Here is a 57,671-nt window from a genome sequence, read left to right as displayed (position 1 = left end):
TCAGACTAACACTACATTTTGTTCTTTGTGTAGATTTAATGTAAATAAAATTACTTCAATGCACTACTTGAAAGTCCTAAATAATATACAAACCGCTCGCGTAATTGTTCTACAGTCAAATTTTGAGTCCAGTACTCTAGTAAGGCGTGACCAAATGCCCTAGCATTTTGATCAGGCGAACCAGAGTTTTCTAATAGTAACGGCCAAAGAGCCAATAAATCAAACTTCAGTGTTTTATCAGTACTCAATAGTAAAAATAAATCATAAGCCATCTGGAGTTTGCCAATCACAATTGGTAACTGTTCTGCTGGGATTTTCTCGGCGAGTAGATTTGCTAAAGTGGGGGATCCAGTTGAAAGGGTAGAAATAAATTTGAGAATTGGACTTTTGAGTAATGCAGTCAGCCCTTGAGTTGTTGCCATCTGGAAGGTGTAGTGGTCGATGATTTTAGCAGCAGCAACAGTCCGGGCTTCTAGGTTACGCAAAAAACGAGCTAGACGCAATTGCTTAGCAGGTGCGATCGCATCAATTAATACTAAAGATAAGGCATCTATTCCCCAAGCGCTGCGACCTGTCTTGGTGTCTCCTGTGACAACAGGTAAAACTCGGTTACAAAAATCACCCAACTGTTGAGCGCGGTACTGTGTTGCTTCCCGAATCGCCACTTCTTTCGGCCGTTCTCCCCATTGCCAATCATAGGGAGGCTGCCATTCACGAATCGGACGCAGGCGATCAACTTGGGTGACAATGGCAATAGCAGGCAAGTCTGCTACTTCCTCTTTCATGTCTCGCAGAAAGTCCACATCCATTTGCAGAGCCGGATCAAGGGCTGGGGTGACGAGTAGCAGCAAGTCTGCATTACTAGCATAATCTAGCACAAGTGTCCGTAAATCGTTACGGTTAACTTGTTCGTAACCGGGTGTATCCCAAAGGTTTAAGGTTGCGCCTTCTGGTGCTTGCCAGTGATAATTCTGAATTTTATCAGTGCTAGGTAATACATCAACCTCAGCTAAATCTGCCTGAAATAGGGTATTAATCAAGCTACTTTTCCCGGCTCCAGTTCGTCCTACTAATAAAATATTTACGGGTTTTTGCTCGACGACTTCGACGGGTTCGGCTTGCGCGAGGATTTCTCGTAGGGTTTGGGTTTTGGTTGGAGCGGCAGGCGGGGGAATAACAGCAGATTCGACAACAGGTAATTTACCACTATAGAGAGCGATCGCCTGCTGACACAAATTCCTCAGTGCTGCTTCCCTCAGTAGCTGGCTTAAATTTACCAGTAGTTGCTGATTTGCTTGGTTACTGTAACTTTGACTAGCTCGGTTTGCTATTGCTGCAACTGGATTCAATAGCCACTGCGCCAAGTTCCAAGCGCGTAATAGTTTCCTTGCAGAAGGTTCCAACTTCTGGTACATTTCATAAGCCTGGAATGCTTGCCCAACAGTAACTTGATTCAGAGCCGGAGATAACTTTTGCATCCACTGATCCATCTCATCTACCGTACCTCGGATCAAAGCATAAGCTTGGGGAACGTAGATATTTAGCAGAGGATACTTAACTTCCGGGTGGTAAATATTGGCAATGGCAACAACAACAGCTTGACAACGCTGCCAAAAATTTTGCCAGTCTTCCCAAATCGGGGGATCACTTTGTGATGCTAGCAGAATTTCTTGGAGTGCTGCTTCAGCTCGATTAGTGGCATCAGTTTTTTCTAAAGGGATTGTATCACCCGTGGCAGACTCTAGTTCTTTTGTCACCTCTGCCATCACAGATTCTACTTGGGCGATCGCAGGGCGAGTCCATTGTACTAGCAGCCAACGCCAGCCCACAAACACCAGGATAAACACACCCCAAATCCAATTCAGCCCCCACTCGTGAATTTGCAACCCCGCCGATACCAGTAAGAAAGTGATGATGGTTGCGATGGGAGTTGCCAAAACAAGCCATTGCCAAAGTTTTAGTCGCACCATTGCCCTATCTATACCTGTCCAAATTGGAGCTTTTGTATTACTATTTATGGTATCTAATTGCAATCGCGCTTCCAGAACCTTCAGTTGCAGATGGGCTGTAAAAGTGTAGTAATTTAAAAAATCATCATAACTCTGCGTTGAAATACTCCGATTAGTGAAAACAGACAGTATATTTTATCGCCTATTTCAAGAATTACCTGAGATCTTCTTTGAACTAATTGGCAATTCTCCCGAAACTGCCACAGGGTATGAATTCTCATCAGTTGAAATCAAACAAACCGCTTTCCGAATCGATGGTGTATTTCTTCCGGAAACAGAAGAAAGCCCAATTTATTTCGCAGAAGTCCAGTTTCAACCAGACTTAGGAATTTACTCGCGGCTGTTTACAGAAGTTCATTTATACCTACGCCAAAACCAACCTGAAAATGATTGGTTTGCTGTAGTGATTTATCCATCTCGCAGCATCGACACAGCAAAAACCATACATTACCGCGAGTCTTTTGCTTCCGGGAGAGTTACACGCATTTATTTGGACGAGTTAGGGGAAACTACATCCCTACCCATTGGCATTGCTACGATTAAATTAGTGATCGAAAATGAAGATAAAGCAATCGAGTCAGCCAAAGAGTTAATTATTAGAACCAGCCAGGAAGTTGATTCAGCACAACAGCAAAAATTATTGCAAATAATAGAGACGATATTGGTTTATAAATTTCCCAGTATGGAGATTGAGGAGATACAACAAATGTTTGGATTAAGCGAATTGAAGCAAACACGAGTATATCAGCAAGCTTTTGCAGAAGGAAAACAGGAAGGAATAGAAGAAGGAGAACGTAGAGGAAAATTGATTGCTGTAACACCAATGTTAGCTGCTGGGCTGACTGTGGAACAGGTAGCACAGGCTTTAGGTTTAAGTGTGGATGATGTCAGAAAAGCTGCACAACAACCTCTTCAGTAAGCAAGAGAATATGAGCGATCATATCTCCAAAATAACTACAATTACTCATCTCAAGGTAATAGTGATCGCACTTTCAAACAAACCTAATAAATTCGTTCTTCGTTCATCTACGCAATCACACTTTCAAACCAACCCAAACCAAACGCGATCGCCTCTTCCAACTGAGTTAAAGTTACTCCTGTCTTCTGTCCAACCCGAATCGTATTATTTTGCTTAAATTTAACCGCAGGTAGCCGTTTAACTAACATTAAAATCGCCATATTCTGACAAAAGTTTTGATATTGCTTCCACATCCTGTACGGTGCTGTTAAATTATTAAGACGCTCGTAACTATAGGTATGAATGCCAACAACCAAAGCGTCTCGACTCATACCAGCAAACCTTACTTAGTTTTCGAGAGTAATTATTTGACTTATACAGCTAACTGATAACTGATAACTGAATAAAAAGCTTAATCAATCACACTATCCATCGGCAAATAATCTTTCAACCCTTCCGCCTCACTAGCTTTCACCACAGGAACAGATAACGATTGGGAATCTGCTGGTGCAAATAATTGTTCTATTTGATTCAGACTTGTCAAACTACCGCACAATAATAATTGATCTTGGGCTTGTAATTCCATTTTGCCATTGGGAAAGCGAATAAATTTGCCATCGCGACGCATTGATTGTACTTGCACCCCATATTTTTCGCGGATATGCAAATCTGCCAAAGTTTTACCAAGCACTGGACAATCAGCATTGACTATTACCCACTGACAAGCACTATTGTCTCCAGGAACAGCCGCCCTACCAACAGCAAATTCCTCTAAAGCAGCGAATTCCTCATCTGAACCCACTACCAATAAGCGATCGCCTTTTTCCAACTTAGTACTAGCATCGGGATAATCTATTTCTTCCCCATTGGCGCGGCGAATAGCCATCAAACTCACCCCAGTTAAGTAGCGCATATCGGCTTCCTCTAAAGTCATACCGATCAGGGGTGAAGTTTCTGGTAAAGCATACCAACGGTTATTTAAGTCTTGAGTAGCCTGGCGTAAATGACGAGAAACTTGGGATGCTGATTGTTCTGGACGCAAGTCTAAATAATGACGGTTGCGGATTTCTTGCATTTCCCGTTGTACTACAACACTGGAGAATCCTACTACATTTAATATGTAGGTTGCCATTTCTAGACTTGCTTCAAATTCTGGTTGCACAACTTCCCTAGCACCCAGTTGGTAAAGGACTTCAATATTTTTATCGCTGGTAGCACGGACGACTACATCTAAATCTGGAGATAATTCTAAAGCCCGTTTCAGGCAAAGCCGAATACTCATTGGATCAGGAAGTGCGATCGCCATTCCTTTAGCTTGGCTAACCATCGCAGTTTCTAAAACGTAAAAACTCACACAATTTCCATACACATAAGGTACTCCCGCCTCACGTAACTCTTGAATTCTACGTTCGGATTGGTCAATTACCACTACAGGTAAATCGTGTTGCTGTAACAATTTCACCAAATTTTTGCCGACTCGCCCATAACCACAAACCACGATATGGTCTTTAATTGGTAATTCCTCAGCGACTTCTAACGGCTTACCCTCGCCACTCAAATAGGGCTTTAGCCAAGGCATTGATTCCAACCAATCAAAGATCATCGGTACTAACCGCAACACAAAGGGAGTCAGTACCAATGTTACCGCCGTTGTTCCCAAAATCAGTAAATATATCTGCCGAGAAACCAGTCCTAGCGCCTGTCCTTCACTAGCCAAAACAAAGGAAAATTCCCCAATCTGCGCCAGTCCGAAACCTGCAATTAACGCCGTTTTCAGAGGGTAGCGGAACAGTTTGACTAGTGGTGTGATAATCAAAAATTTACCAATAAATGCGAGCGCCACTAGCCCCAAAATCAATTCCAGGTTCTTCCATAAAAACACTGGATCGATTAACATCCCAATCGAGGCAAAGAATAAACTCGCAAAAATATCTCGGAGTGGTTCCACATAAGTCAGGGTTTGATCAGCATACTCTACTTCCGAGATCATCAAACCCGCGACAAATGCTCCCATTTCAATCGACAGCCCTAAATATTCTGTCAACAGGGCAATACCCAAACACAACGCCACTACTCCTAATAAAAATAACTCTCGGCTTTCTGTGCGGGCTAACATCCGCAACAAAGGCGGGATAATCCACTTTCCAGCGATCACAGCACCCCCTGCAAACAAGCCAATCCGCACCAGGGCTGTCAACACCGCCATCACAATCGATTCCCCTGGTTGATGCAAAGCTGGCAAAACTGCCAACATCAGTCCCAACGCCAAATCCTGCACCACCAGAATTCCCAGCATTACCTGTCCGTGGGGCGTTTCCGTTTCGTTGCGTTCCATCAAGCATTTGAGGACAACTGCTGTGGAAGACAAAGATAGAATTGCTCCCAAAAACACGCCCTTAGCTGGTAAAGTTCCCCAAAACCCTGTCAAACCACACACTATAACGGTGACTGCGATTGTCAGGGTGATTTGTAATCCACCGCCACCGAGGGCGATCGCTTTGACTTTTTTGAGTTCCGCAAAGGAAAACTCAACCCCCAAGGCAAATAATAGAAAGGCAACGCCAAACTGTGCCAGAGTCTCTACTTGAATTAATTCTTTTATTAGTCCCAGTCCCGTTGGACCGATAACAATCCCCCCAATCAGATACCCCAGTAGAACAGGTTGTCTTAAAAGCGCCGCCAAAAGTCCACCGCAGGCGGCGACAGCGAGAACTGACACTAAATCAACAATTAATCTGAAATCTTCTTGCACAAGTTTTTCAAAGAACTATTAAGACCTATTTACAATCAGCATACAAAAGTTTGATATGGGTGTGGGGAATTCGCAGTAAATGAAATAACAGCTTGGAAATGGGTTTTATGCAGTTCCCTACGAGCAATTTATGTATATCTTCTGGCTCTACATCAGGCACTTTTTTTTCATGCTATCTAAGGCGGATACCGTTAACCAGTTTTGCTGATGTAGCCTCTGCCAAGCTTTGCGAATATGCTCTTGCTTGAAGATTTTACATTTGCGACGTTCCAAGAATGCACGAAAGCAATTTTCGTATTTTTGACTAATCTGTATTTTCTTAAAAAGAATTAATAAAAATTTACGTAGAGTTTGTCAAACCGATTCCCCATATACAAAGCAGTTTTGGCTTAATTTCAAACCACCCAGCAAAATTCATGTTAGTGCAGGGCTAGCACTTGACAAGTCACAAATATTACACTAAAAAGTGTTGTCTCATAAAATTCCCTTGGACAGGTAGAAACACTACAGCCTGTAAGATAGTCTGTTGTTCATCAGCAGATAGGATTTTTTGTATCTCTATGATTACCGTAGATCGCGCTCAAAAGTTAGTTTCAGCAGCTGTGTCTAATTTACAAGTTGACCGTCTGACCACCAGAATGGTAGCCGGAATCTTAGCCGCTTTACCTGTCGCCTTAGCAATACCCGCAGAAGCTCTACAGGTAAGGATGACTCCAGCTAATCCGAAACTGGGGGATACATTATCGGTTTTCATTAGTGTAGATAATCCGGTCGCTGGTGCGAGTCCAACAGTCACTGCTTCTGATCAAACTTACCCAGCGTTTGAAGTTGCTCCTAATCAGTATCGGGCTTTTATTCCCACCACACCGTTGCAAAAGGCTGGAAAAAGAATAATTCGAGTCACCGGAAATGGTCAGTTACGGAACTTGTTGGTGCAGGTGAACTCACGGAAGTTCCCTGTACAGCGAATTAATTTACCCCCAGGTAAAGCAGGAGTAAAAGCTACAGAATACGAACTCAAGCGTGTATCAGAATTGAAAGCTCTACAAACACCCCAAAAATACTGGAGTGGCATTTTTATCAAACCAAATGGGGGGCCAATCTCTACTATCTATGGTGTACGTCGTTACTATAATGGTAAATTTGCTAAGGATTACTACCATCGCGGTGTTGACTACGCTGGCCCTACGGGTTCACCTGTAGTAGCTCCGGCGGCAGGAAAAGTTGCTTTAGTAGGAAGGGTATCCGAAGGTTTTCGGGTTCATGGTAACGTTGTTGGCATTGACCACGGTCAAGGAGTAACAAGTATTTTTATGCATCTGAGTCGCATTAATGTCAAAGAAGGCGATATGGTTAAACCCGGTCAACTTATTGGCGCAGTCGGTTCTACAGGTGCTTCTACTGGGCCTCACTTGCACTGGGGATTATATGTCAACGGTCAATCTGTTGATCCAACACCTTGGCGATATCAAGAATTTAAATAGTAAATTATTGTGTATTCTTTGCCCAATCTGGGCAAAATAAACTGGATTGGTACCGTTCCTCCTTGCTTGTGGGTGGCTTATAGAATATGAGCATTATGAGTATAGAAAAAATTGTGCAACAGTCTCTCCAGGATGGTTATTTGACACCAGCAATGGAAGCAGAAGTCGGGCGAATCTGTGACAATGCCAACGAACTCTCGATCGAAGAGTACATGGCACTCGATCGACTGATGGGGGCGCTGTTGACTGGTGAGGTGATAGCGGTACCACGCAAACAGTTTATTAATGTTATGGAAGAGTTGGTACTGACAGAAGCGATCGCCCGCGTAGCAGAAATCGAAGCTACTAGCGAAACTTCCTTGGATGTTGGAGATATTGCTGCTTACGCCCTCAATCGACTACCCCCTCTATACGCAACTACCGAAGAAGGTGCTAGCTATCAGCGCCAACACGCCAAGACGGAACTACAAGAATTAATTGCCCAACAAGTCAGTGAAGCGATCAGCCGTTACCTGGATAGGCCGAATTTCTTTCCAGAACGGCAAGTATTGGGTAAAAACACTGGTAATGAAGTTCTGCGCCAAGTCAGTACTTTACTGCAAGCCTACGCACCCAATTTTGAGCAGAAGTCACAATCTTAAAATAGTTGCTGCTTAATAGTTCGTGGTTGCTTGGAAAAACCAACAACCAACAACCAAAAAACAACAACCAACACATAACTATTGACGAACTTCCACTTTTGTGCCGACGCGTACCTGTTGGTACAACATACGCACATCGGGAGTACGCATACGTAAGCAACCGTGGGAAACAGCACTACCGACTAAGCTGTCATCTGGTGTACCGTGAAAGCCAATTTTATTGTGGCCATCTGACCAAAAACCTATCCATCTATCTCCCAGAGGGCTATCTACACCTGCTGGAAATACCTTGCCTGTAATCGGGTGACGCCAAACAGGGTTGCGCCGCATGTTGTGAATTTCAAAAGTACCTGTGGGTGTTTCCCAGCCTTTTTTACCTATGCCAGTAGGATAACTGGCGATGACTTGATCTTGACGATAAACATAAACGCGGCGATCGCTTAAATCAACTATTACATGTGTCTGATTGGCAGATGCCAAAACAGTAGAAGGTTTTTGTGGCGTCGAAACCTTAGCCAACAGGGACTGAATCGGGCGAGAGACATTAGCTTTGTGTGTTTCACTGAGGATGGAACTTTTTGGCTTTGTAGCTGTATCTGCTGCTGTTGCTACATAAACTCCACTAGCGTCTTGATTTGTGGGAGGTTCCATCAAATCAGAAACATGCCAATGGACAGCGAGAGATAAGAAGCCTGTGCCAAAACAAAGTAACATCGCCATACGCGTTACAGATTCATTTCTTACCGTCGCCATCGTTTATTTTCTCCAAAATTCCCCGTTGACTGAGCCATCAGATCACAAGTTTTCTTACTTACTTTAGCTTTAATAGAAGCGATTGTGCTGGGTATTTACAGGAGGACTTACATAACAAGAGTGCAACGTTCGTGGGAGGGTGTAATGGTGTAGGGGTGTAGGGGTATAGGGATATAAAGGTTATTGACACCTTGCTTGAACTCCTTGCCCATACCATTGATTTTTGGTTTTCATGCGTAAGTCCTAATGTATTTGCAGTTAGTTAATTACTGAAAAACTTTTCAGATTCTCTTGTAAATCAATTACCAAAAATTTACAAACATTTAGCAGTTCCATTATGAATTTGTTCATACTCATGGGCAAACTAGGGCTATACAGATATTGCCATTGCGTAATTTTGCAAAAAATCCGGGTGAGAATTCTAGAGATACTCCCTGGAACCAAATAGGCACAGCAGGCAATCATTTTAATTAAGTGGTGTTCATAGTGTGGTTGGGAGTAAAGATTATGTTAGAAAAACTATTGTTAGCAATAACGATTACGTTTTCCCTCAATTTATTTCTGCAAGTTCATCTACCAGAAGAATCTAACAGTGGTGCTAATTTGCGGCAGTTAAAAGAATCAGCACCTGTTATTTTGGTGAGGTTGCCACAAAAGTAACAGGTAATGGGTAATGGGTAATGGGTATGAATTAAGTTAACAGTTAACTGTTATCAGTTTAATTTGATAACTGAATTAGTTGTCTCCCTTGTCCTCCTTTTCCCCGATACCTGATTTCGTCTATCATAAAAAATTTTTTTTGGCAATAGTAGGTATTCAGTGATGATTGCTGTCACAAAGATACGTAGCGTCACTGTGTCTGACAAAGATGTATCTGCAAAGGTATCCTGTGTTCCAGTCATAAATCCGTCACTCATACTAGGAACTTCCAGCAGATCAGTAGGTCTAATAGATAGGGATGATTTACAGCCAGTACGATCTATGAGCGAATCGATTACTGTATCCTGGTCAACTGTTGATGCGAGACTCCCGGAAGCATCAGTGCAAGTTGACAAACTTTCTAACCACGATTTAATTTTACGCTGTCAGACTGGACTGCGCCCAGATCGTGCTGCATTTGCAGAACTGCTGCGTCGTTATCAATCCCAAGTCGATAGGGTATTGTATCATTTGGCCCCTGATTGGTCTGACAGAGCGGATCTCGCTCAAGAGGTTTGGATTCGGGTCTATCGCAATATTCACCGATTGCAAGAACCATCTAAATTTCGGGGTTGGTTAAGCCGCATTGCTACTAACTTGTTCTACGACGAGTTACGCAAACGCAAGCGAGTTGTCAGTCCTGTCTCGCTGGATGCTCCCCGTTCGGTGGACGACGGCGAAATGGATTGGGAAATCGCAGGAGATACTCCTGGACCTGAGGAAGAACTCACAACTAGGGAGTTTTATGAGCAATTGCGAGATGCGATCGCGGATCTGCCTGAGGTGTTCCGCACGACGATAGTTCTGAGGGAAATTGAGGGTATGGCATACGAAGAAATTGCCGAAATTACAGGAGTTTCCTTAGGAACAGTCAAATCGAGAATAGCCAGGGCTAGAGCCAGGTTGCAATCGCAGTTACAGCCTTATCTTGGTTCCTAGTTTAAAGTTCTACCTTTAGATTAATGGCAGATTTTTATATTTCATTAAGTTTTATTAAGATTTATGGAAACTGCTTCTGCCATCAAGAAAAACAGGAGAAATAATGATCAGCTGGGGCCAAGTTCGCTATGTTTACCCGTGCATGAATTGGTAATAATGTTAAGATGACTACTGATTCTCATTTAAATGACCATTCCCACTTGCAATTAAATATCGATTTGCCAAATGGGGAGGCAGAGCATACCAATGAATCAACGGGTGCTATAGATATGGTGAAGCGCGATCGCTTCGAGCTATTGAGTGCTTATCTTGATGGAGAAGTGACAGCTGCCGAACGTAGGCAAGTAGAAGAACTGCTGGCAAACGATCAGGCAGTGAAGTGTTTATATGCGCGACTTTTGAAGTTGCGCCAGGGCTTACGAACTATGCCCGTACCACAGTCACAGCCAGTAGAAGAAACTGTTGAACGAGTCATATCTCGTTTACATCGTCGCCGTGCGCGTTTAGCCTTGATCTGCGGAGGTACAGCGATCGCTGCGACTCTAATTGGTGCAGTATCTGGGTTATTACCAGGTGGTAAGTTAACCCCCCAACTGGCAAAAAGACCTGCAACAGAACAGGCGCAGCTAGCAAAGCCAGAAAATATTGCTGCTGCACCATTAATTGTTTCTATTAACAGTCCTATCCTGCCAATTCCGAAAGCAGCAGAAACTACTCCACAAGAGCCAGTTAACCTGGATAAGCAGTTACAACCCTTAAGTATAGAGAACGAATATCATTAAGAATTATGAATTATAAATGATGAATTATAAAAAAAAATTATAATTTACGCCTAATGTGAATTACAACTATGGCAACAATTATGTTTTTGTAATCGTAGACGTCTTTGGGGCGTCTACGTCAATCAAAATCAAACTTTGGACAATTGCCAAAAAACCTTGTACTGCTTCTTCAATTCACATTAAACGTAATTTATTAACTAGTCCACCAGCCATCAGCTTGGTAAACACCTCCCAATTTTTCAACCATTTCTGGTGTCATCAAATAAACCCAAACCCGACCAAGGGAAAATCCTTGTAAATTGTATATTTCTATTTGTTGGCGATTATATAAATTTTCCGAAGCAGGTCTAGTGGGGTGGTAATCTTCCAGTTCATCTAGTTCAACTAGAACATCTGGACAATTAAATTCGAGTAAATACCCGTAGACATAATTATCCCCCGATGTCATGGCTGGGTAGCCTTGGGGTAGAGCAAACAGTTTGCCTAGTGCATAAGCTTTAGTCGCATTTACCACTTTGCGATCGCAGTAAATACTATAATTAGCTTCTCCTGGTTTGAGGGTGCCATAAACAAATACCCGTAGCAAATCAGAAGATTTTTCCTTTAATTCAATCATTGCTTATTTCAACCAACCTGTTCGTCTGCTTACCATCATCTAAAATATGGAGGCAGACTATGGTTAAAGTCCAGTAGGAGAGTTTTTGTGGATTCCCGATATAACCCAACCAGCATTGAGGAAAAATGGCAAAAGACATGGAATGAACTTGGCTTAGATAAAATTTCCCCAGACACCAATAAGCCAAAATACTACGCTCTGTCCATGTTCCCCTATCCATCGGGCAGCCTGCACATGGGTCACGTCCGTAATTATACGATTACTGATGTGATTGCCCGCCTCAAGCGAATGCAAGGGTATCGGGTATTACATCCGATGGGTTGGGATGCCTTTGGTTTGCCCGCAGAAAACGCCGCAATTGATCGGGGTGTTCCCCCTTCAAAGTGGACTTATCAAAATATTGACCAGATGCGGCAACAATTGCAACGTCTGGGTTTATCAATTGATTGGGATTGTGAAATTGCCACCTGTTCACCAGACTATTACAAATGGACACAGTGGATTTTCTTGCAGTTTTACCAAGCAGGGTTAGCTTACCAAAAAGAAGCTGCCGTAAATTGGGATCCCATCGATCAAACAGTATTGGCAAACGAACAAGTTGACAGCGAAGGACGTTCCTGGCGTAGTGGGGCGAAAGTTGAACGCAAATTATTGCGACAGTGGTTTTTCAAAATTACTGACTATGCCGAAGAATTGTTAAACGACTTGGAAAAATTACCAGGTTGGCCGGAACGTGTCAAATTAATGCAAGCTAACTGGATCGGCAAATCTACAGGCGCATATTTGGAATTTCCTATTGTGGGTAGTTCCGAAAAAATTGGTGTGTATACTACCCGTCCAGATACAGTTTACGGTGTTAGTTACGTAGTCTTAGCACCAGAACACCCATTGACAAAATTGGTGACAACAGCTGAACAGCAATCAGCAGTAGCAGCGTTTGTCAAGGAAGTCAGTAACCAAAGCGAGTTGGAACGCACTGCTGAAGATAAGCCCAAGCGGGGTATTCCTACAGGTGGTAAAGCAATTAACCCGTTTACAGGGGAAGAAATTCCCATTTGGATTGCTGATTATGTCTTGTACGAGTACGGTACAGGTGCAGTAATGGGTGTACCAGCGCATGATGCACGAGATTTTAAGTTTGCCAAGGAACAGAATTTACCGATCAAAGTGGTAATTATGCCCGAAGGAGGCGATGCATCAGCCCCATTAGAAGCAGCTTACACCGAACCGGGAGTTTTGGTGAATTCTAGTCAATTTGATGGCATGAATTCCACCGATGGCAAAAAAGCAATTGTCGAGTATGCCGAAAAACAAGGCTTTGGCAAAGAACGGGTACAGTATCGCTTGCGGGATTGGTTGATTTCCCGACAACGTTACTGGGGTGCGCCAATCCCCATCATCCACTGTCCCGATTGTGGCGCAGTGCCTGTTCCCGTTCAAGACTTGCCCGTGAAATTACCAGAAGATGTAGAATTTACCGGGCGTGGTGGTTCGCCTTTGGCAAAATTGTCAAGCTGGGTGAATGTACCTTGTCCAAACTGCGGTACACCAGCCAAGCGGGAAACCGACACGATGGATACGTTTATTGATTCATCATGGTATTTCTTGCGGTTTACTGATGCTAAAAACGAACACCAGGTTTTCGATTCTGCTAAAGTTAATGACTTAATGCCTGTGGATCAATATGTAGGTGGGATTGAACACGCGATTTTGCATTTATTGTATTCGCGGTTCTTTACCAAAGTATTACGGGATAGAGGCTTGTTGAACTTTGACGAACCTTTCCAACGCTTGTTAACTCAAGGTATGGTACAGGGTTTGACTTATTTTAATCCCAACAAAGGTGGTAAGGACAAATGGGTTCCCTCCCATCTTGTTGATCCTAACGATCCCCGCGATCCCCAAACAGGCGAACCACTGCAACGCATCTACGCCACTATGTCCAAATCAAAAGGCAATGGTGTAGCGCCGGAAGATGTGATTAATAAATACGGTGTTGATACCGCCCGGATGTTCATTTTGTTCAAAGCACCGCCAGAAAAAGACTTGGAGTGGGATGAAGCAGATGTAGAAGGGCAATTCCGTTTCTTAAATCGAGTTTGGCGCTTGGTAACAGAGTTTGCTGAGAATCAGTCATCACCAAAAATAGATCAATCCAAAATCCAAAATCCAAAATCCAAAATCGAAAAAGACTTGCGACGGGCAATTCACACCGCAATCAAAGAAGTCAGTGAAGACGTAGAGGACGAGTATCAATTCAACACCGCTATTTCAGAATTGATGAAGCTGAGTAATGCTCTCACTGATGCTAATTGTAAAGACTCACCAGTATACGCAGAAGGTATTGAGACTTTAGTTGTCCTGCTGGCACCTTTTGCACCCCACATCGCCGATGAGTTATGGCATTTATTGGGTAACACCAACTCAGTTCATACCCAAACCTGGCCTCAGTATGATTCCGCAGCATTGGTTGCCGATGAAATTAACTTAGTGATTCAGATTATGGGTAAAACTCGCGGTGCGATTCCAGTTCCTGCACAAGCAGACAAAGCAGAGTTGGAAAAGTATGCGCTGGAATCGGAAGTTGGTAAGCGCTACCTCGAAGGCAAAGAAATTAAAAAGGTGATTGTAGTACCTGGTAAGTTAATTAATTTTGTTCTTAGTTGATAGTTGGTGGTTGTTTGGAAAAATCGATATAGGGCTTTCTCGTATTGGTGAAGTACAGCTTAATCGGTGTGTATCTGTGTACCCTGCGGGAAGCCGCTTGCGCGTCTACATCTGTGTTCGTTTTTGATCTTGTATTGCATCCAATCCAAAACTGCTATACCTAACAACCAACAACCAACAACCAACAATTTATGATACGTAAAAGCGCTTGAGTAACTTTGCGAACTCAAGCGCCTTTTATATTATTTTTATACCAAATCACTTGTTTGATGCAACATTTGATATTCGCAATAACCTTGAATTTAGGGGGTATTACGAAAATAACTTGTGGCAAACGTATGGTGAAGTGGTATCACTCCTTGCACAAAATTAAGAATATCTTTTCTGGTATAAAACGCGGTCTTGGGTAAGTGACAGTTTATAAACTGACACTAGTATAACTAAGCAGCAAATGATTGCAAATTAAGCCAAATGTATGGCATTACCCCGCTTGACCCGTAGCACAATATGGTATAAGAACATGCTCGTAACCATATTCAATTGTTACAAAAAGTGTGAGCTTTCGTGAGTAAGATCCAAGACCGATATGAAAATTTTTGTACCAGGACGCCTGTGTATATTTGGTGAACATAGTGATTGGGCGGGAGGATACCGACATCTCAATCCTAAACTAGAAATAGGCTACACATTGTTGGTAGGTACGAATCAGGGGCTGTATGCACAAGTGAAACCCCATCCCAATCAATTAGTTCTTAATACCTCCCTTGGTGATGGAACTCGTAAATCCCTAACTCTACCGATGGAAGCACAGGCTTTGCTAGTAGAGGCTAGAAAGGGTAGATTTTTTAGTTATGCTGCTGGTGTTGCTTATCAATTTTTAGTAGGGGCGCATAACTATGTTGGGGGAATAGAAATTCACAATTACTTGACTGATTTACCGATTCAAAAAGGGCTGTCATCAAGTGCAGCTATTTGTGTGTTAGTGGCGAGGGCTTTTAATCTGGTATATGACTTAAAGATGTCCATCCAAGAAGAGATGGAGTTTGCCTATCTCGGAGAGATTACTACACCTTCTCGTTGCGGGCGGATGGATCAAGCTTGTGCTTACGGTAATCGTCTCATTGCTATGATCTTTGATGGTACACATACAGACATCATCGAACTTAGTGTTCCCAAGGATTTGTTTTTTGTCGTAGTGGATCTTGGTGCTAGCAAAAATACTCAAGTAATTCTTAGCAAACTTAATCAGTGTTATCCTTTCGCCACGAATACAGTGCAAGCGAATGTACAAAAATATCTGGGTTCTATCAGCTATCAAATTACTCAAGCCGCCATTGACGCCTTACAAACAGGTGATGCAGAACAAATTGGTACTTTGATGAGAGACATGCACAGATAGAATTTGACAAGCATTTGATCCCGGCTTGTCCTGAGGAGTTAACAGCCCCTATCTTACATCAATTACTGAATTATACACCGATTCAACCTTATATTTTGGGTGGAAAAGGTGTTGGTTCCCAAGGTGATGGCACAGCACAATTTATTGTGCAAGGCAAAGAAAATCAACAAAAAGTAATCGAAATCATTGAAAGAGATTTCCCACAGATGCAATGTTTAAAACTAACTATTTATGCCGAAAAATCAAATTAAAAAAGCCCTAATACCTGCTGCTGGGTTTGGTACTCGCTTATTCCCTGCTACCAAAGTTGTGAAAAAAGAACTTTTCCCAATTATTGATCAAGATGGCAGGGTCAAACCTGTAATTCAGTTAATAGTTGAAGAAGCAATTAGTGCTGGCATCGAAGAAATTGGTATTATTGTCCAACCGGAAGATAAAAGAATTTTTATCGATTTATTTAAATACCCACCCAAAGCTGAACTTTTTGAAAAGCTATCACCAGAAAACCAAAAACATAGTAAACACATTGTAGATTTAGGTGACAAAATCAAATTTCTGTCACAAAAAGAACAAGCAGGCTATGGACACGCTGTATATTGTGCTAAAGAATGGGTAGATAATCAACCATTTTTACTGATGTTAGGCGACCATATTTATGCATCTGATATCAAAAAATCTTGTGCGCGGCAAGTATTAGAGGTTTATGCACAGCAAAATAAAAGTGTTGTTGGTTTAACAAAAATACCAGCAGAAATTATTCATAAAGCTGGTTGTGTCACAGGAGTTTGGCAAAAACATAATTCTATTCTTTCGTTGACACAAGTCTACGAAAAGCCAACTGTTGAATATGCACGTCAGCATTTGCGTGTTGAAGGAATAGCAGAAAATGAATTTTTATCTATTTTTGGCTTGTATGCACTGACGCCAATGATTTTTGATTTTCTCGAAGAGAATATTAATAATAACTTTCGAGAACGTGGCGAATTTCAATTAACAACCTGTCTAGAAAATGTACGTCAAGCAGAGGGAATGGTGGGGTATATGGTGCAGGGAAAAAGTTTTGATATTGGAATGCCTGATGCTTATTTACAAACGCTAATTGATTTTAGAAATAGGTAATAATACAAGTGGTAATCAACAATGGCAATGAAGTTAGAAAAAGTTGTTCCCTTCGGGCGATCGCTTGATGAATACGTGCAAATGTTCCATCTGACTAAATCAGATTTGCGCAAGCGAATTTTGGGGGTTGGCGATGGCCCGGCTAGCTTCAATGCAGAAGCTACAAAAATTGGTGTACAAGTCACTTCGATTGATCCAATATATCAATTTAGTGGTGATGAAATCCTGAAAAGATTTAATGAAATTGTTGATAATATCATTGACCAAGTGAAAGCAAGTCCTGATGACTGGACTTGGTCTTATCACACATCACCTGAAAATTTAAGATGGAATCGAGTCCAAACAATCAATAAGTTTATCAGTGATTATGAGCAGGGAAAACAGGAAAAAAGATATCAAATAGGTGAACTACCAAAACTGAATTTTCAAGATAAAGAATATGATCTAGCTTTATGTTCACATTTTCTCTTTTTGTATTCAGATCACCATGATTACCAATTCCACTTTGATGGCATTAAGGAGATGCTGAGAGTGAGTCAAGAAGTACGGATTTTTCCTCTGCTGACTCTGATGTTGCAACGTTCGCCCTATCTCGATCGCATCACCCAAGAGTTACAAGAACTAGGATATACAGTTGCAATTGTCAAAGTAAAATACGAACTACAAAAAGGTGGCAATGAAATGTTATGGATTCGGTAAATACAAAAGATCGGCAAAAAGATTGAATGCGATCGCACAGTCCCAACAGTGTTTATTGGCTGACTATTTACCCCTCCACAATTTTCCCGACTTTGGCAATAAGTCGCCAAAAACCGCAGCTATTGTGCCTGATGCGGTTTATGAATGTATTATTTGCGGATAAAGCGCTTAATATCGATCAACTATTAATTCACAACGTTACAAATACCGTTTATACGCTGCTTTAATAAAGATTTTAAAGCTGCTTCTTGAGACTTCAACTTCACAATTGTTGGTTGTTCTTCCACAAACACAAGTCTCTTCTTGGCTAGCTCAACTTGCACTGTTTGCAAATCTGCCAAAATATCATGCACACCAGATATCTTACCACCAGCAGCAGCATCCTGCGCTTCCACCTCACCGCGATTGAATTTGCGGCATAATTTTGCCTGTAATTTTAACTGTTGAATGTTTGCTTTGGAGTCACTTTCCTGCTTAGCAATAGCAAAACCAGCTGCATAACTAGCTATTCCTACAGAAACTACAACTACTGCTGATCCTACCAACCGACGCAGCCTGAGAACCGATCCGGAATTTTGAATACTTCTCTGTTCAGAATCGCCCTTAGTTTCCATAAATTTGACTAACTCACATAGCTCAATTTTGGAGACAGAATATTTCCAAAATAAGTTCCAATTAACTCAAAGCTGCTTCTAATACTTGTATTGTCCCACTATTGGCATCTATTTTCGCTACCCACAGGCAAGATAAATTTTTGCTCACTACCCCTTGACTCTCCAGTAAGGTGGAGATTTCACAATGAGATTAGTTGATTAGATAGAGTGCATCAGATGAAACTTCACCTCAAAGTTCCTAACATGGCTTGTTCTGCCTGTGTCGAAAGCATTACAAAAGCGGTGAAAACTGTTGATCCAGCTGCTATTGTTCAGGCTGATACCAAAACTAAGCTTGTCCAGATCGAAACTCAAGCAGCAGAAGTTGCCATCACAGAAGCAATTACAGCCGCAGGTTATACCGTTACTGGTGACTAAATTCTTTAAAAAGCAGTTCAGTAAATTGTTAGGAGGTGTTGAATGGAAAACACGAATCTGAAACTGCGTGGTATGAGTTGTGCCTCTTGCGCTAAAACAATTGAAGATACGATTCGCTCCGTTGATGGTGTGAATCAGTGTAGCGTTAACTTTGGGGCAGAGCAAGCCACTGTTACCTACGACAAGAGAAAAACTAACCCAAAAGCAATTTGCGATGCGGTAGATGCGGTGGGATACTCTGCGATGCCCATGCAAGACGAAGACTTGTTTACCACAGATGATATAGAACAGCAGACATGCCAAGCGGAAAATCGATCATTAGTCAGAAAAGTTTGGGTTGGCGGTATGATCAGCGCCATTCTAGTCATTGGTTCGCTACCGATGATGACGGGGTTGTCCATTCCCTTGATTCCCATGTGGTTGCACAATCCTTGGTTACAGCTTGTGCTGGCGACTCCAGTTTTGTTTTGGTGTGGTGCATCTTTCTTTATCAATGCTTGGAAAGCCCTGAAACGTCACGTGGCAACAATGGATACCTTGGTGGCGATTGGTATAAGTGCTGCTTATCTTTATTCCCTCTTCCCCACCTTTTTGCCTGGGTTCTTTACTAACCAGGGATTACCAGCTGATGTGTACTACGAAGCGGCTGTAGTCATCATTACTCTGATTTTGCTGGGACGACTGCTGGAAAATCGTGCCAAAGGACAAACTTCTGAAGCAATTCGTAAGCTTGTAGGCTTGCAAGCAAAGACTGCTCGTGTGATCCGTGATGGCACAGAAGTTGACATTCCGATTGCCCAAGTGATTGAAGGTGATGTGATTCTGGTGCGTCCGGGTGAAAAGATACCAGTGGATGGCGAGATTATCGATGGTTTCTCAACTATTGATGAGGCAATGGTCACGGGTGAAAGTGTACCTGTGAAGAAACACCCAGGTGATGAAGTGATTGGAGCCACGATCAACAAAACTGGTAGCTTCAAATTCCGAGCCACACGAGTGGGTAAAGATACATTTTTGGCGCAGATTGTCAAGCTAGTGCAGCAAGCGCAAGGGTCGAAAGCACCGATTCAAAAGCTAGCCGACCAAGTTACTGGATGGTTTGTACCTGCCGTAATTGCCATTGCGATCGCCACTTTCATTATCTGGTACAACATCATGGGCAATGTGACGATGGCACTAATTACGACTGTCGGAGTCCTAATCATTGCATGTCCCTGTGCCTTAGGGCTAGCAACCCCAACTTCCATTATGGTCGGTACAGGTAAGGGTGCAGAAAATGGCATCCTGATCAAAGGGGCAGAAAGTCTGGAACTCGCCCACAAGCTCAAGACTGTTGTTCTCGATAAAACAGGTACAATTACGCAAGGTAAGCCGACTGTCACCGATTTTGTAACCGTCAACGGTACAGCCAATAACAATGAGTTAAATCTTCTGCGCCTTGCAGCATCTGTCGAACGCAATTCCGAACATCCTTTGGCTGAAGCTGTTGTCAATTATGCTCAATCTCAAGGTGTAGAGTTGACAGATGCACAGGAGTTTGAAGCGATCGCTGGTAGTGGTGTGCAAGGGTACGTGTCAAATCAATGGGTACAAATTGGCACTCAGCGTTGGATGAATGAGCTAGGCATTGAGACAAATGCATTGCAGGAACATTGGGATCGCTTGGAGTATCTCGGTAAGACAGTGATCTGGATTGCTGTAAATAACAAAATCCAAGGGATAATGGGTATTGCTGATGCAGTGAAACCATCTTCTGTAAACGCAATTCGGGCATTGCAAAAAATGGGATTGGAAGTAGTGATGTTGACCGGAGACAATCGCCGCACTGCCGAAGTCATTGCCCGAGAAGTGGGCATCAAGCGAGTCTTGGCGGAAGTTCGCCCGGATCAAAAAGCGGAGACTGTCGAGCAAATTCAGTCGGAAGGCAAAATAGTGGCAATGGTCGGAGATGGCATTAATGATGCCCCGGCGCTAGCTCAAGCCGATGTCGGAATAGCAATTGGCACAGGTACAGATGTAGCGATCGCAGCTAGTGATATCACCCTGATCTCTGGAGATTTACAAGGTATTGTCACTACCATTCAACTTTCTCGTGCCACGATTTGCAATATTCGTCAGAATCTCTTTTTTGCTTTTATTTATAACGTCGCTGGTATTCCAATTGCAGCAGGAATTCTTTTCCCCTTCTTCGGTTGGTTGCTTAGCCCAATTATTGCAGGTGCAGCAATGGCGTTTAGTTCCGTATCAGTAGTCACGAATGCACTGCGTTTGCGTAATTTCCGAGCAAAAACAATTAGTTGATAAGTCATAAGGCGTTACTGAATCTGGTCATGAATTATGTTTGTATACATTTTTGTAGAGACGTAGCATTGNTACGTCTCTACATATCCGTGAATTGTAAATTCATATCTTGATTCAGCAATGCCAGTCATAAGGAGTAGTAACGATGCTTAAGAAAGTAATATTTTTTGCAACCCTGACAGGATTTGGATTTCTACTTGCAGCTATTTCCGGCGCGTTAGCGTAGTTTGCGATTGACCAACGGAGATGTTTAAATAATGAACAAAATAGCAATTATTGGCAGTGTTGCAAGTTTGGGATTGGTGTTTGGAGTTACTTCTAACAAAACAGTTGCACAAATGTCCCACGAACAGATGCAACCATCTCAAACGAAACAAACCAGTCAGTTCCGTCGTATTGAACAACCCTTATGGGCAAAAGCAGCTGTTACAGTTGGCGGATTAGGATTGATCGGACTGGAGTTATGGTGGTTTCTGCTGAGTAAGCCAAAATCGCAAAAAGCACGATCAAAGCAGGGTGTTCAGTAGGTAACAATTACCATTGATGGTGGGTATAATACAAGTAGGAGTTAATTATGTTAGCCCAAGAAACACTGAAGCAAATCGGTTTAGTTGCTAAAGAAAGTGGCATTCCGATCAAAACAATTCGTTACTACGAAGAACTGGGGTTGCTCAAGGCTTCGGATCGGACTGAAGGTGGATTTCGGTTATTTAATTCAAATGTTTTTGCCCGCCTCAGCTTTATTAAGCGCGCTCAGAGCCTTGGATTGAGCTTGTTAGAGATTAAAGAGTTGCTGGATGTGCATGACCAAGGGGACTTGCCCTGCGACCACATTAAAGCAAAACTGAATGATAAAATTGCTGCGATCGCATACCAAATCGAACAGCTACAAGTGTTGAAGTTGGAGTTAGAAGGGCTGCTTTCAGGCTGGGAATCGGTTTCTGAAATACCTGAAAATACCATCTGTCCGATTATCGATCCGACTTAGAAAATCAATTTTGTGCAGTGCATGACGGTAAAGCACTAGATCAAGATAAACAACCTGAGTTAACACAACAACGCCTCAGAATTTGGGTTGCTCTGTTGACACAGGAATTTGCACGTTCTGGAGGTAAGTTTCATGAAGCTCTTGATGAGTGCGATCGCTGCTACCACAAGGCAATAGAGAAATAATTATTGTGTAGGTACTTAAGAATCAGCGATCCAAAGGTCTGCTTCGCCTGTTAAATATCTTTTGCTTCAATGATACCGACAGTCCTAATTAATCTTACGGTATCGGTCGCTTGTAAAGGTCGTGGCTTGAGTACGGAATTTGAATCTAGTTTAGATTGGGTAGTAAAAGGTTGTATTTGAGCGAATAATGCAGATATTTCTGTGGTTTTTTAACATTTTTGACGCTTGATGCTCTTTGAAAATTTATGGTATCATTTATGACTTGTATCCAATGCTAGGAAAAACATGAAGGTAAAAAGTAAAAGTAAAAAAACTTGCCGTTACTTTTACCTTTTACCTTTTACTTTTGGCTATAGTAATTTGATTTGATTAACGAATTTACGCGTGGCGACGGGCAATAGGCACTCTTGCAATAGGAAAGAAGACTCTTCGAGGTGTACCTAGCTTGCTTGAGAGTCCTCTGTAATTATTCAGAAATCAAGACATTCTTCTTTGTATCTTCAATTAGTAATACTTGATTTCAGATCACACTTATGCATTATTACGTTCACCCGTTTCAACTTGAACTCCATAAATTGGAAAATATGATTGTGCATGTTCAACATGTCAATAACCGGGAAGTAAAGAAAATTGCTGACTCTGGATTATTCACTTCCCAGGCCATTGGTGAAGAAGGAGGTGATACAGTCACCACCCAAGCTATTGGCGAGGAAGGAGGTGATACAGTCACCACCAAAGCTGTTGGTGAAGAAGGAGGTGATACAGTCACCACCAAAGCTATTGGCGAGGAAGGAGGTGATACAGTCACCACCCAAGCTATTGGCGAGGAAGGAGGTGATACAGTCACCACCCAAGCTATTGGGGAAGAAGGGGGTTTCTAGAACAGAGTACATGATTTAGTGAGCGTTTTACGCTCACTACGAACTAAAACTATTTAATACGACCACTATGAATATTTTAATTTTGGGTAATTCTTCAGATGCTCATGCTGTGCATATGAAGAATGTTTTGACACAGGCAGGAGTAACTGTAGATTATTTAGATACTCGGATGTTTCCCAGTCAACTAAAAATATCTTGGGAACCAAATTCTGTTTTCAGTTCTCTCAAGTTATCTCCAGAACATCAATTAGATTTTCAAGATATTCACAGTGTTTATTGGCGTAGCTTGGGTAGCGTTGGTATTCCTTCTCTAGAAGATTCCCATCAACAGAACATCGCCTTCAATGATTCTATGAGTGTGCTGCGAACATTATTCAAAGCATGTCCAGCGCGTTGGGTGAACTCTTGGGAAGCGTATCAATTTCATAAGGAAAAACCCCTACAACTCCGCCAAGTTCATCTTTTAGGTGTCAAAATTCCCCAAACCCTGATTACCAATGATCCACAAGAAGTAATCAGGTTTGCTAAATCTTACAAAAAAGCCATTTTCAAGCCTGTATACGGTGGCGCTCATACTCAAACTTTAGCTGAATCTCTGTTAGAACCGAAGCGACTAAATTTAGCTTTGAGTGTTGCTCCTGTTACCTTACAAGAGTATATCCCTGGAACTAACGTTCGCAGTTATGTAATTGGTGATTCTGTTTATGCAGCGGAGATTCGCAGTCATGATTTAGACTTTCGCACAGATATAGAAGCGGAATTAATTCCGGTGGAATTGCCAAAACAAATTCAACAGCAGTGTAAAGACATTGCCAAAGCATTATATCTAGAATGGACAGCGATCGATTGGCGGCAAAATCCTGCGGGTGAGTATGTTTTTTTAGAAGCCAATCCTAGTCCGATGTTTCTCCATTTTGAAAGACAGACAGGTTTTCCAATTACTGAGAAGTTAGTAGAGTTGTTAATGGTGAGATCGTAGTCAATGACTTTGATGTGATCGCCCGGCTTCTACAATAATACGAACTGTGGCATGTATGTACCTATTCACCTACGCCGTGGAGCAGTTCATGTAACTTGACAAAGCCAAGATCCGCTTTCAATACGCTCGGCGATCGGGTGTTTTGTTGTTGCTTCAGGCTTAGTATCAAGATGCCATCCTTGCCAAATTTGAGCAGCGAGTTCGGAAAATTCAGCCCGCACTTGAAACCAAGTAGGATTATCTTCTCTACTCCATAGACTACATAGCAAATCTAAAACTTTCTCGGAGGTGTTGTTACTCATCGGATTCAGTTTGTTTTTGTTTGATTCAGTTAAGTAGTGATCTTCTGACTTGAAGACCCTGCTAAGTCCCTCCTTAGTGCTGAAGTTACCAAGCTTCTTTGAGCATCTCGAAATATTGAAGAGTGCATCACAAATCCGACGATTCAAGCCCAAATATACAGCTCCCTTAAGTGCCTCTAAAAAATACTCTAAAGCTTTGGTAGCGTCATCTTGAATAAAGAGCAAATATTCTCCATCAAGCAAATAAATTTCTGAAAGGACAGCTTGGCAAAAATTTTGACTATGACCAGCTGTTAAATCAGTTTTAGCAAGTTTATCAGCCAACTTGGATGCCTGTCTTGGCAAATTCCCATCTCCAAGTCTGACCCAGGCTCGTCCTGTAAAAGCTAGCCATCGAGACGCTCGCTGAGCTAAACCAATACGTAATGCGTAGTGGGCTGCTCGGAGAAAATATTCTGCGGCTTTAGTGAGTGTACTTTTGTCATCACTAAGGTAAAACTCTATCCGCGCCACATTGCCATAAATTTCAGACAAGGCTAAATAAACATCCCAACCGGGATCTTCGTAGCAAGATCCTGGTTTAATTGCACCTCTAATTTTACTGTCCCATGCTTCCAATCCCAGCCACTTGCTCCTTTTGCTCTGGGAAAATAAATCTAGATCATGCCCACAGGAAAGCTTATACAAGTAGACTTCTGACTGAATTAGAGCGAGTATGGGAACAAGCTCTTGTTTTACTTTCTGATCTTCCTCAAGGACTTGGTTAATTTCTTCAATGATCAGTTGTGCGTTACTAATGTTACCTTGAAAATTTGACAGTCTTAGCTCTAAGCGTCTTGCGAGAAAATAGCAGCGATAGAAGTTGAGTCGATACGAAAAATAAATATTCTCCTTGGGAATTTTCTTCAATTCATCCCTGGCTGTATCAGCAATTTTCTTAATTTCAGCAGGCTGACACTCCTGATCAAGAAACTGAAATTTTTGAAAAGCTCTCCTTGCTCTAGTTAATCGTTTCCTCAACTCAGAGAGAGCTTTGCATGCTGAACCGTAGATTTCTATATCAAGTTTCCCACTTGTGTTCTGATCTACCAACCATTGCTTGGCAGCGTAAATAATCGCTTGCAGCATAGTGATAATTGAGTCTCGATCTACCCAAATTCCCTGATACTGTTGCTTATTTCCGAGAATTACCGTTGTTTCAACTAGGGAATCAATTGTGCTGTCTAGGGTTTTTGTTGATGTGCTGACGTTAGCTATATCCTCTGTCAAACCCATGTGTAGGCTACAAGCACCAATAGCATTCTCTACGATTGTGTTGCCAGAAGTATACATCCATTCAATTGGCTCTGAGGATTTACCATCATGACTAAAACTACAAGTCACTATCGCCATAATCACTGGAGTAAGCGAATCAAGGGATTTTGCCTGTAGTTGCATTGTTGAGCATAAACCTGGAGTATTCAGATCACACTCTGCCTGATGACCTATCTGTACGAATCGATGGTATAAATCGCTATATTCCTCTTCTGCATTGATATATCGAGATAAAGTTTGGAATTCTAGCTTTTGAACTCTAATCCGCAGGTTAGCCACATCTTTAGGCATTTGCTCCTTGATGATAATACTCAAAAAAAGCGCGATCGCCTCTTGTCGGGTAAACTTTGTCTTTCCTCCGGCTTTGAGTTTTTTCCAGGTTCGCTGTAGCTTGTCAATTACTTCCAGCCTCAGTTTTAAGCCCAAAGTTGGGTAAGATGTGCGTAACTCCTCAATCAAATGCCCTAGAGAATCATCATTTCCATACTCAGAATACTCAACAGAAGACTTTTTACTTGCAATGGCTATTTTATTAGTTGCGATCGCCAAGAACTCTTGAGTTGTGGATAGTAAATCTTCAAAATCCAAAAACTCGAGCAATGCAACTACTTGAGCAACTTGAAAAAACCTTTCTGAAGTCACGCGAATAATTTTGGTTTTTTCTGGTAAAAAGCCGGCTGACTCCAGTAACTCGTCCACTCCAATATCTTTCAATAACCTTCGTAGTTCCTTGGAATTTGGTTCGACTTGTTCTGTTATTTTTTCAACCTCTGTTTTTGATTTCCTCTTAGATGCCTTACCATTTTGCAGACTTTCGCATAGTCTGATCAAACCTTCACGGTCAACCGGCAACCGTTGCTTCTTGTCCTTATTCAAAAAATTAATCACAACTGGTCGGCTAACACCCATTCCCTCTGAGAGTTCCACCTGCGTTGCTCCCAATTTATTTTGGAAGAAGTGGAGCATCTCCCTTAGTGCTTCTTGATCTCCAATACTTTCTTTACTCATATTCTTGAACTCTATAAATTCGTTTATTTGTAAACTATATTTACATTAAAATATCTAAATCTAGATTTTTTGTATTCAAATATACTTATTTTTGCAATAATATTATTTTTAAATTGACAAGTATATAATTTTTACATTTTTAGGTGAAAACAGGAGATTTTGTAATTTATGATACAAAATATTTGTTGATTATAAATTTATTATTTACTTGTATACAAGCTTAACAGTAATTTTAAAGATTATGCTTCCCACAGCAGTAGAGGAAATCCTCTATTACTGCAAACAAAGGATAGCTAGATTTCAGAAATTTAAGGATACTGGACTTATAGAAATCCGATGTTGCCCACATAGAGGTCAGTACAAAGTCGAGTGCCGCTGCGGAGAGTTGGAATATTTCCCAATTACGCCAGAAGACTTGGCTGTTTGGAATCCACCTCCGCTACCCAAACAATGGGAAAAGCTGGAAACCTTGGAACATGTTTTGGTCACACTCAATAGCGCACTATTTGAGACTTTTTGTCAATGGCAAGGCTATGCGACTATTATAATTTTCTATCGCGCATATGACGATCGATACGGATTCCAGTTTATACCATCAGTGATTTACGGAATTAAGCCTTGTTAACTAGAGGTGATGACATCAAGCTCCACCTTATGAATTTTTGGACTGAATCTTGCTTGGTGTAAGAGTGGTTCCGAATAATCCAAATAAATTGTTGCTGACAGCTCATCGCTGAGAATAACCACGACAATAGCAGTATAAGAAAAACGGTTGTGACTTACCCTACAGAACTCGAAATCAAGATGTATGAAATCTATGATGCAAGCTACCAAGTTTTCCTGGAAAACTGGGAGGTAAATCGTCAGGTAGCCCTCGATTTCATGCAACAATACCTAAAACCGCAGCCCCCACAAGTAGCAGTGTTAAGTGTAGGGGCTGGACCCGGTGATTTTGATGTACAAGTAATACGTACTCTCAAGCAGCAATTAGCAAAAGAATTAACGCTTCGTTACGTGGCTGTTGAGCCAAATCATCTACACCGACAGCGCTATGAGCAAAAAATCAATGTGCCAGAATTTGCTGATGTTGACTTGAAGCTTTACTCGGAAAAAATCGACCAGTTTCAGACAGATGAACAGTTCGATATCATTCATTATACCCATTCTATGTATCACATGCCTGGTCAAGAGAAATGGCTTGTGCAACAGGCAATCGAGATGCTTAAAAACAATGGCTTTTTGATCATCACTCTTGATACTATCGACGCGGTGATATTTGACACCATCTTCAAGTATGCTGCTCTCACAGGACAAGGCTTTACAGAAATGCTACAAATGCAAGAAATGCAGGCGATAGTTGAAGGGCTTGGGTTATCGTATACATTAGAAAGCTATCCAGAATATATCGATGTTAAACTTTGTTTTGAAGAAAATTCCCCGGCAGGAAAATTACTGATGGATTTCTTCTGTCAAGCTGACTCAGGTCAACTTTCACCTGAACAACGCCAAGAAATTTTACAGATATTAGCATCCAAAGTGATTGAACAGGACGGACGTAAACTAGTACCTGTGCCTGCGGCGACGATGGTTATTCCTAAGCAGGGGTAAAAGTCGCAGTGTGATGTAGAAATTGACAGATAAACTGTTGGTGCGATCGCTTTACAAATGGGCTTTAAAAGTTCTGCAAAAGACAAGTTAACAATCAACCATGCCAGCATACCATTACCCCTGCCGTATCTGGATACTAAAATGTCCATCTTCTACCATTTTGGATTTGGGATTTTAGATCTTGGAGTGTAAAACTTTGATTGTGACATGTAATGTCCACCCTAAATACTTAAAACATCTTCGTAAATATCCGCCATTGTCAAGCTTAAGCCAACAGAATCTAAACTTAATTCATTCTCTTTGCCTAAAATTTCCAGTAACAAATGTCCTTGAGAATCTTTACGATAAACTTCTACTTTTATATCATCTTGGGAAACTAATACATATTCCCGTAAACTTTCTAATTCTTGGTAATTAACAAGTTTTTCTGGCTTGTCCGTGACTTCTGTACTTGGTGATAGCACCTCTATAATTAGGCAAGGATAATTTAAAAAATAGCGGTCTTGATCTTGGGAATCGCAAGAAACAACCACATCAGGATAATAAAATATATTGTTATTTTGGTTTGCTAATTCTATCCTGACTTTCATATCAGCCATAAACACACTACAGGAACCACCTCGCAAATGTGAACGTAGTCTACTGGCAATATTTAGTGTAATTGTATTATGTTCCTTGCTACCGCCAGACATAGCAAAGATTTGACCACCAAGATACTCATGGCGAACCTCACTATATTGTTCTAATTGGAGGTATTCATCAATAGTTAGGTAGGTTAATGGTAAAGACATGGTTTTAGTGAAAAATTTAGAGTCTGGCGGTGCGTTAGGCTGAAAGTCGTAACGCACCCTACTAGCTAACAGGAATTGTAGACTATCTTCCTTGACTTGCTTCTACAGTATCTAAAGCTAGGGCCACTGCACCCCACAATGGTGCATCGTCACCCAACCCTGCTGGGACAACCTCAAAATTAATCTCTGGTAAAGCCGTCTGTTGCGCCACCTGACGAATCACCTGCCAATATCCTTCCCCCGCCTTCGTCACACTCTCACCTAAAACAAACCTCTGCGGATTCATCAAATTTGCCACATTGCCAATACCCACACCCAACGCCGCCACATTAGCATCGTTGTCAACACCAACAGCTACACCATATTCCTCCGCCAACAACTGTCGCAAAGGTATATTTTCCCAACCAGGGACATGATGTGACAACCTGACTGTACCTGTATTGGCATCCACAGGCCCACCAAAACTAACACCTATCGCCGTTGGTTTTTCTCCTTGTAACAGAGAATGAATCAGCGATCGCATAATCTCCAAATCAGTGCTAACATCAGCATTGACTGGTGACAAACGACGCTCGTAACCCAACCACTCTTGAGAACCAGCATGTGCGATCGCTGCTGCTAGCTTAGTGCCACCAAAATCAAGTGCTAAAATTATACTCACGTTTTTTTGTTTGTTGTTTGTTGGTTGTTGATTGTTCCAAACAACAATCAACTATTAACCATTTATATCAAGTACACCATCAATAAATTTTTGTAATCGTTCATAATGTGAGCCTTTCCAATATATTTGAGCGCAGTTCTGACAGCGATGAAATTCATCAGTGTACAACACCACAGTATCTGGTAACTGATCAATAACAGCTTGCTTATCCACAGATTGTAAGACCCCATTGCAACGCAGACATCGTTTAAAAGGCGATGCTAATTCAAACAAATTAAAACGTCGTAATACTTCAACAATTTGTTTTTGTGGGTCAGTATTCCTGACATAATAACCATAAGTAACTGCACCTCGCATCAAAAGACCTTTGTCGCGTGTTAACAGAATGCGGTTTTGAGAGCTAGAGATTGCTGCTAATTCGGGATCATCATAATCATTTTGGTATAACGTATCAAAGCCTAATAGTCGCAAAGATGATGCCAATTTGCCAAGATGAATATCCAACACGAAGCGGATGACATTTAGCGGCTTTGGTCGTACCCGTCTCAAAATAGGAGTTTCTGCTACTGTGGAAACAGGATAGACATTGATCGTGTCTCCATCTTGAACAATGTAAGAAAAATCAACCGATTCTCCGTTCACTTCAATACAATCAACTTCAGGATGGGGAACACCCAAAGCTTCTATCATGTCCTTGATGGATGCTCTTTCTCCAAAAAAATGCTCTATTCTCACCTGCCTTTTGTCAGGTGGCAGAAAATCATTCAATTCTGCGTAAAATTGGAAGGTTGCCCTAGCCATAGCAACAAATCATTTTATTTTTCTATGTACACCATAGTAACTTCTATGGACAAAAACAGGCGATCGCCCTAGAGACTAAATCATCTTATTGCTAGAATATCGCCACTTTCATGGCAATTAACACAATTTATCTGAAATCCTACTAAAAAACAGTTGATTTTTATTTATGTCCATCTGGTTGCTTATGTATTGATAATTTTTATCTTTTAGATTAGGATGTGCAAGCATAAATGATATTAGCCTCTTCTACCCTTAAACCCATGTTAATCTTGATTTAACAAAGCCTTAGCACTATCTAAAACATAGACAAAGCCATATGTATTAAAAAATACTTGCAACCAAGATTAACATAAGTTAAATTTGAGGCAGATGCTTGTTTGTACATATAAATCAAGTTATTAACAGGAGGTGGAGAAGCATCACATATTGATTGAATCAGACTAAAGTGTTGAGTAAAAATACTTTTTGTGGCTGTGTTTTAATCAATAAGTAATTGTTAAGATCTTTAGTAGCCTTAAAATATATGAGTTCAAGTTAAAAACATTAACTTTGGCTCTGTTTTTTGTGCTTTTTATTTTTTGGAATTTTGTTGATAAAAATTTGCAAGATGAAACAATTTCAATATATATTTGAATTAGATATTGGGGAAATTTTCTTAACCAATAACTTCCCAGGTAAATCAGTAATTGTATTTACCAAGCAAGTGAATCAATGTACTCATAATTTTTTGAACATTGATGAGATCAAAGGTACAAACATCAAGAAAAGCTTGATGACAGTACCCATTACATAAAGCCAACAAATATAAATTTGGCTACTTTTATTGCCAAAACAAGTTTAATAAAGTCTGCTTTTCAACACTGAGCAATTTTACAATCTCTGTTTGCAACAAAGGAGGATTTTTTTCAAACAATTTATGAAAAAAATATTTACAGCACAGACCTTAGCGATAATTAATGTTATAAAGTGGCTACCATGATTCTGCTGGAAGATAGCAATTATTCCTGCTTTCTCTTGTTTGCTAATTAGGACATAATTTTTTGGTTAATTAAATTAGCAAGCAGTTTTTTTCAGAGAGATTGTAACTAAAAATACCATCTCTTTTGGTAATATGATTTGTTCCCTAATTACACCCATCATTACGCTTCAATGAACACTTTCTTTTGTTCCGATAACTCCCGTACCGCAGGAGAAGATATTATTGGTAGTGTTGGCAATCACCAAACTTATGTATTAATTGAGTGTCCAACTCCTTGGGCAGCAGAAGCCTTTCATTCTCGCTGGGTTCCAGAAAATTTACGAACTTTGGTAGAAGAAGTCCAACGTGCAAAATTACCAATTAAATTTTTATTAATTGCTAATAATTTATCACATAAATCAGATAGTACAACCCTCTTGATTTATCAACAACAAGAAGGGCTGACTTATGGTTTCTCTAAGCGAGAGTACAAATTAGAAAATATCCAGCAAGCAGCAGCAGCAATTAAGAAATATTTATGGAGTAGAAACTCTGGAGGTTATGAATTAGATACAAATTCAACACGAGATATTCTCATATGTACCCACGGTAGTCACGATAAATGCTGCTCTCGATACGGTAATCCTTTTCACTTTCATGCTACAAATATTGTTGCTGATTTGAAGTTAGATAATGTACGGATTTGGAAATCTAGCCATTTTGGTGGACATCGGTTTGCACCAACTTGCATAGACTTTCCAGACGGGAGATATTACGGTAATCTCAATCAAGATTTATTTAAGTCGATTGTGACTCGTACTGGCGATATTCAATCTTTGGAAAAAGCTTATCGTGGTTGGGGAATCTTGCCAAGTTCGATTCAAGTTATGGAAAGAGAATTGATGTTGCGTTATGGATGGGATTGGTTTAACTATAAAGTAGCAGGCAGAATGATCGAACAAAGTGCGGATAAAAAAATAATTCGGGCTGAGTTAATTTTTGAAAAACCTGATGGCTCACAATATAATTATCAGGCTAGGTTGGTAAAAGACGAAACAAAAACAGTGGAACTGAAAAGTTCTTGCAATGCTAAACAAGAATCAGTATTTGTCAAGTATGCTGTTGCTAGCCTCTGGTTGACTTCTACAAAATTTGTCACAGTAACAGCGTAAGATGTTGCACACTAAAAGATGATTTTTGCTGGTAAATATCAAGTTGAAAGTATCTAAAGTACAGCTTTGCGTGAAATTGTAGAGTTTGAATGATGTGTAATGATGTGTAGGTACTTAAACTCCCACAGGCGTCAGCCTAGCTCCTCCTTACGGAGGCTCGCGCCCACAATGAGGGGATGAAAGAACAAGCAAAAAACGAACACCGTGCAAGGCGATGTACAGCGATGGATTATGAGTTTGCTGTTTAGTTAATCCCTGATCGCTATTTTCAAGCTAGGCTAAGGTTTGGCACTAAAGCGCAATTAGAAGCTAGGGTAAAACATTTGTGATGCGGCTAATGTTCGCTTCTACAAGTTTGTCGCGCAAGTGCTTTACCCATAGGAAAATCATAGTTAATTGAATAGTTGTTTGACCGAAAGTGGTCAAATAACTATTTTTCAGCAATAATCACGTTTGTATCTTCATTTGCTGAAGACTTCTCTTGTGTTAGCTGCTTCTTCACGGTTACTAAATAAACTGCTAACAAAATTGTAAATAGAATACCTTCCATAGCCACCTCCTAAGGGTGATGCAATCTAATTACTGATCAGCGATCGCTTGATTCATACTTAATACATCACCACGTTTACACCTAATTCCCAAGTGGAGTACAAATAACTTAACTTTTTTGGCTGTTTGAGGGGGAGGTGGGGAGGTGGGGAGGTGGGGAGGTGGGGAGTGTGAGGAGTGTGTAGACGCGTAGCGGCTTCCCATAAGGGTGGAGTGTGAGGAGTGGAGAAATAACCACTAACAACTATTGTACAGACGCGATGTTCCTCGCGTCTCTACCCACTAACCACTAACCCTTCAACCTAACCTTACCGCCACACTACCTGCATGAGCTGGTAAACCTTCGGCTTGGGCGAGGCTAATTGCTGCTTTGCCTATGGTTTGTAATGCTTGTTCATCGCATTGTAAAGAAGTAATCCGCTTCATAAAATCATATACACTCAAGCCAGAAGCAAAGCGGGCTGAACGTGCTGTAGGTAAAACGTGATTGGGACCACCGACATAATCACCAATCGCTTCTGGAGTATGGCGTCCTAAAAACATGCTACCAGCACAGCGAATCTGGTTGGCAAGCTGTTGTGGTTCGTCTACGCATAATTCCACATGTTCTGGTGCTAATCGATTCAGTAGAGAAATACTTTCGGCTAAATCACTGACAACAATTACCGCACCATGATTTTCCCAACTTTTACTAGCTACAGCTTGAGTAGATAGGGTTTTAAGAATTTGTTCAACCGCCGTGATCACAGCTTGGGCAAAAGTTTCTGAGTCAGTAATTAATATAGATTGAGCGCTGGGGTCGTGTTCTGCTTGTGATAGCAAATCCCAAGCAATCCATTCTGGATGATTCTGATCATCTGCTACTACCAAAATTTCAGATGGGCCAGCAATACTGTCAATACCAACTCTACCGAATACCTGACGTTTTGCTTCCGCAACATAGGCATTGCCAGGCCCAACAATTTTATCAACAGGAACAAGGCTTTCTGTACCATAGGCAAGAGCTGCTATTGCCTGCGCTCCACCAATACTATATATTTCTGTAACACCTGCTACTTGAGCTGCTGCCAATACTGCCGGATTGATTTCACCATTGGGCATTGGCACTGTCATCACAATCCGCTCTACGCCAGCGATTTTAGCAGGCAGTGCATTCATCAGCAGGGAACTGGGATAACTTGCTCTTCCACCTGGTACATAAATCCCAACTGTTGTTAAAGCTACCCAATTTAAGCCAAGTTTTACCCCAACTTCATCAGTGTAGGCTATATTTTGGGGTAGCTGTTTTTGATGAAAAGCAGTAATTCTCTCAGCAGCAACTTCCAACGCCGCCCTGACTTCCTGGGGACATTGGGCAGCTTGCTGAGTAACAAAAGTATCACTCAGACGAAAAGATTCAGGGCTGTAGCGGTCAAAACGGGTGGTATATTCTTTGACTGCGGCATCACCACGCGCTCTGACATCAGCGATAATTTCTTTAACAGTGCCACTAACATCAACCGTTGCTTCCCTGCGTTCGTTGACAAATGCTTGGAATTGGTTAGAAAAATTTTGGTCGGTTGTTTTCAGTAGCTGCATGGGAGTCAGATGGTTTGACGGTCATTTTTTAGTTTAATAGAAATGCGATCGCCCAGACAGCAACTACTCTTGCAACCAATAATAAAAAACCATCTGTGTGCATCTGTGTGCATCTGTGTTCGATAATCACAACACCCGAAATTTTCCATTCTACTTGCCAGCATAGACTGCGATCGCATGAGGTATGGGACGATTCGTAGAAATCAAAGCCTGGCCATCAACAATTATTCCAGTACTACCACCACCATCCAGCATCGCTTCTACACTAGCACCAAAGTCTTTCAACACCCTAGATCCATCGATTTGTCGAGCGTAATTACTCGAATATAACAACACTAGTATCTTTCACAATCGGCTGAAAGCCAGAAGGAATCGATAACGCTGGGGTTACATGGCTGGGAGAGGTGAGAATTAATGTGGTAATGGCTAATAGTAATGTTTGCGACTTCACTGAGGTAGTTAATTATATTTGGGGTTGCGATCGCCTGAACTTTAGGCGTTTGTGTATTGTGTCATTGTATACGCTTAAGATTGCATTAAATACCTTGGTTTTTTACCGAAAAGCTGGTAAGTGCTACGGTATATTTAATACAAAAAAACCAACAAAATCTCCTGCTTGCAGTTGTGCAATTATCGGCTGAATATCAGACCGAATGTGACGATACTTTTTGGATAGGGTACGTAGACAACGCTGAAATTCATCTGTAAAATTAACTTGAACTAAGGATGGTTCACTCTGCATCAATTCCATCCCAGAGTTCTGAAACAGGTCTGGTTTTTCCAGCTTTTGCTTCTTGCAATGAAGTGCGAAGACTGTTTAATACAGACTCTTTTGATTCATCATCTTCATCCATATCATCTTCCACAAACAGCATAATCACCTTAACGCGACTATGCTTTTGTACCGTTAGCGGTTCATCTAAGCAGAGTGTACCGTTTTCGTCAACGTTTCCCATTACTTCTTGCGCCCTCATTTTTCCTCCCGATACCTGTGGGCTGATCCTATAATATTTTGCATCAATCCCAACAAAGCCAGTGGTCTATCCCAAATGTTTAAGTTTATTTTTAAACGCAAAGGAACGCAGTTAGCGTAACTCCTCACCTCAGCGATCGCCAATTTGTTGATACTCCGCATTTCCAAAAATCGCTTCATAATCACGGTAATACTTAAATTCCATTAAGTTATAAAACGGGTCTTCTAAAAAAAAAGTGGAATGTTCCAGGGGAGTACCAACAAAACGATGCTTAGCTTCTTCTCTGAACCGTAGCTGATACTGTTGCGCTCTCAAGAGTAAATATTGCCAATCGTCTTGCGAGGTAAAAATTAATCCGAAATGTCTCGGATAAATACCACGTTGGGGTGTTAGGGGTTCCTTAGTAACATGAGCCACCAATTGATGACCGTAAAGATTGAGAATGAGAGCATGACGATTTTCCCGACCAGGGATACAGCCTAAACCATTAACGTAGTATGCTTTTGCTTGGGCAATATCAGAAACAGGAAAAGCAAGATGAAATATAGTTGGATTCATATTTAAGGGATAAGAGTGAGGAACTAGAAGCTAGGGTTAAGTAGCCGTATTACTATCTATATATAAGTTGCGAAATAATCAGGCAATTGTGCAACTGTAATATCTATGACCAATAACATCCAACTTCCTTGGCAGCAAGAAACTGTGATTCGCCACAGCTTACGTCTATTACGTAGTTTTGAGTATTGGACAGGACGTTCTTTACTATATGTGAATGGTTCTGCACAAGAAATAGCCCAAGCAATGTTTGCAGCGCCTTTTGCTTTAGTTTCTCACGGTACTGAACCAGACCCTATTTTTAACTATGGTAATCGCAAAGCCTTGGAACTATGGGAACTTTCGTGGCAGGATTTTACTAAAATGCCTTCACGGAAAACCGCTGAAGAGGTTGTACAACAGGAGCGTAGTCGATTGTTAGCGGAAACAGCTAGCAAGGGTTTTAGCAATTTTTCTGGTGTGCGGATTAGCAGTACTGGTAAACGTTTTTATATTAAAGATGGTATTCTTTGGAATTTATTGGATGAGAATGATCGGTATTGCGGTCAAGCTGCTGTTTACTCTAATTATGAATTTATGCTGTGACAAAATTTGTGTTTTAGAAATCGAACACAGATGAACACAGATGAGCATGGTTGTAAAATTGCATTATATTTATAGCAAAACTCTGCCCTCCTTTGCGCCCTCCTTTGCGATCCTCTGCGTTTAAGGTCGCCAGTCAATTTTGTACAGTTCCAGCAGATACTTCTGCTTTTTCTCCTGATTTTTCCCCTGATGCAGAGACTAATTCTACAAGCTGAGGAACAGAGATATCAGCACCATTGATAATCGCTCCTACTAACCCTAATTCTGATTCAACCAATTCATCTACAACTTCACCAAGCATGTTTTCTTGTGTATAGTGTGGTCGGGTGACTAGGATAATGCCATCGCTATAAGGCTGGATTAATAAGGCATCGTTGCATAAACTGATAGGGTTAGTATCGATAATCACTAAATCATAGCGTTCGCGGGCATCTTCAATTAAGCGGCGCAATTCACTAGATTCAAGGATGGCAGCAGGCTGACTTACTGGGCCAACACTAGGAACTATGTATAAATTTTCTATATCCGGAACTAAGCGGATACACTCACTCAAACTACCGTAATAACGCAGAGGTTCTATATTAGCATTGGAGTCAATCGTCACTTTTAGCGATGGACTGCGAGAAGGCGATCGCAAATCTGTTTCAATAATTAAGGTACGTTTGCCAGCCTGAGCGGAAGCTATGCCCAGGTTATAAGCACTCACAGTTTTACCTTCGCGGCTACTGACACTAGTAATTAATATTACCTTTAAATTTTTGCCACCCAGGCGACGTAGATTACTCCGAAACTTTTCGTAGTACTCCAAATACGGGGAATATACAGAAAGTATTGTTGGGACTTCGTCGGCGGACAAGTCCTCTACGGGCATTAAAGGCAATTCTCCCAATAAGGCTACTTCTCGCTGTTTTAGACTGTTGCGGATATCTTCTTTGGTTTTGAAAGTACCTTCTAGGGAGCCTAATAAAAATATCACCCCACCACCTACTATTAATCCTAAGAATCCACCAACTGCGAGGGTAGTTGGCACACTCTTAGGAGGTTTTATATCGGCAGTAACTACAGGTACTTTTGCTACACTGAGGCTACTGACGGTTTCTGCTTCTGCTGCTTGAGCGTCAATCAGCTTTGCCTGCATTTTGTCGTAGATGGCTTTTTTGAGTGTTACCTCTTGTTCTAAACGCGATCGCTCCAGCTGCTTGTTAGGTATCAAAGCGTACATTTGTCGTAATCGTTCTTCGTCTTGCCTCAAGGAAATTAGCTGCTGTTGCAATGTCTCATACTGAGTTTGTAAAGCTACTAACTGGTTGGCAAGTTGTTGACGAGCGGGGTCTAAGTTACTTTGGGAACGAATATCTATAATTGAACCAGCTAGAGGAGCAGCCGCACCCCCACCACCGACTACTTCAACGCCTCTTTGTTGCAATAATTGCTCATAAGCATCTTTTTGACGCTGCAATTGTACCATTTGGGGTAATTCCGGACGTGCGCCTTGTTTGGCAAGGACTCCCATTTGGCTTTCGACTTGATAGATTTGCGATCGCAAGTTAGCAATAATCGGATCAGCACTTAAAGCTGAGGAAACATAAGCTTCGTTACTATTCAACCCCAACTTTTTCTGTAAACTGCGAATTTGGGCATTTACTCCAGAAAGCGTCAATTGAATTTGTCGTTGTTGACTTTGACTACTGGTAATTGCAGTCAGCAAACTGCCATTTTCCGCAGCTAGCAATGCTGGGCCTTCAATGCGATCGTATTGTTCTAATTTCTTCTCTGCTAATTGTAAATCTTGTTTTATCTCGGGAGAGCGTTCGTTGATTTTCTTGATAATTGCATTTAATCGTCTGGTATTGATTTCACCACTCAACTTAATCATGGCTTCCATCAATAACTGCACTGTTTCCTTAGCTCGCTTTTCATTGGAATCTTTATATTTAATTTCAATAAGTGTGGATGCTGGTTCTTCTCCTGGCTTGCTTTTTGCAGGTACACTCAGAGCCACATTTTGACCAATTTGTTTGGGTTTAACGTTGACTTTTGTTGCCACAGCCTCAACAATTTGGTCTGATAGCAAGGTTTCTTGAGTTAATTCTTGACCTTGTTGTTGAATTTCACCCCCAGTCACAGAGAATAAAACCGGAGGACTAGAGTAGGTGAGTGCGGCTTCTGCAATGTAACTGGCAGGTGGTTCTGGTTGCATAGCCACCACCGTTGAACCGACTACAACCAAAGTGAAACTGGCTAAGCCCATCCACTTATACTTTTCAAAAGCTATTAGGTAGCGTTTAACAATCGGTGGCGTCATGACTATGTTGGTTGGTTGTTGGTTGTTAGTTGTTGGTGGTTAGTAGTTAGTAGTTAGTAGTTAGTAGTTAGTGGTTAGTGGTTAGTGGTTATTCCTCTACCCCTCATACTCCTCATACTCCCCCATTGCCCCTAATCTCCACCAGGGGCTGGTGAGTTCCCCATCTCCCCACCTCTACTTCCCTCCACTGCTACTACCAAAAGTCTCAAAGAAGTTGAGAAAATTCTGAATACTGAAGAAGGGCTGAGTAAGAGTATTTATGAGGTTAGTAATTTTACCAATCAGGTTTCGACCAATAACGATAACATCATTATCTTGAAGTGGCACGTTTTGAGTTGCATCTCCAGCTAAGGCCTTTTTACCGTTTAATCTCTGAGTGATCGCTTTACCTTGTTCTGGGTCAAAGCGAACCAAGGCAATGTCCCGGATATTGGTAAAATTAGGGTTGACTCCTGACAAAACATCAACAAAATTACTACCATTCGGCAATGTTTGCGTTACTAGTCCGCCGGTAGCATAATTTAACACCCGCACTCGTATCTGGGGTTGAGCTAAAGAAGAACGAGCAATAAGATTGCGATCATAATTGTCATCATTAGCAAAGTCGCGACGCATGACAACGATCACATCTCCATCTTGCAAGCGGATGTTAGGTGCGGCTTCACCATTGAGTAAAGGACTATACAAGTCTATATTTTGGGTAATTATTGAACCATCAATTAACTTGCGCCGCAATTGTACTTGTCGCAGGTCTGCCATCATTGTCGAACCCCCTGCTAGTAGGAGAGCATCAGCAACACGAGGCGTTGGCGAACTTATAGGATAAATTCCTGGTCTGGATACTTCACCACTAATAGTGATTTGTACTGTCCGAGGTGATGCTAATGATACAGCAACAACTTGACCCGGTGTAATGCGATCGAGTAATAAGCGGATTTTTTCTTGAGCTTCTTCTAAACTCAAGCCTTTTAAAGATACTGTGCCAACTTGAGGTAAAACAACATTACCTTCTGGATTGATTGCGAGTGAAAGATTTAACTCCGGTCGCTGCGACACCAGCGATAAAGTCACTATAGGATCGATAACATAAGTGTTGAATAACGAGCGAATCTTATTTTGTGCCTCTGCTAAAGTTAGATTTTGTAGTGATACAGTTCCTAAAAGAGGAACAGTAATCTTTCCTTCGGGATTGACAGAAGCTTGAAAACCTAAATCTGGAAAACGCTCGATCGCAACGCTAATTACATCTCCTGGCCCTAAACGGTAGGGGCCAGGAGGACGTTGAACTTGAAGAGTGATGATATCTCCTGGTCCTAAAATATAGCGATTCAGTTGGGGTGATATTTCATTGCTACCAACACCCAATTGAGTAAATTCAATATCTGCTGTGGAAGCAGGAAGTGGCGCTTGAGCAACAACAGGTATTACAGGTGTTGCAAAAAAAATACTGACTTCAAAACTAAATAAGTACAATGTGCTGAATGCACGCATATAAACAGTAGAAATTATCAACAATTAAATTGAAGCTGTGTAGCCATTGTCTGGCTGCAAAGCTGCAAGCGGCTATTTTAACTTAAGACATACGTAATTGTATGTGTAATGTATTTTATTTAACAAGGATTCTTGCCATAGTATTAATTTACATTAAGCCTCATTCATAAAACACTTGTCATTAAAGTAGCCTGTACTGTTTCGCCGATAGACTTGACCTCAGACCAAAATGTATCAATTTTTCCCAAAGGTTCCATCGGTAAAAGGATACTAACAGCAACCCAAGCAGCACGTTGCTTTTGTAATTGGGCTAGCTGATCTGCTAACAACCACTGTAAAGTTGAGGGATTGCCACCATCGCGCCAAGCGTACCATTGCAGAACAGCAAAAGTTTGTTCTGTTGTCGCAGCGCGAAAAAACACAGCTTTTACCTTTGCTGGCGGTTGCTTGACAGTAAATTCCACTAAGCGGCTTTGAGCAATATTCCACTGTCCCCAGCGTGACCGACCCCAACTATTGATCTCTGTCCATTCTACTTGTGGCTGCTTTCTTGGACCATTCTGCGGTAATAACAGTAACATTGCCTCAGTATTGGTTTGTAGCTTTTTAATTAGTTGCAAAGACCACTTTTGTTCGCCAATCGGTTGTTCTGTTTGTTCAATTGTTTGCCAACCAGGAATAGTCAATCCTGTCTGACGTATTTGTTTTAACTTTTTTAAGTTAGTGACAGGTGCAGGTTGCTGCCATTGCCAGTTTCCTTTGAGGTATCCAGGTACTGCCCCTACGAACAATATGAGTAGCAGTAACAACAGCACTACTAGCTGAGCAAAGTAACGCTCCTTAAGAAGCTTGGAATCAATCATCAGTGAAAATAGCAGATTTTAAAACAAATTTTACACTTGTATTTGTCTAAGTGAGTTCAGTAATATTATTGATAGTTTTCTTTACCGAGTAAATAGGTTTATAGTGAGGATTTGAGTCCTTAAATTTTCAAGCACGCTTGCTGCTCATACCATTTCACGTTAATCACAATACACATAATTTTTGTAAAGACGCGATATATCGCGTCTCTACAGGGCTGTATTTGTATCAAGCTTTTTGTGAAATGGTATTAGTAAAAACTGACGATTTATCGTAAAGTCTGATGAATGTTGATTGAACGAACACAGATGCACACAGATGTACACAGATGGATTATGGGTTTACTGTTAAGTTGATTTCCAATCCCCAATCCCTATTTTCCAGACAGAGTGAATATCACCAATCTTTGGGTTTTACCCTCTCTTCTGTTTCCTTACGCCGATAGGGGTGGAGGAAACGAAATATCCGCACTGAGATGCTCAACATTGGTGCTGCGATGAATTGGTAAAGCATATTCTAAATTTTCATGGGGACGGGGGATAAGGTGATAAGAGAGTACTTGGCCGCCATTAACTCGCGATACCGCCTCTAATCCTGCTGCTACAGCGACATTCACCTCTTCCACATTACCCCGGATCAGCACGGTAATGCGTCCCAAATCAGTATTTTCATACCCGACAAGAGTGACGCGGGCTGCTTTACACATGGCGTCTCCCGCTTCTAGTGCTGCGGGAACGCCATAAACTTCAATCATGCCAAGTGCAAATGTCATTCCAAGTACTGATTGTTAAAAAGAACTCAGTTGTTAGAACTCAGAATACATCCCTATAACTAGCAACTTACGTTATATAGTTTATAGCAAGCTATGCATTTACTCCCAACTCAAAACTTGTTCCTTCAGCGAGGTGGCGGCGATGATTGAAGAGGTGCTGCGCCATTGTACAAAGATGAAAGTAGAAAAGTACAAAGTGAAGTAGCTTTTGCTTTGCACGTCAACCAATGACAGCAAAAACGAGTGGATTAAACAGATTGAGCCAATCGCATTAGAATGGTATCGGCAACAAAGCGACCAAACCGTAATTTCATCCACTATTGGGAAAATGATGGTGATCGATAAATTTACAGAACCTATGCTCAACCTCTGGTTTCTCAATCCAAAATCCAAAATCCTTTTAGGGTATTAAGATGGGGTCTGAGACTAATCATTTGTGGTTAACCGCACCAACCAATTTAAATTTGTTGCCTGATGAAATGCATATCTGGCGAATTGAACTGGCGCGACCAGAATCAGAATTGCAAGCTCTCCAAACAATCCTCTCCAGTGATGAAATTGCTCGGGCTCAGAGGTTTTATTTTGAGCAACATCGACAGCGTTTTATTGCAGGTCGGGGTATCCTCCGCACCATCTTGGGTCGCTACTTGGGTGTGGAACCGCAAGCGGTACAATTTACGTATGAAACCAGGGGAAAGCCAATATTAGCTGATACATACAGTTATAGTAGTCTGTCGTTTAACTTGTCCCATTCTCAGGATTTGGCTTTATGTGCTGTCAGTAGTAACCGTCAGGTTGGTATAGATATAGAACACATACGCTCAGTGAGTGATGTCGAAGCCCTTGCCGAAAGGTTCTTTGCACCCAGAGAATATGCAGTGGTGCGATCGCTTCCCCCAGAACAACAAAAGCAGGTTTTTTTCCGCTACTGGACTTGTAAAGAAGCTTATTTAAAAGCAATAGGAGTAGGACTAGTTCAATTAGAAAAAGTAGAGATTTCTTTAACTCCAGAACAGCCAGCAAAACTCATCACTGACGAAAAGTGGAGTTTAATTGAACTATTACCTGCTGATAATTATGTTGGTGCAGTTGCTGTAGCAGGTCAAAACTTACATTTAAAGTGCTGGCAGTATTAAAATTTGTTAGTGGGAAGCAGATTCCTAAATTTAACATCACCTTCCATTAGCCAGAGGTAAGGCAGTTTTAAGCTTTTTAGGATCGGTGAAGACACTCATGCATTTAACTACTAATCGCTTTCTGAAACAGTACATTCATAAACACAGATATGAAGGTTCCACCAGAAATTACTTATCGCAACGTAGATAAAACAAATGCTCTTGATGCTCTAGTTAAAGAAAAAATAGCCAAACTGGAACAAGTTTGTGATTACATCAGTAGCTGTCACATCGTAATTGAAAAAATTCACGATCGCCCCCGTTCTGGCTCGCCGTACCGAGTGCGAATTGATATGACAGTACCCCCCGGTCATGAACTTGTGGCGGAAAGCAATCCACCAGATGTTAACCAGTATCCACCTTTAGAAGCGGTAATTCGAGATGCTTTTCATGCAGCTACTCGCCAGCTGCGAGAACTCGCTAGACAACAGCGTGAAAGTGATAAATCCAGAACTAACGATAGCGCTCAACAAACAACGGCGCTTGTTATCAAGTTATTTCCAGAACAGGGTTACGGCTTTCTCAAAACCTTAGATGGTGAGGAAGTCTACTTCCACCGTAACAGCGTACTTCATGATGACTTTGACCGTTTAGAAATTGGTACGGGTGTGCATTGCTTTGTGGAACTCGGTGAAGAAGGACTCCAAGCCAGCACAGTGAAGATTGTTGACAAGCCTGGCGTTGGTGCTGGGAAGGCAGAACAAACGATTGTTCAACCGCCATTGGGGTGGCAAGAGTGATACCGTTGATAAATCAGTGAACAGTGAGCAGTGAACAGTTATCAGTTATTAATCACTGTTCACTGTGAAAGTGGGTTTGAAAAAATTTTTTGTTCAAATAATCCGAAAAACTGAAATTTTAATTTGTAGATAAGAGTAACCAAACATGAAAAGCCATTATGAACAGTATTACTCCTATATGATTTGTGAGAATTCTAAGATCCAGATCCCCGGCTTCTGGTGAAAAGTTGGGGACCTTGTCTCTCACGAATGATTTAAGAATGCTATATTTCCTTTTAGTTATTTGAGGGCTGGGTATCCGTGTCTTCTAGCCATTCCCGTATAGATTCCATACCTTCTTCCAGAGTTATTTTCGGTTCATATCCTAGCTGGGTTTGTGCTTTTTTGATGGAATAAGCATGAGGACTGGTGGAAAAATCTACAGCTGCTGGGAAAATAACAGGTTGTTTACCCAGAATTCTCATTCTTAACGACTCTAAGCGAATCAAAGACTTGACAATTGGTGCTGGTAGAGATAAAGGCGCGGATACGTTTCCAGCTTCAGCTAAACGTGTGTAGTATTCTTTCCAAGAGGTTTCCTGTCCATCAGAGATATTGAAAGCTTCACCGTACGCCTCTTTTTCTACAGCGAGGAAGATTCCGTCGATTAAATTATCTATATATAAATGGTTCATAACTCCCCCTCCAGCATCAGGTATGACAAATCTTTTTTGGCGCATCAGTGAAAGGGGACGGACAACCCAAGGGTTGCTTCTTGGCCCATAAACAGCTGTCGGTCTGATAATGATCACCCCAAAATCTGGTGGTGCATTCAGCTTCAATATTTCTGCTTCACTTTCTATTTTCGTCAAAGAATAAGGATTATTTTCGCTGCGGAGTGGCCCATCTTCTGTAATTTGATTGGCATAGGTGAAGCCATATACAATGACGCTTGAAAGATGGACAAAAGTCTTGACACCAGCGTTTATGGCTGCTCTGGCTATATTGAGAGTACCACCAACATTGACATTACGAAACTCCTCGAGCGATCCTCCTTCTTTGACAAGGGCGGCTGTATGCAGAACAATGTCTACTCCCTGACAAGCTTCCTGTGCGATAACTGGATCACAGATGCTACCAACAATCACTGTTGCGCCTAGACTCTCGGCTATTTTGGCGTTATTGGGGTCATTTTCTATTCCTCTAACATGCATTCCTCGTGCGATCGCTAGTTCTGTAGTTCGCAAGCCAATAAATCCACCTATTCCTGTGATCAGGACGGTTTTATTTGTGAGATTCATAAATTTAGATATCCTTTGTGAAGAAAAGAGAGTATTTGTTCTTAATCTCATGAACAAATATTCTAGATGTCACTTTCTAGGTATTTTTTGGAGGGAATGAGAAACGCAAATTTTAAGTAGAAGTGAAATTTTTTGTCCTCCTAATCATGATAAAGATACTTCAAATTAATGCAATCTGTCAGGTGGCGTATCTCTTGAATAGGTTTTTAAAAATATGTTTAAGAGAACATTTTATTGAATTTGAAAAGTATTTGAATCAACAATTTATTATTAATTAGCTAAACATAAAAACCCGTTGAAGTTGGTTGAAAAAAATTAAATTATATCTGATGTAATTTAAAACTATGACCAAAATTATTGTTTTGAAATCGTAGACGCGGAGCGGCTTCCCGCAGGGTACACAGATGCACACAGATAAACACCGATGGACACAGATAGATTATCTGTATGCATTTGTAAATTTGTTACGCTACATTCAGGAAGCCATTCTGAAGTAAGTAGGTAGAATAGGTCATAAACAATTGTGTATCCATTGGTGGGCAAACAATACCACTACCAGCCAGTGCATTTAGGGTTGCTTCACAATTAATGATTGGTCTTCTACTTTGTAGATACAAATCGGGAATTGTGATTTGTTCTTCTGACCAACGTTCTAACAAGAAAGGCCGTAGGGTATATAAAGGATTTTCTGCTGAAGAGATATCATTAATTAACTTAGTTTGCCATTGTTGATAAGGAATTGCTTCAATAGCAAAACCAAGGGAATGCATCCAATCAAGTAAATTAGATAAAGGAACAGGTGCGGGATGCTGGAGGTGAAAAGCTTTGCCCAGAGATTTTTTTTGTTTGGATAAATAAACAATGGCTTTACTGACATAATCAACAGGTGATGCATCTAACATATAATCTACATCTGGGAAGTATCCCATCTGAATACAACCTTTAATGACTAAGTTGATAAAGTCATCTGTATTGCAAGCACCTGTTTTGCTATCTCCTGCGATTAAAGGCGGTCTGTGGATAGTTACGGGAAGTCCTCTGTCACGCGCAATTGTGACTAATTTTTCTGCTACCCATTTTGTTTGCGAGTAACCCAGAAAAATGCCTTGCCAATGCTCAAAGCTATCATCTTCTTTGACAACTTTACCAGCATAAAAAGGCGATTCAAATACTGCGACGCTGGAAACATAATGTACTGGCTTGACTTTAAAAAGACACGCCAAACGCAATACTTCTTGTGTGCCAAAAACATTCGGTGTTTTGAGTGCAGAATAAGGATATACATAATTGAGTGTTGCTGCACTGTGATAAATACTATCAAGATTAGCAGCTAGCATTTCAAAGGCTTCTTTGCTAATTCCTAATAGTGGCTGAGATAAATCACCAATAACTGGGATAATTCTGGGACAAAAAACTTCATTCCAAAGTCCATAACTTTGTAAATTTTTCTTGAGTTTTTGCTTGCCTTCTTCTGGATGAGTAGCACGTACTAAACAATAAATATCAGCATTGGTTTGCTGTAGAAGTTCATGGATTAAAAAAGCTCCTAAAAAGCCTGTCCCACCTGTGATAAATACATTCTTTGGTTCACCTGTAAACACAAAAGAACTAGATACAGGACGAATATTGTGGTCAAGAACTGCTTCAGCACTTAAATCTAAGGTGGGAGTAACATTTTTAACTGCTACAGTGTCTTCTAAATCTGATGCTAATTCTTGTGATTCTTCAGCTAAACGCTGTGATAAAGATGCAATAGTTGGGTAATGCCATAATAGTGTCGGAGCTACTTTAAATCCGAGCATTTTTTCTGCCTTAGTGACAAGTAGCATCGCCTGAGTAGAATCTAAACCATAGGTATCTAATGGCTGTTCTACATCAATTTGTTCTGTTTTGATAACTTCAGCAAGATTAGATAGTAACCAAGCTTGAATTTCTGCTACTGTTAAAGATTTTTTTGCTGTCATCATATTTAGGCTTCCAATGTAGAATTAACAGGAATGTATTGACTGTAATAACTTGGAATATGTAGCCCTTGAATTTTTAAAGTTTGAATGCGGTATAAGTAGGCAGTTCCCATCATGATATGGTTTGCAACATCCACGACACGGCGATGATTCGGATCTGCTAAATAGGAACCACGCACCCAGTCATTAAAACTACCTATTGCTGGACCACACCAAATTTGGTAATCAACTTCTCGACCTTTTTCTCCAGAATGAGACCAACGAGAAGATAACCCTAAATACCAACGAAAAATTAACGCCATTTTCAATTTGGGATTATTCACCGCTTTCCCCAATTTTTCTGGATTTTTTTGGGATAAATATGTGACTGTCTCTTCCCAAACTTGAGCAAGTGATTTGCGAAAAACTTGTTTTTCCAGCTTCTCTCTTTCCTGGCTAGGAATCTCATCAATTGAATTATAATTTCTGTAAATTTCATATAACTTTTGGGCGCGGAGAGGAAACATCGTACCGCGTTTGAGAACTTGCAGTTTTACTCCCATTTCAAACATATCTGCGGCTGGGGCCATCATCACATCAGCCATATCTGCTTGTGCTAACAATTGCTTGGTATGCTGACAACTTCCTGCTTCAATACATGATTGATTAATTGAACCAGTTACCACATATGCAGCACCCATCATAAAAGCAGCTAGTGCTGATTGTGGTGTTGCTATTCCACCTGCTACTCCAACTCGAATCGGTTTTTCATAACTATACTGTGCTTGAATTTCATCCCGTAAAGCAACAATTGAAGGTAACAAACAAACCAAAGGACGATTATCAGTGTGACCACCAGAATCTGCTTCTGCTGTGATATCATCAGCAAGGGGAACTTTAGTTGCTAAATTAGCTTGTAATTCACTAATTAACCCTTGCGCGACCAATTCTTGCAACATTTTTTGTGGTGCTGGTTGCATGAATTTTCTAGCAACTTCACGGCGAGAAACTTTAGCAATGATTTTGTTTTTTATTTCAATTTCATTTGCTGAATTTAAACCCAACCCTGCTGCACGATAATAAACAATATTGGGAGTCAGGTCTAAAAATGCCGAAGCTTCTATAGTTCTTACCCCATATTTGAGGTATAAATCTACTGCGCCGCGTTCAAGCGCAGGTTCATTAGGACTGTGAATTAAATTGAAAGCATAAGGCCCATTAGGCAAGGCGTATTGGATACGGTTAATGGCTATTTCCAAGCGATTTAGCGGTAAACCACCTGCACCAAAGGAACCCAAAATTCCCTCTTTTCCTAAAGCAATGATCATTTCTTCTGAAGCGATACCACCAGCCATTGCGCCGGTAGTATAAGCATATTTAGTACCATGAAAAGCGAGAAAATTGGGATCTCCCAATTGTTGCAGTCTTATAGGTGGAATCACCATCAACAATTCAATTTGTCCTGTTTTTCCATTATCAAGAGGAGACAAATAACCGTCATTGGTGACGCCAATTTTACCGTCAACCCTAACGATATAACAAGGTTGATCTAGTGTCAGGAGTTTTTCTTTAATTCTGCTGGCTTCAAAGGCTACGCAATCTAAGGAACCTTTCCATACTTGATTAAAGTTGCAAGGAGAACTATAAAATTCAAGACCGTTCTCTAGTACCACATCTACTGTTTTCACCGTAGTGATTCCTCAAATTAAAATATCTAATGAAAAGAGGGGAATAGGAATGAACCGCGAAGACGCGAAGGACACGAAGGAAGGGGGTTAAAGAGTATGAATATTTATTCTCAAATTATTAACTTCGCGCTCTTTGCATCTTCGCGGTTCATTAAATTAAGTATTAACTGGGTGGTAATAAAGTATCTGCTGCCAACTTTTACTCACTCAGTAAATTTTCAGCGCAAGCGAGTTGTAGTTGAATTAGTTGGCTGATTTGTTTGCTGAATTCTTGACGAGATTGTAAGAAGGCGTCATGGGTTTTATGAACTCGGAAGTTATTGGCGTTCAGTTGTTGGTAATGAGACTGGCTGAGGATGGTGATGGGTTGGGTTGACTCAACAAATTGTACTTCTGCTTTTGGCTCTAAGCTGTTATCCATGATATTTTGTATTGGCATTTCTTCTGGTTGAGTCGCAGGAGGATTGATGGGTTGGGATTTTTTTGTAGTCGTGGAGATGTTGCGGAAGAGTTGTTTGTTTTGTTGGGTTAAAATTTTATCGGTAATGCTTTGTCCACCCAGGGTGACTTTTTTGAGGGTGAGTTTGGATTTTTTATTAGTTTCTGTTACTTGGGTATAGAGTGGTGAGAGGTCTATTGATACTTGATGGCTGACGAGTTTTGCTAGGGCTTTGATGAGACCAGAATGGTCGTCTAAGGCTCTGCGATTTAGGGGTACGGTGATGTGGTCTTTGTGAGCAAGAATTTTATCTATCCAGCGTGAACAGATGTTACCTGCACCTGTTTCGATAAAGATTCTGGCCCCATCGTTGTAGACTCGGTTGACTAGGCGGGGAAAATCTAGCTGTTGGGATAAACCTGTGGCGATACTGTTGGCGATCGCCCCACTGTCTATTCTCATGGGGCCGTACTCAGCAGCGGAGTAGAGAGTGACGTTTGGTAGGTTTTTCTGGATGGGTAGGGTGTTGACTCTGGCAATCTCATTATATTCGGAACGCATCGCCTCGCAGTGAATGACGTGATCGAAGGGGGCGCGGAAGGCGTTGCAGCCTAGAATTTGAATGATTCTTTCACAAGCTGCTGGTTGACCGGCAATGACGATTTCTTCTGGTGTGTTGATTTGGGTGAGGAAGACGCGCTTCTCGTGTTTGAGGTATTCTCTAACTTGGGATGGGGTTGTCATGAGGACGTAGTTCGCCCAGAGGTTATTATCGTGGGTAGGTGGTAGTTGCCAATACTCGCGAACGGCGTTTTTGGCACCAGATAATCTGTTGGCAAATAGGGGGGAGGCGTGGAGGGCGCGGATTCCTTGGGTAAAGTTATCCCAGATACCTACCGCAGACATCATACTGGTTTCACCCAAGCTATAACCAAAGACGAATTCGGGTTTGACTTGGAATTGATCACGGATGATTTGGGTGATGAATCTGGTAAACAGCATGTCTACGTCGAAGATTGCTAGAGGATCATCGAGAAATTGCTGTTCGAGGGTTTCGAGTTGACGGGATGAAAGTTTGTTTAAGCTTCTGGGGAAGACGATGCGGGAGATATCAGCGACGAGGTTTTGTAGTTCTTTGATGGCGATGTCGTCGAGGATGTTGGGGAATAGACGGAAGAGGTTACGGGCAATACCTAGATAGGAGTTGACTGCTGCGGGATAGACGTAAGCAACTCCGCCACGTTTACCGAGTGGTTTGGCTGTGAAGTAACTGCCTAGTGGTGTTTGCCAGTCTTCTTGTTTGGCAAAGGCGTTGTCTATACCTTTTCTGGCGGCTGCGATTTCTCTAGTAAGTTCGTTTTGGTTGTGTGCCAGAATTACTAAGATGTAGTTGGCAGTGGCATCCAGTTTATAGTTAGTAAAGGCTAGGTTAGCAGTGTTGGCAAGGGAAGTAGCGTTATTTATGGTGTTTTCGAGGGTATCAAGTTGGGTGAGTAAATCAGTGCGATCGCGTCCGGTGATCGGGAATAAATAGAATGGAGTTTGCTGTAAAAATCTGCTGCTGCGTTCTTGTTGTTCTGGTTCTTCTGATAAGATGACGTGGGCGTAAGTACCATCTATTCCTATGCTATTGATAGCAGCAATTCTTTTTGTAGTTTCTTGATCGAGAAACCAAGGTCTTGATTCTGTGGCGACGTAGAAGGGTGATGGGGTGATGAGTTCTCTGCTTTGCCAAAGTTCTTTACCTTTGACTCCAGTCCAATTGGGTGTAGCTGGAATATATCTGTAATAAAGACACAGGGCTGTTTTGATTAAACTAGCAATTCCCGATGCGGTGTATGTATGACCGATATTGGCTTTGATGCTGCCAATTGCACAGTTTAAATCATTGGCATTTCCTGAATAAGCCTGAAGCAAACCTGTGATTTCGGCTGCATCTTCTTGTTTGTTACCACTGCCGTAAACTTCTAAATAATTGACCTCTGATGGTTTAATACCTGCCATTAACAAAGCTTGCTGGCTAACTTGGTGAACGGCTTTGGCATTACTTTTACCCAAACTATCTTGCACAAAACTGATGGCATCAACGGCTGCGTAAATGCGATCGCTTGCTTTTTTAGCAGTTTCATGCAACTTTAATACTACTGCACCTGCGCCTTCTCCAACCATCCAGCCGTTGACTTTTTGATCGTAGCTGAGGGTATTTGCACCGGAATTAATTGCTGCTCTTTGATTTCGCAACAAGACATTTTCCATCCCGCCAGCTAAATCAACTGCACCCACAAGTACAGCTTCTGCTTCTCCGGTTGTCAGTAAATGTTGGGCGACTTCTAAAACTTTGAAAGTGGAATTTTCGCCGGCAGTGATCGTAAAAACAGGTGCAGTGAAATCCCACAGTGAAGAAATGCGACTCGCCATAATATTGGCGATGTAACTTACATATTCGCTGCTTTCAACGGGATGGTGAATACCATCTTTAACGATGGTTTCTAATTGGTCAACTTTATCAGTTGGTAGAGAAATTTCTCCAGCAATTAAGCCTTCTTTTATCTGCCAAGCTAAATTCCATCTTTGCTGTAAATGATGTGCAGAAAATTCCGTTTCCGTGGCAATTATTACTGCTACATTTGCACCTTCTTTAATGCCTGCATCTTTTAAAGCACGTTCCGCAACTTTCAACAATAATAATTGTTGTTGATTGAGTTTTTCGAGTTCATTGGGCGGAATTTTGCTAGAAACTGTATCAATTTCAAAATCTGTAATGTATGCGCCTAATGGCGGTTTCCCGTCAGCTAAACCATATTTTTTCAATAACTCTGTTTGCTTTTCTAGCCCGTACCATCTTTGAGGAGGTAAGGGAATAAAATGTTGTTTACCTTCGTAAATACTGCGTTCAAAAGCATCTAAACCATCGCAGCCACCAAAAAAGGCATCCATCCCGACAATGGCAAGCTTGGCTGGGTGTAAGGCTTCTTCTGGTGTGACTGGTTCTGTTGTATTTCCTTGTTCTAAAATCATGTGGGCATTAGTTCCGCCCAAACCAAACGCACTGATAGCAGCGCGTTTTACTGGTTGATTTCCCGGCCAATTGGTGGTGCTGGTGACAATTTGTTGCGGTGAGACAACACTGTTGGCGGCACCCATCGGTTCTGTAATATTGATTGTGGCTGGAATCACACCATTAGACATGCTCATCAGCACTTTAATTAAGCTAACGCTGCCGGCAGCTGTAAGCAAGTGACCAACGTTAGATTTCACAGAACCGAGTAAAGGTGTGGCTTGGTATTTACCGAAGAAAGTTTCTATGGATTGGAACTCGGTGGTATCGCCTAACAATGTCCCCGTAGCATGGCACTCCATGTAATCAATGTTGTTAGGACTGATTTGTGCTTCTTGGTAGGCGCGTTCAAAAGCGAGGGTTTGTCCTTTGGAATTGGGACTGAGTAGGTGTTTACCCCGACCATCATTGGAAAGACCGTTACCTGTGATGGTCGCATAAATGCGATCGCCATCTTTAACAGCATCACTATATCGCTTCAGTACCACCATCCCTGCACCTTCTGCAGTCAGCATCCCCCGCGATAATTTATCTAAAGGACGGCTAATATCATTATTTTCCGGATATCCTTGAATACCGGAAAACAACATTCTAATAAATAGCGGATCTGCACAGCTGATACCACCTGCTAACATCAAATCAGCTTTGTGTGTCCACAAATAATGGGATGCCAGCTTGATAGCATACTGTGGTGATGAACAGGCAGCATCGATACAAAAATGTATATTTGATAGTGAGAAAGCTTGAGCGATGATTGCAGCTGGTAGGCCTGATATCATCGCATTATAAAATGAAGCTTGCTCAGAAGAATATAAACTAGCTAAATCAAATTCTTGCTGTTGTATGAGTTCTCTGATTGCTGGTGTGAGAACTTGCTGATAAATGGGTGCAAATAGTTGATTAGATGCTTTGGTGGGGAGGGAGAGTGTCCCTAATATGACTCCACATTGAGAGAGAACAGATTCTTGATTTAAGTAACCACTATGTTGCAAAGCTTGTTTGGCAACATGCAGTGACCATTTAAAAGTATTATCTAGTTTTTCTAGTAATTCTGCTGGTAGTTTGTAGCCAGTAGAATCAAATTGAAAATCACGGATGAATCCACCTTTGAGGGAGTAGATTTTATCTGGTTTGCCTTTGGTGGGTTCGTAAAATATTTGTGGATCTACCCCTAGTTCTTCAGAAGTTATGGATGATGTGGAATCTTTTTTTTGGATAAGGTTTTGCCAGAATTCTTCAGGATTTTTGGCGTCGGGAAATAGGCATGAGAATCCGATAATGGCGATTTTTTCCACGGGGTAACTCCTAAGTCTTGATAATTTAAACGCGGAGGAATGCAGAGGTTAACGCAGAGGGTACGCAGAGTTTTTATGAGTGAATATCCAATTTGTGTTGGGATTTGTTTAGTTTTAGATTTGGGACTTAGGTTGCATTAATTTGGCTGGGAAGATGATACCTTTACCTCCGAGAAGTTGTGAGTAGATTTTTCCTTGTTTGTCGTGTACGAAGAAATCGGCAATGACGCTTGTTTGGGTTTTACTTTTAACTTCACAGGAGACGTAGAAGGGTTGGTTATAGGGGATTTTAGCAAATTGTTCATATTTTTCTTGTTGTCCTGGTAGGCAGATTTCTTGATGGTAATGATGTAGCCAAATCCATAAGGGATGGGTACTTAAATCGGTTGTGAATCCATTGATCCAATAGGCTGGAAATTGGCCTTGTTTGGTTTTGTCGATTTCTTGCCAAAAACATTCAACGGTGATTTTCTCAGGAGTAATATTTATGACTCTTTCAAGTTGTTGAAAAGACAGGCCATGAAATAATGCTGATTCTCCTGTTTGATAAAAGTCTTTACCTGTGGTGGTGATGATGTTATCTTCTATAAGGTTCAGTTTTTCATAGATGGGGGCGGGAGGAATATCACGCAGGAGTTTAACTTGGGTGCTGAAGTGATATATGGTTTTACCTTCTGGTGTTTTACTCCAGATTTTGCATAGGAAATTTATTTCGTGATGATCGAGATTTTTGGATGTTTCTTGTAAGTCGAGTATGTATTCATCGGCGAGGGTTTCGTTAAAGGTAATTCCTTTGAAGATGCGGAAGTCTGTGCTACTGAATGCTTTATATCCTGGATATAATTTTTCGCAAACATCAGACATCCATGACACTGCACAGGTAGCAGGTAAAACCGGATTACCAGCAATGACATGATCGTGTAGGAAGGGATTTGCTGCAAGTGTAAGTTTGCGACGGATGCGATAGGTACGAAGTTCAGAATCTAAAGGTGCGGCAGGTGTGGGCATGGGGCTGCCGATGACCACTTGTGTGGTATTGTGATGAACAGGATGCAGTTCTCTAACTAACATTTGTGTTCCTGCTTCTATTGGGATAATATCAATACCCCGGCGGGCGAATTCTTTTTTCAATTCTGGTGTCACCATCCCACTATCCCAACCTCCCCAATTGATGGCGACGACGTGACATTGGGGATATTTTTGCTTGAATAAGTGGGCTGATTTGTTGAGAATTTCGTTAGCGATCGCGTAATCAGATTGTCCGATGTTACCGTAAAAACCAGTTACGGAAGAGAACAAAACTAAATGTTCTATCTGACTAGGTTTGACACAAGCTAAAATATTTTCTAGCCCTTGAACTTTGGCTGTGTAAACTTTTTCAAAATCCTGTTCTGTTTTCTTTTCAATCAATTTATCAGCCAAATTACCAGCACCATGAATGATGCCTGTAATTTCACCCATACGTTCAACAGTAGCAGTAATTTTTTGATTCAAAGCTGAAGTATCAGTAACATCTACGCTAATATATTCAGCCTCTCCACCTGCTTGTTGAATTGCTGCTAATGTTTCTTTAATTTCTCGACTTGATGCTAGTTGATTATATAATTTTTGTACACTCATGGGTGTGGGTTTCTCTCCAGTGGAAAGAAGATATTGCATGATGCGTTTTTTTAATGTTGCTTCATCAAAACAATTGTGAGCAAAATCAGGTTCTGTTTCTAAAAGTTCCGAGCGTCCTAGCAAAATAAACTTACAAGGATGCTGTTGTGCTAATTTAATGACACACTTAGCTGTAATTCCCTTAGCACCACCACTAACAAGAAAAACAGATGCAGGGCGAATCTGAGTTGTTGTAATCATAAATTATCCTCTCGCAAAAAAATATGAATTATGAGTTATGAATTATTACAATTAATCCTAGAAATTACTTTTGAAATACTCTTCAATCACAAAACTATTAATACTAATCAAACATCTGTGTTCATCTGTGTGCATCGGTGTTCGCATAACATCAAAAACTTAAATACTAATAGATATAACTAACCGTATTACGTCTATTGCCAGGAATTTTTTGAGGTGAAGGTTTAAAAGCGATCGCCATCATTAAAAACATCACCATCATGATCGCTATGATTATTGGTAAAGGAACAAAACTATTCTCTAGAGATGTGGAACTCAAACTTGAGCTTACAGTCTCACTTGATTTGAGATTAGAAGATGAACTCAAATTAGAATTAATATCAACCAGTCTAATATCACCAAGGTCTTTCTGTTTTGGTGACAATTTTATCAAAGAGTTATAACTTTTATAACCATTGGCTTGAATAGATAATTGAGCCTGCAATGAATTACTGTTATTAAAGTTAATAGTTAATCGATATATTCCTTCTAAATCTGTATAGGTAATCACGGTATTACCTTCATAGGTTAATAAAACTTTTGCCCTACTAATTGGGGCTTGTTTTTTTTGGTCAAGAACACGGCCAAGATAGGTAATTGTTTGATGCTTGGACATATCTTTAGTGGGAGTGGGGCAGTGGGGGAGTGTGAGGAGTGGGGGGAGTGGGGGAGTGGGGGAGTGTGAGGAGTGGGGGAGTGGGGGGAGTGTGAGGAGTAAAAGAAATATTTATCCTTGTAATTCTCATACCTCTCATACCCCTCACACCCCTCATACTCCTCATACCTCTCATACCCCACCCTACGGGAAACCACTTGCGTGTCTACACACCTCTCACACCCCATGTCTTATCTATCGGGTACGCTAACCAAAGTTACTCTTCCCTGGGAACCATAGGCTACTTCGGTAAGATAACGATTGGGATCGTGAAGTTCAGCAACGATGTGTTGTGCTGATGTTTCGGCGCTAAGATCAGGACTAAGGTCTATTGCCCGACAATATACTTTTGGCCATTCCCAAATCATGGTTTTGGTTAATCCAAATAAACCTGCACCAATCGCCCCGAAGTTAACTTTGTGTTCTACTCCAAAAGCCCCATCTAAACGTGCTACGGTACAGAAACAACTGCGTCCGTGATTAGCTGCTGCGTTGAGAGATTTTTTCAGGTGTTTGGCTATGAAGAAGACTTGCTTAATAATCGCTTTTTCTTCTGGGAAATAGGCAACACTACTATTATGGTTCGCCTGGAAGACGGGGTGAATGTGAATAAATGCGCCGACGTTACCGTAATGAGTAGCGATCGCTGCTAATTGTTGTTGTAGATGTTCCTCGGTTGCATCTTGTAAGGTAACACGATTCACACCAGCTGGTAAGGGCGATTTTTCGGGAACGAGGGATGGAGGTAAGTTTAATACTACTACTTTCCATCCCCGTTGACTCAGTAATTCTGCAACTTTGGTGGTGGTGAGGGAACCATCGTCGGTGATGAGGGCGATGTGTCCCTCTGGTATGGGGAATTCCCAAAAGTCGGGTGGAGGCAGAATTTGCAGCTTGGCTGGGCGACGTTGGACATTAGGTACTGACTCATCTAGCTGGTTAATAGATTCATGCTGCTGCTTTTTTTTTTCAGCCCCTGCTAGTTTCTGGAGGTACTCAACTATTTGACCGATGGTGCGTAGTTCTGCTAGTTCTTCCACATTACTCGGTTTCGGTAGATCGGGGTATTTTTCTTGTAACGCCCCCATAATTTCTACCCGTTTGATTGAGTCAATTCCCAAGTCTGCTTCCATATCCATGTCGAGTTCTAACATCTCGACTGGATAACCTGTTTTTTCGCTAGTAATAGCTAACAGAGTTTCAGCTAAGTTACTTAAGTCAACCTCTGCTACGGGAGTTGCTGTTTCCGTAACAGTGATGATTGGTTCGGCGGCGACTGCGACACTTTCGCTAACTGCGGTGGAGTCGTTGCTGAATTCAGGTACACCAGAG

Annotated in this window: 47 protein-coding genes and 1 pseudogene (1 of these 48 only partly in view); 22 read left to right on the top strand and 26 right to left on the bottom strand. The window is 41.3% G+C overall.

Features of this window, described 5'->3' with window-relative positions:
• Positions 1-50 precede the first annotated feature (50 nt).
• Positions 51-1,970, bottom strand: a complete 1,920-nt coding sequence (locus NIES592_RS19485) for a GTPase family protein (protein ID WP_073556650.1) — start codon at positions 1,968-1,970, stop codon at positions 51-53.
• Between the two features lie 154 nt (positions 1,971-2,124).
• On the opposite strand from NIES592_RS19485, the gene NIES592_RS19480 reads away from it, so the two are divergent.
• Positions 2,125-2,928, top strand: a complete 804-nt coding sequence (locus NIES592_RS19480) for an Rpn family recombination-promoting nuclease/putative transposase (RefSeq protein ID WP_073556633.1) — start codon at positions 2,125-2,127, stop codon at positions 2,926-2,928.
• A 107-nt stretch (positions 2,929-3,035) separates the two neighbouring features.
• On the opposite strand, the gene NIES592_RS19475 is transcribed toward NIES592_RS19480, so the two are convergent.
• Entirely contained in the window at positions 3,036-3,299 is a 264-nt protein-coding gene (locus NIES592_RS19475; protein WP_073556632.1) for a hypothetical protein, read from the bottom strand.
• Positions 3,300-3,379: 80 nt separating this feature from the next.
• A complete protein-coding gene (locus tag NIES592_RS19470) occupies positions 3,380-5,719 on the bottom strand; it encodes a cation:proton antiporter (protein WP_073556631.1) in 2,340 nt (779 codons plus the stop codon).
• Between the two features lie 560 nt (positions 5,720-6,279).
• On the opposite strand from NIES592_RS19470, the gene NIES592_RS19465 reads away from it, so the two are divergent.
• Both NIES592_RS19465 and NIES592_RS19460 read left to right on the top strand, forming a co-directional pair.
• Entirely contained in the window at positions 6,280-7,203 is a 924-nt protein-coding gene (locus NIES592_RS19465; RefSeq protein ID WP_073556630.1) for a M23 family metallopeptidase, read from the top strand.
• 95 nt (positions 7,204-7,298) lie between these two features.
• Positions 7,299-7,844, top strand: coding sequence for a late competence development ComFB family protein (locus NIES592_RS19460; protein ID WP_062247940.1), 546 nt, complete (start codon positions 7,299-7,301; stop codon positions 7,842-7,844).
• 78 nt (positions 7,845-7,922) lie between these two features.
• Here NIES592_RS19460 and NIES592_RS19455 read toward each other — a convergent pair whose 3' ends face one another.
• Complete coding sequence (locus NIES592_RS19455) at positions 7,923-8,597, bottom strand: L,D-transpeptidase (RefSeq protein ID WP_073556629.1); 675 nt, start codon at positions 8,595-8,597, stop codon at positions 7,923-7,925.
• A gap of 507 nt (positions 8,598-9,104) precedes the next feature.
• Here NIES592_RS19455 and NIES592_RS25395 point away from each other — a divergent pair.
• The 3 genes from NIES592_RS25395 to NIES592_RS19445 all read left to right on the top strand — a co-directional run bounded on the left by NIES592_RS25395 (position 9,105) and on the right by NIES592_RS19445 (position 11,017).
• Positions 9,105-9,257 carry a hypothetical protein gene (locus tag NIES592_RS25395; RefSeq protein ID WP_009458875.1) on the top strand — a complete coding sequence of 51 codons (153 nt, stop codon included), beginning with the start codon at positions 9,105-9,107 and terminating at the stop codon, positions 9,255-9,257.
• 321 nt (positions 9,258-9,578) lie between these two features.
• The gene (locus tag NIES592_RS19450) at positions 9,579-10,235 is read left to right on the top strand and encodes a sigma-70 family RNA polymerase sigma factor (protein ID WP_016871501.1); all 657 of its coding nucleotides are present in this window, start codon (positions 9,579-9,581) and stop codon (positions 10,233-10,235) included.
• Positions 10,236-10,399: 164 nt separating this feature from the next.
• The gene (locus NIES592_RS19445) at positions 10,400-11,017 is read left to right on the top strand and encodes an anti-sigma factor family protein (protein ID WP_073556628.1); all 618 of its coding nucleotides are present in this window, start codon (positions 10,400-10,402) and stop codon (positions 11,015-11,017) included.
• 193 nt (positions 11,018-11,210) lie between these two features.
• Here the strand turns inward: NIES592_RS19445 and NIES592_RS19440 are convergent, their stop codons facing one another.
• Positions 11,211-11,633, bottom strand: a complete 423-nt coding sequence (locus NIES592_RS19440; RefSeq protein WP_073556627.1) for a gamma-glutamylcyclotransferase family protein — start codon at positions 11,631-11,633, stop codon at positions 11,211-11,213.
• Positions 11,634-11,720: 87 nt separating this feature from the next.
• On the opposite strand from NIES592_RS19440, the gene leuS reads away from it, so the two are divergent.
• From leuS to NIES592_RS19420, 4 genes and pseudogenes are all read left to right on the top strand, one after another.
• On the top strand, positions 11,721-14,300 hold the full coding sequence (gene leuS, locus NIES592_RS19435; protein WP_062247947.1) for a leucine--tRNA ligase: 2,580 nt from the start codon (positions 11,721-11,723) through the stop codon (positions 14,298-14,300).
• A 586-nt stretch (positions 14,301-14,886) separates the two neighbouring features.
• Positions 14,887-15,950: pseudogene (locus NIES592_RS19430) on the top strand (mevalonate kinase family protein).
• Positions 15,931-16,818 carry a UTP--glucose-1-phosphate uridylyltransferase gene (locus NIES592_RS19425; protein WP_073556626.1) on the top strand — a complete coding sequence of 296 codons (888 nt, stop codon included), beginning with the start codon at positions 15,931-15,933 and terminating at the stop codon, positions 16,816-16,818. The pseudogene NIES592_RS19430 and the gene NIES592_RS19425 overlap by 20 nt, the downstream one beginning before the upstream one ends.
• 21 nt (positions 16,819-16,839) lie before the next feature.
• Positions 16,840-17,517, top strand: a complete 678-nt coding sequence (locus NIES592_RS19420) for an SAM-dependent methyltransferase (RefSeq protein ID WP_073556625.1) — start codon at positions 16,840-16,842, stop codon at positions 17,515-17,517.
• A 185-nt stretch (positions 17,518-17,702) separates the two neighbouring features.
• Here the strand turns inward: NIES592_RS19420 and NIES592_RS19415 are convergent, their stop codons facing one another.
• Positions 17,703-18,131, bottom strand: coding sequence for a hypothetical protein (locus NIES592_RS19415; RefSeq protein ID WP_062247955.1), 429 nt, complete (start codon positions 18,129-18,131; stop codon positions 17,703-17,705).
• A gap of 216 nt (positions 18,132-18,347) precedes the next feature.
• Between NIES592_RS19415 and NIES592_RS19410 the strand changes: the two genes are divergently transcribed.
• From NIES592_RS19410 to NIES592_RS19385, 7 genes are all read left to right on the top strand, one after another.
• Positions 18,348-18,548, top strand: coding sequence for a heavy-metal-associated domain-containing protein (locus NIES592_RS19410; RefSeq protein WP_073556624.1), 201 nt, complete (start codon positions 18,348-18,350; stop codon positions 18,546-18,548).
• 42 nt (positions 18,549-18,590) lie between these two features.
• Positions 18,591-20,849 carry a heavy metal translocating P-type ATPase gene (locus NIES592_RS19405; RefSeq protein ID WP_073556623.1) on the top strand — a complete coding sequence of 753 codons (2,259 nt, stop codon included), beginning with the start codon at positions 18,591-18,593 and terminating at the stop codon, positions 20,847-20,849.
• Positions 20,850-21,106: 257 nt separating this feature from the next.
• Positions 21,107-21,376, top strand: a complete 270-nt coding sequence (locus NIES592_RS19400) for a hypothetical protein (protein WP_062247961.1) — start codon at positions 21,107-21,109, stop codon at positions 21,374-21,376.
• Between the two features lie 47 nt (positions 21,377-21,423).
• On the top strand, positions 21,424-21,837 hold the full coding sequence (locus tag NIES592_RS19395) for a heavy metal-responsive transcriptional regulator (protein WP_009458899.1): 414 nt from the start codon (positions 21,424-21,426) through the stop codon (positions 21,835-21,837).
• Between the two features lie 17 nt (positions 21,838-21,854).
• Entirely contained in the window at positions 21,855-22,022 is a 168-nt protein-coding gene (locus tag NIES592_RS25390; RefSeq protein WP_009458901.1) for a hypothetical protein, read from the top strand.
• Between the two features lie 584 nt (positions 22,023-22,606).
• Positions 22,607-22,903: a hypothetical protein gene (locus NIES592_RS19390; protein WP_256678175.1), complete on the top strand. Its 297-nt coding sequence runs from the start codon at positions 22,607-22,609 to the stop codon at positions 22,901-22,903.
• 67 nt (positions 22,904-22,970) lie between these two features.
• Positions 22,971-23,882, top strand: a complete 912-nt coding sequence (locus NIES592_RS19385) for an MvdC/MvdD family ATP grasp protein (RefSeq protein WP_073556621.1) — start codon at positions 22,971-22,973, stop codon at positions 23,880-23,882.
• A gap of 86 nt (positions 23,883-23,968) precedes the next feature.
• Here NIES592_RS19385 and NIES592_RS19380 read toward each other — a convergent pair whose 3' ends face one another.
• Entirely contained in the window at positions 23,969-26,506 is a 2,538-nt protein-coding gene (locus NIES592_RS19380) for a hypothetical protein (RefSeq protein ID WP_073556620.1), read from the bottom strand.
• A 774-nt stretch (positions 26,507-27,280) separates the two neighbouring features.
• Here NIES592_RS19380 and NIES592_RS19370 point away from each other — a divergent pair.
• On the top strand, positions 27,281-28,114 hold the full coding sequence (locus NIES592_RS19370) for a methyltransferase domain-containing protein (protein WP_084552354.1): 834 nt from the start codon (positions 27,281-27,283) through the stop codon (positions 28,112-28,114).
• Positions 28,115-28,335: 221 nt separating this feature from the next.
• On the opposite strand, the gene NIES592_RS19365 is transcribed toward NIES592_RS19370, so the two are convergent.
• The 3 genes from NIES592_RS19365 to NIES592_RS19355 form a co-directional block, all read right to left on the bottom strand.
• Entirely contained in the window at positions 28,336-28,905 is a 570-nt protein-coding gene (locus tag NIES592_RS19365) for a Uma2 family endonuclease (protein WP_073556648.1), read from the bottom strand.
• 82 nt (positions 28,906-28,987) lie between these two features.
• Positions 28,988-29,566 carry an ROK family protein gene (locus tag NIES592_RS19360; protein ID WP_073556647.1) on the bottom strand — a complete coding sequence of 193 codons (579 nt, stop codon included), beginning with the start codon at positions 29,564-29,566 and terminating at the stop codon, positions 28,988-28,990.
• Positions 29,567-29,620: 54 nt separating this feature from the next.
• A complete protein-coding gene (locus NIES592_RS19355) occupies positions 29,621-30,367 on the bottom strand; it encodes a Mut7-C RNAse domain-containing protein (protein ID WP_073556619.1) in 747 nt (248 codons plus the stop codon).
• A gap of 1,149 nt (positions 30,368-31,516) precedes the next feature.
• On the opposite strand from NIES592_RS19355, the gene NIES592_RS19345 reads away from it, so the two are divergent.
• Positions 31,517-32,497: a sucrase ferredoxin gene (locus tag NIES592_RS19345; protein ID WP_073556618.1), complete on the top strand. Its 981-nt coding sequence runs from the start codon at positions 31,517-31,519 to the stop codon at positions 32,495-32,497.
• Between the two features lie 846 nt (positions 32,498-33,343).
• On the opposite strand, the gene hisD is transcribed toward NIES592_RS19345, so the two are convergent.
• The 5 genes from hisD to NIES592_RS19330 all read right to left on the bottom strand — a co-directional run bounded on the left by hisD (position 33,344) and on the right by NIES592_RS19330 (position 36,156).
• The gene (gene hisD, locus NIES592_RS19340) at positions 33,344-34,624 is read right to left on the bottom strand and encodes a histidinol dehydrogenase (RefSeq protein ID WP_073556617.1); all 1,281 of its coding nucleotides are present in this window, start codon (positions 34,622-34,624) and stop codon (positions 33,344-33,346) included.
• A gap of 150 nt (positions 34,625-34,774) precedes the next feature.
• The gene (locus NIES592_RS25610) at positions 34,775-34,960 is read right to left on the bottom strand and encodes a hypothetical protein (RefSeq protein ID WP_102207098.1); all 186 of its coding nucleotides are present in this window, start codon (positions 34,958-34,960) and stop codon (positions 34,775-34,777) included.
• Positions 34,961-35,198: 238 nt separating this feature from the next.
• The gene (locus tag NIES592_RS25380; protein WP_178379588.1) at positions 35,199-35,366 is read right to left on the bottom strand and encodes a hypothetical protein; all 168 of its coding nucleotides are present in this window, start codon (positions 35,364-35,366) and stop codon (positions 35,199-35,201) included.
• Positions 35,356-35,598: a type II toxin-antitoxin system RelN family antitoxin gene (locus NIES592_RS19335; RefSeq protein WP_073556616.1), complete on the bottom strand. Its 243-nt coding sequence runs from the start codon at positions 35,596-35,598 to the stop codon at positions 35,356-35,358. Before NIES592_RS19335 ends, NIES592_RS25380 begins: the two co-directional genes overlap by 11 nt.
• A gap of 129 nt (positions 35,599-35,727) precedes the next feature.
• The gene (locus tag NIES592_RS19330; RefSeq protein WP_073556615.1) at positions 35,728-36,156 is read right to left on the bottom strand and encodes a VOC family protein; all 429 of its coding nucleotides are present in this window, start codon (positions 36,154-36,156) and stop codon (positions 35,728-35,730) included.
• A 105-nt stretch (positions 36,157-36,261) separates the two neighbouring features.
• Between NIES592_RS19330 and NIES592_RS19325 the strand changes: the two genes are divergently transcribed.
• Positions 36,262-36,738: an MEKHLA domain-containing protein gene (locus NIES592_RS19325; protein WP_073556614.1), complete on the top strand. Its 477-nt coding sequence runs from the start codon at positions 36,262-36,264 to the stop codon at positions 36,736-36,738.
• A 133-nt stretch (positions 36,739-36,871) separates the two neighbouring features.
• On the opposite strand, the gene NIES592_RS19320 is transcribed toward NIES592_RS19325, so the two are convergent.
• From NIES592_RS19320 to NIES592_RS19305, 4 genes are all read right to left on the bottom strand, one after another.
• The gene (locus NIES592_RS19320; RefSeq protein ID WP_073556613.1) at positions 36,872-39,043 is read right to left on the bottom strand and encodes a GumC family protein; all 2,172 of its coding nucleotides are present in this window, start codon (positions 39,041-39,043) and stop codon (positions 36,872-36,874) included.
• Between the two features lie 174 nt (positions 39,044-39,217).
• Positions 39,218-40,534: a polysaccharide biosynthesis/export family protein gene (locus tag NIES592_RS19315; protein WP_073556612.1), complete on the bottom strand. Its 1,317-nt coding sequence runs from the start codon at positions 40,532-40,534 to the stop codon at positions 39,218-39,220.
• Positions 40,535-40,698: 164 nt separating this feature from the next.
• Positions 40,699-41,397, bottom strand: a complete 699-nt coding sequence (locus NIES592_RS19310; protein WP_062247980.1) for a cyanoexosortase B system-associated protein — start codon at positions 41,395-41,397, stop codon at positions 40,699-40,701.
• A gap of 431 nt (positions 41,398-41,828) precedes the next feature.
• Positions 41,829-42,167, bottom strand: a complete 339-nt coding sequence (locus NIES592_RS19305; protein WP_062247981.1) for a carbon dioxide-concentrating mechanism protein CcmK — start codon at positions 42,165-42,167, stop codon at positions 41,829-41,831.
• Positions 42,168-42,580: 413 nt separating this feature from the next.
• Between NIES592_RS19305 and hetI the strand changes: the two genes are divergently transcribed.
• Together hetI and NIES592_RS19295 are read left to right on the top strand one after the other, a co-directional pair.
• Positions 42,581-43,303, top strand: coding sequence for a 4'-phosphopantetheinyl transferase HetI (gene hetI, locus NIES592_RS19300; RefSeq protein WP_073556611.1), 723 nt, complete (start codon positions 42,581-42,583; stop codon positions 43,301-43,303).
• Positions 43,304-43,452: 149 nt separating this feature from the next.
• On the top strand, positions 43,453-44,082 hold the full coding sequence (locus tag NIES592_RS19295; protein WP_073556610.1) for an HPF/RaiA family ribosome-associated protein: 630 nt from the start codon (positions 43,453-43,455) through the stop codon (positions 44,080-44,082).
• 275 nt (positions 44,083-44,357) lie between these two features.
• Here NIES592_RS19295 and NIES592_RS19290 read toward each other — a convergent pair whose 3' ends face one another.
• The 7 genes from NIES592_RS19290 to NIES592_RS19260 form a co-directional block, all read right to left on the bottom strand.
• Complete coding sequence (locus NIES592_RS19290) at positions 44,358-45,362, bottom strand: NAD-dependent epimerase/dehydratase family protein (protein WP_073556609.1); 1,005 nt, start codon at positions 45,360-45,362, stop codon at positions 44,358-44,360.
• A gap of 464 nt (positions 45,363-45,826) precedes the next feature.
• The gene (locus tag NIES592_RS19285) at positions 45,827-47,326 is read right to left on the bottom strand and encodes a thioester reductase domain-containing protein (RefSeq protein WP_073556646.1); all 1,500 of its coding nucleotides are present in this window, start codon (positions 47,324-47,326) and stop codon (positions 45,827-45,829) included.
• A gap of 5 nt (positions 47,327-47,331) precedes the next feature.
• Positions 47,332-48,993, bottom strand: a complete 1,662-nt coding sequence (locus NIES592_RS19280; protein ID WP_073556608.1) for a PfaD family polyunsaturated fatty acid/polyketide biosynthesis protein — start codon at positions 48,991-48,993, stop codon at positions 47,332-47,334.
• A 199-nt stretch (positions 48,994-49,192) separates the two neighbouring features.
• The gene (locus NIES592_RS19275) at positions 49,193-53,785 is read right to left on the bottom strand and encodes a PfaB family protein (protein ID WP_073556607.1); all 4,593 of its coding nucleotides are present in this window, start codon (positions 53,783-53,785) and stop codon (positions 49,193-49,195) included.
• Positions 53,786-53,899: 114 nt separating this feature from the next.
• Positions 53,900-55,645: an SDR family NAD(P)-dependent oxidoreductase gene (locus NIES592_RS19270; protein WP_073556606.1), complete on the bottom strand. Its 1,746-nt coding sequence runs from the start codon at positions 55,643-55,645 to the stop codon at positions 53,900-53,902.
• 166 nt (positions 55,646-55,811) lie between these two features.
• Positions 55,812-56,300, bottom strand: coding sequence for a hypothetical protein (locus NIES592_RS19265; RefSeq protein ID WP_062247995.1), 489 nt, complete (start codon positions 56,298-56,300; stop codon positions 55,812-55,814).
• A 230-nt stretch (positions 56,301-56,530) separates the two neighbouring features.
• Positions 56,531-57,671: the 3' end of a type I polyketide synthase gene (locus tag NIES592_RS19260; RefSeq protein WP_073556605.1), read on the bottom strand. Its footprint extends 4,511 nt past the window's final position; 1,141 of the gene's 5,652 nt are visible here — the last part of the coding sequence; its start codon lies beyond the right edge, outside the window — the gene reads right to left on this strand; its stop codon occupies positions 56,531-56,533.

The sequence above is a fragment of the Fischerella major NIES-592 genome, from assembly GCF_001904645.1.
Classification (GTDB): Bacteria; Cyanobacteriota; Cyanobacteriia; order Cyanobacteriales; family Nostocaceae; genus Fischerella; species Fischerella thermalis.
Note: the sequence above shows the minus strand (reverse complement) of the source record. Positions and strands in the feature narration are given on the sequence as shown.

What these genes read in the sequence shown, in the direction of transcription:
- NIES592_RS19330 (WP_073556615.1), bottom strand. Translation starts at nt 36,156, where the DNA reads ATGAATCCAACTATATTTCATCTTGCTTTTCCTGTTTCTGATATTGCC.
- NIES592_RS19365 (WP_073556648.1), bottom strand. Translation starts at nt 28,905, where the DNA reads ATGTCTTTACCATTAACCTACCTAACTATTGATGAATACCTCCAATTA.
- NIES592_RS19345 (WP_073556618.1), top strand. Translation starts at nt 31,517, where the DNA reads ATGAACACTTTCTTTTGTTCCGATAACTCCCGTACCGCAGGAGAAGAT.
- NIES592_RS19380 (WP_073556620.1), bottom strand. Translation starts at nt 26,506, where the DNA reads ATGAGTAAAGAAAGTATTGGAGATCAAGAAGCACTAAGGGAGATGCTC.
- NIES592_RS19415 (WP_062247955.1), bottom strand. Translation starts at nt 18,131, where the DNA reads ATGGAAACTAAGGGCGATTCTGAACAGAGAAGTATTCAAAATTCCGGA.
- NIES592_RS19405 (WP_073556623.1), top strand. Translation starts at nt 18,591, where the DNA reads ATGGAAAACACGAATCTGAAACTGCGTGGTATGAGTTGTGCCTCTTGC.
- NIES592_RS19285 (WP_073556646.1), bottom strand. Translation starts at nt 47,326, where the DNA reads ATGACAGCAAAAAAATCTTTAACAGTAGCAGAAATTCAAGCTTGGTTA.
- NIES592_RS19270 (WP_073556606.1), bottom strand. Translation starts at nt 55,645, where the DNA reads ATGATTACAACAACTCAGATTCGCCCTGCATCTGTTTTTCTTGTTAGT.
- NIES592_RS19305 (WP_062247981.1), bottom strand. Translation starts at nt 42,167, where the DNA reads ATGACATTTGCACTTGGCATGATTGAAGTTTATGGCGTTCCCGCAGCA.
- NIES592_RS19485 (WP_073556650.1), bottom strand. Translation starts at nt 1,970, where the DNA reads ATGGTGCGACTAAAACTTTGGCAATGGCTTGTTTTGGCAACTCCCATC.
- NIES592_RS19390 (WP_256678175.1), top strand. Translation starts at nt 22,607, where the DNA reads ATGATTGTGCATGTTCAACATGTCAATAACCGGGAAGTAAAGAAAATT.
- NIES592_RS19335 (WP_073556616.1), bottom strand. Translation starts at nt 35,598, where the DNA reads ATGAGGGCGCAAGAAGTAATGGGAAACGTTGACGAAAACGGTACACTC.
- NIES592_RS19460 (WP_062247940.1), top strand. Translation starts at nt 7,299, where the DNA reads ATGAGTATAGAAAAAATTGTGCAACAGTCTCTCCAGGATGGTTATTTG.
- NIES592_RS19315 (WP_073556612.1), bottom strand. Translation starts at nt 40,534, where the DNA reads ATGCGTGCATTCAGCACATTGTACTTATTTAGTTTTGAAGTCAGTATT.
- NIES592_RS19385 (WP_073556621.1), top strand. Translation starts at nt 22,971, where the DNA reads ATGAATATTTTAATTTTGGGTAATTCTTCAGATGCTCATGCTGTGCAT.
- NIES592_RS19465 (WP_073556630.1), top strand. Translation starts at nt 6,280, where the DNA reads ATGATTACCGTAGATCGCGCTCAAAAGTTAGTTTCAGCAGCTGTGTCT.
- NIES592_RS19450 (WP_016871501.1), top strand. Translation starts at nt 9,579, where the DNA reads ATGAGCGAATCGATTACTGTATCCTGGTCAACTGTTGATGCGAGACTC.
- NIES592_RS19320 (WP_073556613.1), bottom strand. Translation starts at nt 39,043, where the DNA reads ATGACGCCACCGATTGTTAAACGCTACCTAATAGCTTTTGAAAAGTAT.
- NIES592_RS19445 (WP_073556628.1), top strand. Translation starts at nt 10,400, where the DNA reads ATGACTACTGATTCTCATTTAAATGACCATTCCCACTTGCAATTAAAT.
- hisD (WP_073556617.1), bottom strand. Translation starts at nt 34,624, where the DNA reads ATGCAGCTACTGAAAACAACCGACCAAAATTTTTCTAACCAATTCCAA.
- NIES592_RS19290 (WP_073556609.1), bottom strand. Translation starts at nt 45,362, where the DNA reads ATGAATCTCACAAATAAAACCGTCCTGATCACAGGAATAGGTGGATTT.
- hetI (WP_073556611.1), top strand. Translation starts at nt 42,581, where the DNA reads ATGGGGTCTGAGACTAATCATTTGTGGTTAACCGCACCAACCAATTTA.
- NIES592_RS25380 (WP_178379588.1), bottom strand. Translation starts at nt 35,366, where the DNA reads ATGCAGAGTGAACCATCCTTAGTTCAAGTTAATTTTACAGATGAATTT.
- NIES592_RS19310 (WP_062247980.1), bottom strand. Translation starts at nt 41,397, where the DNA reads ATGATTGATTCCAAGCTTCTTAAGGAGCGTTACTTTGCTCAGCTAGTA.
- NIES592_RS19400 (WP_062247961.1), top strand. Translation starts at nt 21,107, where the DNA reads ATGAACAAAATAGCAATTATTGGCAGTGTTGCAAGTTTGGGATTGGTG.
- NIES592_RS25395 (WP_009458875.1), top strand. Translation starts at nt 9,105, where the DNA reads ATGTTAGAAAAACTATTGTTAGCAATAACGATTACGTTTTCCCTCAAT.
- NIES592_RS19410 (WP_073556624.1), top strand. Translation starts at nt 18,348, where the DNA reads ATGAAACTTCACCTCAAAGTTCCTAACATGGCTTGTTCTGCCTGTGTC.
- NIES592_RS19325 (WP_073556614.1), top strand. Translation starts at nt 36,262, where the DNA reads ATGACCAATAACATCCAACTTCCTTGGCAGCAAGAAACTGTGATTCGC.
- NIES592_RS19455 (WP_073556629.1), bottom strand. Translation starts at nt 8,597, where the DNA reads ATGGCGACGGTAAGAAATGAATCTGTAACGCGTATGGCGATGTTACTT.
- NIES592_RS19440 (WP_073556627.1), bottom strand. Translation starts at nt 11,633, where the DNA reads ATGATTGAATTAAAGGAAAAATCTTCTGATTTGCTACGGGTATTTGTT.
- NIES592_RS19425 (WP_073556626.1), top strand. Translation starts at nt 15,931, where the DNA reads ATGCCGAAAAATCAAATTAAAAAAGCCCTAATACCTGCTGCTGGGTTT.
- NIES592_RS19265 (WP_062247995.1), bottom strand. Translation starts at nt 56,300, where the DNA reads ATGTCCAAGCATCAAACAATTACCTATCTTGGCCGTGTTCTTGACCAA.
- NIES592_RS19355 (WP_073556619.1), bottom strand. Translation starts at nt 30,367, where the DNA reads ATGGCTAGGGCAACCTTCCAATTTTACGCAGAATTGAATGATTTTCTG.
- NIES592_RS19295 (WP_073556610.1), top strand. Translation starts at nt 43,453, where the DNA reads ATGAAGGTTCCACCAGAAATTACTTATCGCAACGTAGATAAAACAAAT.
- NIES592_RS19420 (WP_073556625.1), top strand. Translation starts at nt 16,840, where the DNA reads ATGGCAATGAAGTTAGAAAAAGTTGTTCCCTTCGGGCGATCGCTTGAT.
- NIES592_RS19395 (WP_009458899.1), top strand. Translation starts at nt 21,424, where the DNA reads ATGTTAGCCCAAGAAACACTGAAGCAAATCGGTTTAGTTGCTAAAGAA.
- NIES592_RS19475 (WP_073556632.1), bottom strand. Translation starts at nt 3,299, where the DNA reads ATGAGTCGAGACGCTTTGGTTGTTGGCATTCATACCTATAGTTACGAG.